Genomic DNA, 57,671 nt, shown 5'->3' with positions numbered 1-57,671 from the left:
TTGGAGACTGTACATAAATGGTTACAGTTTTACGAAAAGTTCTGGAGTGGTGCATTAAACGATTTAAGCAAATACTTAGATCAAAAAGATCACAAGTAGTCATTAAAAAAGGCGCCAATTGGCGCCTTTTTCATGAGTTGTCAGTTTGTTTTTATTGACTAATGAATCTAAATTCAGTGCGGCGGTTATCTGCATGTTCTCTTTCAGTACATGATACGCCATCAGAACAACGGTTTAGTAATTTATTTTCACCATAACCATTTGCTACCAATCTACTATTGTTAATCCCCTTAGCAATTAAATAGTTTACAACAGCTTGTGCTCTTCTTTCTGATAAAGCTTGATTTGCTGCTTTGCCACCTCGAGAATCCGTATGTGAAGCGATCTCAACAGACGCACCTTCATTTTGCTTAATTAGGGGCAGTAGACGCTCATCAATGATCTTTTTAGCTCCTGAAGTTAAAGTAGCACTTCCTAAGTTCCAGTTAATTGGAAGCGGGCTGTATTCTACAAGCTTACACTCAATTTCTCTCCAAACCGTAAGTCCACCTTTTTTATCCAGAATTTCCTTAGTAACTGTGGTAGTTTTAGCAGGTATTTCCTCTTCAATTACCTGAGCATCGCTTACTAGTTTTGTCATTTTTATAGTTCCTGATTTTCCGGATATAGGCACCTCTGTTGCTGTGGGTGGCTTCGCCATTACAATCTTATCCATTGTAGTTGTTTTTTCTGGAATCACTCGCTCTTCAGTAGTTGCAGGCACTATTATAGTTTTCTTTACAGTCTTGGTTACCGCTGGAATCTCAATTACACGTGTAGTCGGTGGAGTTACCATTACTTTTCTTGTCATCGTTTTAGTAACCGCCGGAATAGTTGTTACCTTAGTCGTAGGCGGAGTAACCATAACCGTCTTTTTTACCATTTTAGTTACCGCAGGAATATCGATAACACGTGTTGAAGCCGGTTTTACCAATACTTTTTTAGTGTAAGTACCCAAGCAATCAGGGTTACTTGTACCTGGACCACAATCACCCTCAATCTTGTTAGTTGAAGCATTGTTAGCTAGTACCATAGTTGCTACTGTTTCAAACTGAGCAGGGACGTTTTTATAACACCATGTACGACAATCATTAGGATCACTAGAGGCACAATCAGGAGCTACATCCCCCATTTCCCATTTAGCTGTTGCAGGACGTGTCTCTACAACTTCAGAATCTCTTGTTAGAGAAGCTGGTATTACTTTTAAGGTACTACCAGTTTCTTTCTTCTGATACGTTATGGTTTCATTTCGATATTCAGCAGGAATAATTTCAATACGTTGACTTGCTTCTTTAACGACCACCTCATACTCTTGAGTTTCATACTTTGCAGGAACAATCTCAACTTTTTCACTTGCCGGTTGTACTACAACCTCAAAAGTCTGGTTTTCATAGACTGCTGGAACAATTTCCAATCGCTGACTTGCAGCTTGGACGACAACTTCTTCAGTTTCTGTTCTTGTAGTACCGGGTACAAGAACTAATCGCTTAGATGCTTCGCTTGTAACGACCTCAATTTTTTCGGTACGCATTTTTGCAGCAACAGGAACTAAACGAGCACTTGGGTCAGCAGTAACAACACTTTCAGTCACTGTTTCATATTTTGCCGGCACCACTCTTAACTTTTTATAAGCTGGTGATGTGGTAATAGTTACGGTTTCATTTCGCCACACATCGGGCGTAACACAACGCACATAACATTTACCGGGTTCAGGATTGGTTGGTAAATCTTGGGAGAAACCTGTGCCAGCTAGGCACAATCCAAAGAATAGCACTAATAATTTTTTCATTTTGGCTCTTGTAATTAGTTAATAATAAGTTATTTACATTTTAAAGATACAAATTTAAATTGAGTATTTAACATTTGTTTAAGATAAAGGGTTTTATTTACTACTTTCGACGAAAAGAGCTTAAATGACGACAAACAACACACTATTGTTGTCAACAAAATTTAATTTGTAAGTATCCACAGCTTTTTAGTAATTTTAAAGAAGTAATAACAAAACCGAAAAAAAATGTTTGAATTATTCCAAAGCGAGAAAAACCAAAAACACTACTTTAACTTAAAAGCGAAAAACGGACAAGTAATTTTGTCAAGTCAAGGATATAGCGATATTTCAGGTGCCAAGAATGGCATCGAGTCAGTTAAAACAAACGCGGCTGATGATAGTAAATTTGAAAGAAAAACTGCAAAAAATGGTCAGTTTCACTTCAACTTAAAGGCGGCAAATGGCCAAATTATTGGCAGTAGTGAGATGTATACTTCAGAAGCTGGTATGGAAAACGGTATTGCTTCCGTAAAGAAAAATGCTCCGGGAGCAGATACTAAAGAAAAATAGCTTACCGAAAATTTAAGGCAAAAGCATCTTCCTTAAAAAGAAGATGCTTTTTTTATGGTAATGCCTTTTAGTGTATTTAGAAATTTATCGTGCAATTCGTTATCATAATCTAAATGGGTAACGATACGAAGCTTCCCTTGTCCCATTCCAATAATTCTAACGTTGTTTTCTTCTAGTTGCTGTAAAAATAGGTTTTCATCAACACCATCTGCCAATTGAAAAATGAGAATATTAGTTTCTACAGGTTCTACTTTCTTCACAAAAGACAAACTTAATAGTAGTGATTCTATTTCTTTGGCTTTTTGGTGATCTTCATGCATTCGCGAAAGGTGATTATCTAATGCATAAATACCGGCAGCTGCCAAATAGCCTGCCTGGCGCATTCCTCCACCAAAAATCTTTCGTATCCGAATAGCTTGACTGATATGTTTTTTAGAACCCAATAAAACCGATCCTACTGGACAGCCTAGACCTTTTGACAAACAAACCGAAATAGTATCGAATAATTTACCATATTGCTCTGGTGATTCATTTTTCGCAACTAAGGCATTCCATAAACGGGCACCATCTAAGTGATAACTCAATTCATGTTCCTGGCATACTGTTTTAATTTTTTCTAATTCACCAAAATCCCAGCAGGCTCCACCACCTTTATTTGTGGTATTTTCGATACAAACCAATTTGGTAAGTGGACTGTGATAAAAATCTGGCGGATTAATAGAAGATTTTACTTGTTCCGCTGTCATCATTCCCCGATTACCGTCGATAAGTTTACAGGAAACACCGCTATTAAAGGAAACGCCTCCGCCCTCATAATTATAAACATGTGCATACTTGTCACAAATAAGTTGATCACCGGGATTGGTATGTAGCTTAATTCCTGTTTGATTGGCCATCGTACCCGATGGGAAATATAATGCAGCTTCCATATTAAAAAGCGCGGCCATTTTTTCTTCAAGCGCGTTTACTGTTGGATCTTCTTTAAAAACATCATCACCCACTTTAGCTTGCATCATTGCATTGAGCATGCCCGGCGTCGGTTTGGTGACCGTATCACTTATTAAATTAATTGTTTTCAATAATTATCAGTTTGTCATTACTACATTCCATTATAACACTGAATACTTCCTATCGGTGACCCATCAGGGATTTTAGGACTAGGCAGCACCTTGAATTTCTCAGGTTCTTCAATGAATTTATTGATTCTTGAATCAAGTTCTACATAATGAGCTATTGGCTCTTGCTTTTTAAGCCAATTTGTTAGTCTCATTAATTCAAGGTTCACTACTGCACTCACTTCATGATATGCCTTTCCAGAAACTGATAGATTCATTAAATGTTTTAAAACATTATAATTAACAGCACGTTGCACTTGGCCTTCATAGCCTTTCTTTAGCTTCGATTTAACGGTATTATCTAATAATGCGGTTATCATCATATCTAAAGAAAGCTGGTCGGTATCCAGTGCGGATTGTTGAACCAATCGAGAGGCTCGTTCAGGATTTAATAAAAATGTAAGTGTAAAATCACTCGCTGTAGATGCCACGCTAATAGCATCAAACGCCACTCCTGTCTTTCCTTTAAATGATTCTCTTGAGCGCCAATAACCCATTGCTCTCGGAGGAAACAGGGCTAATTTATCTTCTGGAATCATTAAATTTTTAGCTGATAATGTTTGTAGCACACTACTTAAAGCTTGTTTCTGTTCCTTTTTTGAAACCACTTTGGTAATTAGTTGACCGTCGCCCTTAACAGCATAATTATAGTCAAGACCGCCAATCACTTTACTAGTGGCATCAGTTTGATAACGATGTAAAAAATAGAGTGGTACAAAGACATCTTCTAATACAGAATAAGGTTCGTTGGTTTTAATATTATCTTTTGAAAAATTAGCAATAGCATTTTCTCTAACAGTTAAAATACGACCTAATTCGTCCGCAGCACTCTTACCATTATCCCAAAGATGAGCTAATGCATGTGCCCCACCAACCGGTCTGGCGTCGCTGTCGGAAATATATCGATGCCCTTTAGTAGCAGCATTAGTCAGTATGGCATTCAGGGCTTTTTTCTCATCAGCGTTCTTATCGAACTCGGTGTAGGAATAAGCAACAGTAATTTTGTCCCAATCTCCAATTTTATTATCGTAAACTTTGTCAAAACTCAACTCATTTCCTTTCAATTCAAAATAAGGATGCGGATAATCCATTACGGAAGCTCTGTCGTTAGTACTTGCCGCAAAATTATGAGCAAATCCTAGTGTATGTCCAATTTCATGTGCTGACAATTGACGTATTCTAGCCAAAGCAACCTCTAACATGGGGCGATAATTGCTATCATTAGCAGCAAAAGGTTTATTCATTAAAGCCTGCGCAATCATAAAGTCTTGTCTTATTCTAAGGCTCCCCAGACTTACGTGACCTTTGATAATTTCGCCCGTTCTAGGATCAATCACACTTGCACCGTAGCTCCAACCACGTGTACTACGATGTACCCATTGTATTACATTATAACGCACATCCATTGGGTCAGCATCATCCGGGAGTATTTTTAATTGAAATGCATTTTTGTAACCAGCAGCTTCAAAGGCTTGGTTCCACCATCGCCCACCATCTAACAAAGCTGACCTTACCGGCTCTGGAGTGCCATTATCTAGGTAATAAATAATAGGCTCTTTAGCTTCACTAACTGCTGCTGTCGGGTTTTTCTTTTCTAATCGGTGCCTGGTAATAAAGCGTTTTGTAATTGATTCTTGTACCGGGGTAGCATAATCCATATATGAAATTGAAAAAGAACCACTACGTGGATCGTACTCCCTTGGTTTGTAATTATCATCAGGAAGTTTTACAAAAGAGTGATGTTGATTTACGGTAACAAAACCAGAATTAGGGGTCACTGATCTTACCAAACCTCCGGTAGCCTGACCGGTAAAGGTAAGCATCAAATCAAACTCGACGTTTTCAGGAAAAGCTTTTGTTCTAGTCAATTCAACTGCAGATTTGCTTTTATCTAGCTTATAGTTGCCTTGTTTTCTTCCTTTTAATCGTTGGGTAACACCATGCGTGTCTTGTATTAAGAATGGGGTCAAATCGACAACATAGGTAGTTCCCTTGGTTTCTTTAATAGGAAAACCAAATAATACTGACTTCGCAAAAGCCTGCTCTACCGATTTTCTTTCTAAAACATTGTCTGAATTTGCACGATAGTCCAAGTTGGGTTGAACCAAAAGCAGTTTATTTCCGGCTTTTTTAAAATATACAACAGCTTCATTTCCCAGCTGTCCCCTATCTAAACCTATATCATTATTTCCCAGACCACTACTTAATGAAGGTACGTGAAGAAACTCCTTGTCCAATTTATCTACTTCTAAATAGATCCTGTCTTCGGCTTCATCATAGTGAAAAGTAAAATAGCCGTTAAACGTTTTTAAGTTTTTCTTTGAAGCAAGAAACTGCGCATTTGATGCAAACAGGCTGCAAAGAGCAGCGATGAAAAGAATTTTTTTCATTTTTTTGGTGGATTATCAATGTATAAATTTCCGTAAAAAAATTTTACCACAAAGTACGAAAAGCTATTTTTGCTCAAATAACAAACGAATATGGTAACTACCGATCAGATAAAGGATCTTCAAGAACGCCTTGGTGCGTTAAGGAGGTATCTTTGACATCGATTCGAAAAATATAGAAATAGCTAACGAGGAGGAAAAAACCTTCGATCCTAATTTCTGGAACGACTCACAAAAGGCCGAACTAGTAATGCAGCACTTACGTGGGTTAAAAAAATGGGTGAACGACTATAAGGAAGCTAAAAACTTAGTGGATGAATTGGAAGTTTTATTTGAATTTTACAAAGAAGGCGAAGCGAGTGAGCAAGAGGTTACCACTAACTACCAAAAAACGGTCGATTTTATAGAAGACTTAGAATTTCGCAACATGCTTTCCGATGAAGGCGATAACATGAGTGCTGTACTGCAAATTACTGCAGGAGCAGGTGGTACGGAGAGTTGCGACTGGGCAAGTATGTTGATGCGCATGTATATTATGTGGGCTGAAAAACGAAAATACAATATTAAAGAGCTGAATTTGCAAGATGGGGATGTCGCTGGTATTAAAACCGTAACATTAGAAATAAGTGGTGACTTTGCATTTGGTTGGTTAAAAGGCGAAAATGGAGTGCATCGATTGGTGCGTATTTCCCCTTTCGATAGTAATGCAAAAAGACATACTTCATTTGCATCAGTATATGTGTATCCGCTTGTTGATGATTCCATCGAAATAGCCATTAATCCTGCCGACATTGAAATAACTACAGCCCGCTCAAGTGGTGCCGGCGGACAGAATGTAAATAAGGTCGAAACAAAGGTTCAACTAACGCATAAACCCACCGGAATACAAATTTCTTGTTCAGAATCCAGATCACAACATGATAATCGCGCCACTGCTATGCAAATGCTGAAATCACAATTGTACGAGATTGAGTTGCGTAAAAAAATGGAAGCTAGACAAGATATTGAGGATGCTAAAATGAAAATTGAATGGGGATCTCAAATTCGTAATTATGTAATGCATCCTTATAAATTGGTTAAAGACGTTCGGACCAATCAAGAAACTGGTAATGTCGATGCAGTAATGAATGGTGATATAGACGCATTTCTCAAATCATATTTGATGGCAATGGGACAAGTCGCTGATGAATAACGGGTTTAGAAAGATGAGAGTCACCCCATAGTTTTTACTTAACTAAATAACGGACCACTATCAACTAATATTATGAATGAAATAAAAAACGTCATCTTCGATTTAGGGGGAGTATTAATCGATTGGAATCCTGAATATGTGTATCTGGATGTTTTCAAGGGAGACCGTACCAAAATGAAATGGTTTTTTGATAACATTTGCACTATGGATTGGAATGAAAATCAAGATGCTGGATATCCGCTTGCCAAGGCTACCGAAGAACGGGTAGCACTATTTCCCGAGCACGAAGAACTCATTCGCATGTATTATGGCCGGTGGGAAGAAATGTTAGGAGAACAAATTGATCCGACCGTCGATATTCTAAGACAACTGATTAATAATACCGCACTAAAAGTAGTAGCACTAACCAATTGGAGTGCTGAAACATTTCCCGTAGCTTTAGAACGGTTTGATTTTTTACAGTGGTTTGAGGGCATTGTGGTATCTGGTACCGAAAAAACGAGAAAGCCATTTAAAGAAATTTATGACATCACGCTAAATAGATTTGATTTGGTTGCCAATGAATCGATATTTATTGACGACAACGCAAGAAATATTGAAGCAGCCAATCAATTAGGTATTCATGGATTGCATTTTAAAAATGCGAATACACTTAAAAATCAGCTTAGTAGTCACAAAATAAAAGTCATATAAATTATGATAACGGTATATCACAACCCGCGTTGCACTAAATCGCGCCAGGCCCTTGCATATTTGGAAAATAAAAATCTTGATTTTGAAGTCATAAAATACTTAGATCATCCCCTATCTAAGAATGAATTAGAAGATTTATTAACCAAATTGAATATAAAACCTATATCGTTAATAAGAAAAAACGAGGCAACATGGAAAGAAACGTTTAAAGGTAGGACACTTTCTGACACCCAGATTATTGAAGCAATGATACAGTATCCAAAACTCATGGAAAGACCTATAGTTGTGAAAAAGGATAAAGCAATCATTGCCCGACCTACAGAAAACATTGACAACTTGATTTAAATTTTGTCTAACAATAACACTATTTCATTTAACAATACTTTAACCAACGCTGATTAAACCTTGATATAATTTAGCGATCTAATTCAAGAAATCATGAGATTTTTAGTTTTAATTTTTGTTTTCATTTTCGGAATTCAATCGATTAGTGCTCAGTTTTATAATAATCGACGTCAACGCTCTTTGCCTAGTCAACAAATACAGGCACCGGCCACCGAGCAAAAGAAACTGACACTTGAAGAAAGTATCGATGAGTTTCTTGATAAGAATGAAAAGCTATTGGAAATCGATGCATTTCAAAAAGCATTGTTACGTACTGAATTGATTTCATTCGCTAAAAAAAGGCAGGAAATCATTAGCGGAGGTGAATCGATTGAGGAAAAGAAAGCCATGATCGATAATGAAACCGAAAAGTTTGAAGGTGGACTAAAGAATTTGCTATCAGATGAACAGATAACAACTTTAAGAGACCTTCGCACTAAGGGCAGCAGTAAAGCAAAGCGCGAAAAAAAGAAGAAAAAGAAGCGTAAGAAAAAAGGTTAATTGTTTTAAATGAAAAAAAGCATACTCGCCGTTGTTTTACTATCAATAGTATCAACGGTATTCTCTCAACGACCCTCAGCTGGAGGCGTTACAAAAGTTACTGGAAAAGTAATCGATGCCGACACCAACACCCCGCTTGAGTATGCAACCATAACACTTCAGAATGAAAAATCCCCTGAAAAAATTACAGGGGGCATCACCGACTTAAATGGAAATTTTTCTGTGGATGCATCTTTCGGAATCTATACAATTAAGGTCGAGTATATATCGTTTTCTCCGGTTATCTTAAAAAATCAAAGAATCAGGGGCCCACTTGATTTAGGAACAATATCCCTTAAAATTGATGCACAACAATTAGAAGAAGTTGAGGTAATTGCCGAAAAGACTACCGTCGAAATTCGTTTGGATAAAAAAATATATAATGTTGGTAAAGATCTTACAGTAAGAGGTGGAACAGTTACTGATGTTTTAGACAATGTACCATCAGTATCTGTCGATGTTGAGGGGAATGTAGCACTGAGAGGAAATGACGATGTACGAATATTAATTAATGGCAAACCTTCAGGACTTGTAGGGTTAAATTCAACCGAAGCACTTAGACAACTACCTGCAGAATCTATAGAAAAAGTAGAGGTGATTACCTCACCATCGGCGCGATATGATGCCGAAGGTACCGCTGGTATCATCAACATCATTTTGAGAAGAAGTAAATTACAGGGCTTAAATGGTGCGATTACTACGAACATTGGATACCCTGAGAGCTATGGGATTTCCGGAAACTTAAACTATAGAGTTGGTGATTTTAATTTCTTCACCACTTCTGGTTATAATTATCGTACAACACAAGGTAATTCGCTAAATGATACGCGCTTTTTTGACCGTGGGGATGGAGAAAGTTTTTTAAAAGAGCAGCGTGAATTTGACAGAATTAGACAGGGTTTTAATGGTAGCTTTGGCGCAGAATGGTATATAAATGACCAAACATCAATTACGGGTTCAATAGTTATCAGAGACAGTGATAATGAGAATAACTCGACCAATTCCTTGCTTCAAACGGCATCAAACGGTACGCAAATTAATAGTACACGTTTTACTCCTGAGGAAGAAGCGGATAAAACCGTACAATATTCTTTTTTGTTTGATAAGAAATTTGAAAAAGCAGGGCATGAATTGTCTTTTGAGTTTCAATACGAAACCAGCGACGAGATTGAGGATGCCTTGATTACGTTAGATGACATCCCTTCAGAAAGTGTTACAACCGATGAGGCCCAAGATCGTATTTTATTGCAGTTAGATTATGTATTACCCTTAAATGAAAAGCAACAGCTAGAATTTGGATATCGCGGGAATTTTATTGATTTACTAACTGATTATAATGTTGACTTTTTTAATGTAAATAGTGGTTTTGACCCAACTACAGATAATGAGCTTCTCGACAATCAGCTTAATTATCGCGAATATGTGAATGCTTTGTACAGTCAGTACGGAGAAAAAATTAAGAAATTCTCGTATCTATTAGGCCTTCGTATGGAAGATAGTCGAATCACAATACAGCAATTTGCTAGCAATGACTTTGACAGAAAAACCTACACTAGCTGGTTTCCTACGGTAAATTTATCGTATGAGTTTACTGAAAAACAAAGTATTACTCTTGGATACAATCGCAGAATTAGACGTCCACGATCTCGATTTATTAATCCATTTCCAGCAAGAAACAGTGCAACTAATTTATTCCAAGGTAATCCAGATATCGATCCTGTGTTTACGGATGCTGTCGATTTTGGATACTTGAATAGGTTTGGGAAAGTAACTTTAAACAGTTCTATTTTTTATCAACGTAGTACAGGGGTTTTTCAATTCATCACCGAAGACACTGGAGAGACAATATTTTTAAATGGACAAGAAACTCCAGTGCTTAGACGTACGCCAGTTAATTTGTCAAGCAGCGACCGTTACGGATTTGAATTCAACCTTACCTACAATCCGAACCGCAAATGGCGCCTTAATACCAACTTTAATGTATTTCAGGTAATTACGGATGGAGAATTTAATGGAATTGATTTTAGTGCTGAAAACTTAAGTTGGTTTATTCGTTTAAATAATAAGTATACCTTACCTGGTAAGGTGGATTGGCAGACAAATATATTTTACCGAGGTCCATCAGAAACGGCTCAATCAAAATCAAAAGGTATTTTCACAACAAGCATGGCCTTTAGTAAAGATGTTTTTAAAGAAAAAGGATCTATTGCTTTTAATGTAAGTGATCTGTTTAATAGTCGGAAAAGAAGATCAGAATCATTTACTCCCATTTCATTTACTGAATCAGAATTTCAATGGAGGGAACGCACCTTTAATTTAGCGTTTACCTATAGATTTAATCAGAAGAAAAAGCGTTCTAGAAATGGAAGGCCCGGTGGCGGTGATGATTTTGAGTTTGAAGGATCTTAGAAAAAGAAACTATACAATTAAAAAAAGAGCCAATTGGCTCTTTTTTTATGCTTCTCTTTTGGCTTTTCGTTCTTCACGCTTTTCCTGAATAAGCTCGATGATCGCACCACCTAACCAATAAGGAACAAAGGATACTAAAAAAATCATTAGCCAAAAACCAATGGTTAGTATCGTAAGAAATGCTAAAAAGCCAAGATATTGATCAAATTCAAACATAATTTCCGGATAATTTTTGAATCCACGCAAAGATAGTAGTTAAAGTATTACAATCAATGAAAACAAGGCAATTTTTCAACAGTTAATCAACAAGTAATTTTATCTCGATTTGTAGTTGATTTGGCATAACTTTGCAAAAGCTTAAATCAACTTAAAAACAGCATGGAATATCGTATTGAAAAGGATACAATGGGTGAAGTTAAAGTACCTGCTAACAAATATTGGGGTGCACAAACTGAACGATCGAGGAACAATTTTAAAATAGGAAGTCCGGCATCAATGCCTCTGGAAGTAGTTTATGGCTTTGCTTATTTAAAGAAAGCGGCGGCATATACTAACTGTGAGCTTGGTGTATTACCCATTGAAAAACGGGATCTGATCGCTCAAGTTTGTGATGAAATATTAGAAGGGAAACATGACGATCAGTTTCCACTAGTAATTTGGCAAACGGGATCTGGTACTCAATCTAATATGAACGTCAATGAAGTTATTGCTAATAGAGCGCACGAAATTGCAGGTAATACAATAGGTGAAGGAGAAAAAACCATTCAACCAAATGATGATGTAAATAAATCACAATCATCGAATGATACGTTCCCAACTGGGATGCATATCGCGGCGTATAAGAAAATTGTTGAAACCACTATTCCGGGAGTTACTAAATTACGAGATACATTACAAAAGAAGTCTGAAGAGTTTAAGACTGTGGTCAAAATAGGCCGCACTCATTTAATGGATGCAACTCCATTGACCCTAGGTCAAGAATTTTCAGGTTATGTATCACAATTGAATCATGGCCTCACAGCACTTAACAACACCCTTGAACATTTATCAGAATTAGCTCTAGGTGGAACTGCAGTAGGTACTGGAATTAATACACCACAAGGATATGCGAAGCGTGTATCAGAATTTATTGCAAAGTTTACAGAGCTTCCTTTCAAAACCGCACATAATAAATTTGAGGCTTTAGCAGCACACGATGCCATTGTCGAATCTCATGGTGCATTAAAACAGTTAGCCGTTTCTTTAAACAAAATAGCGAACGATATTAGAATGATGGCCTCTGGCCCTCGAAGCGGTATTGGAGAAATTATTATTCCAGCTAACGAACCAGGAAGCTCAATTATGCCTGGCAAGGTAAACCCAACACAGTGTGAGGCACTAACCATGGTTTGTGCACAAGTTATTGGCAACGATGTTGCTGTGAGTGTAGGTGGTACACAAGGTCATTATGAGTTGAATGTGTTTAAGCCAATGATGGCTGCCAACATATTACAGTCTGCTCAACTAATTGGTGATGCTTGTACTTCATTTGATGAACACTGTGCTCAAGGAATTGAACCGAATCACGAGGTAATTAAAGAACTCCTAAATAACTCGTTAATGTTAGTCACCGCATTAAACACTAAAATAGGCTATTATAAAGCTGCAGAAATTGCAAATACAGCGCATAAAAACGGAACTACATTAAAGGAAGAAGCAGTTAATCTTGGTTATTTAACAGCCGAAGAGTTTGACGAATGGGTAAAACCAGAAGATATGGTTGGTTCTTTGAAAAGTTAGTTATAACCCAAAATAATTACAAATAAAAAGCCGGCAGTACTATATGGACTACCGGCTTTTTTATATCATTAATACTTATTCTTTCTATTTCAAGCTAAACGATGATGTTGTTAGTAATTTTGAACCGTCAAAAACATTTACCACATAACGTCCTTTAGCAAATTCTTCTCCACCTGAAACGAACTCACATACGTCTAAGTTCTTATTGTCATAGTAGAATTTTGAGATTAAACTATAGTTAAGTGTAAGGTCGTTCTCAAAAGAAACCTGAGCATTTTCACCTAAAGTATTGTTCTTAGGATCAATAACCTGAACATATAGTTCTCTGTCACCGGCTTGAGCAATAGTGTTTTCAGGTACGGTGAAACAAACTTTAATTTTGTCTACACCACTTGCTCTTTCCATTACTCTTGTTTTACCAGAGTTACGTACTTTAATACCATTGGCTGTTAATCGTGCAGCTTTTAAAGAAGCACCTTTTTCAACAACCATTGCTAGTTCAGAATTTTGAACTAATAAAGAGTCATTATACTGTGTTTGCTCTTGTAAACGAGTTCTAGTACTATCAACTTCAGCTGTTAAAACGTTAGTCATTACACGTAAAGAATCGTTTTCAGCAAATAATTGATCTCTTTCTTTCTTTAGCTTAGAAAGCTCTCTTCGGTACCATCTTAATGAAGCTACGTCAGCTTTCATTGTTTTAACAGAATCTATTAATGTAGAAATTCTTGTTCTTGCATCTTCTAAATCCTTGTTGACGATGTTGTTATCGTTAATAGCAATATCGTACTTTGCTACCATATCATCAAGCTCTTGAATCACCATTTGCTTCTCTTCAGTAAGTGTAGCTTCTACTTGCTTTTTCTCGCTAAATAGTGTGTAACCCCAAATTGCAGCACCTATAAAAAGGATACCTAAAACTCCGATAATTGCTTTTAATCCATTGTTATTACCCGAATCAGATGCGTTTGATTTTACGGGTGTTTTTCCTGTCTTCTGTTCCATGATCTTAAATTAATTAAGTGTTTCTAATTGTGTTTGGTCTTCCAGTTGGTTTGTAAAATTAGTACTAATAACTTTATAATGTTCATCAAGGCAACAATCTAATTTTAATATTGCTCTTTTACTGAACACTTTTATATACGCTGATAATAACAGTTCAGATTTTAACAAAAAAATCCTTAGCGAAAAAAAAAGGAATAATGGATTAGGTATAAAATCCGAAACTACCTGTAAATCAATGCTTTTGAAAGGTGAATGCCGCCGTGTTATTTTGTTAAAAAAAATGTTACCATTACTTTAAATAATTGCCTTAAATGGAATTTCAATTCATCGTTTTATTTATATTTAACCGACTTTAACCTAGAACTATGAGACAAATATTTACCATAATATTGCTTTTTGGTGCCCTGTTTAGCCATGCACAGAAAGTAAAGCTTAGCCGCGTTGACAGTATTGAAACCAACAACGGAAAGATAGCCATACAGCCCATTTGGCACGGAACAGTTGCTTTTGTTTGGAACGGAACCACAATTTTAATAGACCCCAGTGCCGAAGAAGTTTTATTTGAAAACTATAAAAAGCCAGACGTAATTATTATCACCGATATTCACGGTGATCATTTCAACCTTAAAACCATTAATAGTCTTGACACTAAAGAAACAACCTTCGTGGTACCACCTGTAGTTAGCAAGAAGCTCCCTGAAAAATACAAGCAGAATCTGGTAACCTTAAAAAATGGAGAAGATTTTAATCTGTTTGGGGTCGATATAAAAGCCATACCCATGTACAATTTTCCTGAAGAAAAAAATGCTTTTCACACCAAAGGTCGGGGCAACGGTTATGTTCTTGGTTTTGCTAACAAGAAAATATACGTAAGTGGTGATACCGAAGATATCCCTGAAATGCGAAATCTTGATAGCATTGATATTGCCTTTATGACCATGAACATGCCTTGGACAATGACAGAGGAACAAGCAGCTAGTGCCGTGATTGATTTTAAACCTAACATTGTTTACCCGTATCATTATAGAAATAAGGATAAAAGTTATAGTGACTTAAAGAAGTTTAGAATTATGGTACAAAGTTCTAACAAGAATATCAAGGTAAGGCAACGTAATTTTTACCCTGGGCAGTGATATGGTTTCATTGTAATTAATAGTGGTTTTCAAATACTTACTTTACAAAGATCTGCTTACAATGATTTTTTTTTAAGTAGCTTTTCTAAAACTATTTTTAGCTCCTCATTATCCGGGCTAGGTGCATCAGCATTTACTAGTTTTCCTTTTTTATCATAAATTAAATATCTGGGAATTGTATTTATTTGGAGCTTCTTTTTTAATACAGAATTCTTAAAATCTAAAAGGAAATAGTTATCGTCATTATCCCACAACTTTTCTTGTTTAGCAGCTTTTTCCCAGGATCTTGGGTTTTCATCAATCGAAATAGAAATTACAGAAAAGTTTAAATCTTTGTATTCTTTCTTAATGTTTCGAAGTGCTGGCATTTGCTTCCTACAAGGTGCACACCAACTAGCCCAAAAATCAACCACAATCAAATTACCTTTATGCTTAGCTAAGATATCTTGAAAATTACTTGATATACTATATTTAGATGAAAGTAGTTTACCAGCGTCTTTTTTAAATTTTGCGAAATTATCCAACGACCTTTTTTCATAAGTGATAATATCTTGAAACCTTTTTGATAATACTACCCCATTATCAAAACCACTCTTCTTTAATAAAACAAGTAGTTCTGAAAAATTGCTTTTATCCGACGCATAAACCTCTTTTAATAATGAATTTAAAAAGAAGGTTTTCTCATCTAAGGTTAGTATGGAATCTCGGTTTAATACATGTTCTACAATTTCTTTACTTGAAATGCGATTCACTTTTTTCTGAAAATTAGAATTGATAAGGAGGTGTTTCAAATAACTGTAATATGCATAGTTTTCTAATGTCAAAGGACTAACATTCTCTGGGTTAAAATCGCTAAGCTCGAAATTGTACTTTTCATACAACGTTTGCTCCCAATTTGGAGTTTTATATTTCACGGCATAGAATGCCTTAAAAGCTTTGGATTCTGCAATTTTAAAATTGTAAAATTTTTCTGATACTAGGTTGCTCTTAAACAAGCTATCATTCATTCTGAGTGTATTCTCATAAACATCATTGATGGTAAATAGCTTTTCTTTCTCTCGAATACGGGAAAAAATACTGTAAACACGAAAAGTTGAAAAAGTAGGAGTTTGTTTGTTTACAAAAAAATCGAAATTGGTTTCATAAGGATTGCTTCTTCCATTAGTAATTTGAAAATACGGATATAAGAAATTTTCACCATCGAATCTCGTGTCTTTCAAAAATATATTCACGGAATCACCTTTTTTAAAAACTGCTTTGGCTGCAAACAAGTGTTTGTAGCCAGTTAACAATTTTACCACACTGTCTGTTGGTATTATTAGTGTATCATTACTGTATTTCGTACCAATTGAAATTAAATCTTGTTTCATTTGATTTTTCTCAGAAATAATACTCAATTGCAATTGATCTATAGTGTCTTTAAGTATGAAGACTACTTCATTTCTAACTTCTTTAGATATAGTAGCTTGTTTTTCTGTAGTACTCTGTTTCTTTTTAACAACACTTTCTTTACAGGCCAATAAAAGAATCATCAAAATCATTGATATCCTTATTATATTTTTCATACATTTTTTTTAGTAACACGGTATGGAAATGATCCATACCGTGCCTGATTAAACTTAATAATTACTAGCAACTCGCACAAAAATAGCTAGTTACATCATGGTCATTTTGATAAGCCCATTGTGCATCAGCAACACTATAACCGGGGATCCAGCCCACATTTTTAATGTAAATACTACATGGACCATTAAATCAATCGTATACGAACATTAATATCAGGATTTATAGTAATTCATTACGCGATCCGTGTTTTTATAGTTATTGCAAAGATCAATACAGTAAAAAAGTAGTCAGCAGTAAAACACTAAATGCTACAGGTAAAATTATCATGGTAAAAGTGAACCCTAAAAAGATGTATTTAATAAAAGTCTTAAAATACCCCTGCTGATAGAAATTTTTCATGGATATAAAAAGATGAATTATTAACGTAAAATACAGTAGTGTCCACCACCAGCCGTCCATTTTAAACATCATATTGACAGCCAGAAAAAACGCCCATAATAAAAATACTAGTGTAAAATAGTAAAAGGAAAATACCATATGATGCGCGTAGCGTGCTCTTCGCCAATACATTAATTTTAATAAGAAGGCGAATATTGGTAATAAAAAGAACATTGCAATAGGTATGGTACTATAAAAAGTTTCTAAGGTACCCCTACCCTTACGTTTATAAATTTTTAAAAGTTGCTGATATAGCTTTTTACTAAATCCACTTTCATCAGGAGACATTCCTATTTCTTCAAGAATCTTTTGATCTGGAACTCCAGCTGCAATTAACGAATCTACCTTTTTCTGATTAAAACCAAGTTCTAAATTAGAAAGCTCATTTTTATCAGCATTCTTAATAATTGAATCTATTTCCTGAATCTCTTCATCGGTCATTCCGGAATACTTTTGATTCTGCTTTAAAGGCAACATAATGTTTTGAACCTGTATGGAGTCTAATTTTTCACTCGGAATACTATCTAGTTTAATTTCTTGATTCAAACCCCTCTCTATTGCATCATCAAAGCTTTGTTGCTGTTTTCGTTGTTCAAATGAAAAAACAAAGAAAAATACCACTGAAATAAATAAATAAAACTGCGCGGGATGTAAATATAAGAGACGCTTTCCGTTAACAAATCGCCTGGCTAAAACGCCAGGTTTAAATACCAAGGGAACAAAACTTTTAAAAAAACGAGCGTCAACGGAAAAGTAATTCGCAACGGTGTTGCTGAATAATACTTTTACGGTAAGATCGTCCGCTGTTTTCTGACCGCAATTAGGACAGTATTCGTATTCTTCTTTTAAGGCACTTTCGCAGTTTTTACAAAAGTCTTGGCTCACGGGTTAGTTGTTTGCATAAATATACAAAATGAACGATTTCAACCTAACGCAAAACAACAAATTGTAACTATCTATTTATCAGATACATATAAATTAAAATAATTTTTGGCATGGCCTTTGAAACTTATACAACAAATAGCGTAAGCCGAAAAGCTAAATGAGTAGGCGTAATTCAAAACCTAGTATTATGAAAAAGACAGCATTCTTTTTAGTTGCGATGTTATTGTCAATTACAACAGCAATTGCGGCAGAAACAACAATCGTAAATGAGGGACTTAACGGAATTACAAAACGCTATCGTCATGTACAACCTATTCGGTTTGTAGAGCGTGGGGTAGTATTTTTTGTATATCCTAACGGAACCTTTGACTACAATCCGCGAAGAAGCCGACTTCGTGTTAGAAGAGGCACATATTATGGAGCATCTATTTCTGCTCCAGGATTTAACTTTAACTATAGAAATCGTGGTAATCGTTTTAGAAACGGCTTAAGAGTTTCTTACGACCACTATGGACGGTTGAGAACTGTTGGTGGTATTTATATAGATTACAATAGAAGAGGAAAAGTGCGAAGAATTGGTCGCGTTCACATTAGTTATAATCGCGGCAGATTGCATCGTGTAGGCGGACTACAGTTACATTATAACAATTGGGGATACACGAATAGATTATCAGGATTTGTCAATGACTATAATGTTGGATGCGGAATATGCGGAGCTACTGGATGTACAGCGAACCATTTTGACCATGATCGATTCGACTTTGATGACGACTATTACGATGAAGATCGAAGACGATATAAGAACAAAAGAAGACGATACCGCTCACATGATCACGATGATGATTATGATGATGACGATGATTAAAAAGAACTTAGTTTGATTTTGGTAAGCCCTTTCTAATAGCAATGTAGAAAGGGCTTTTTAGTATTGAAATCTAATCATCAAGATGTTTGTGATTTCTTGGAATCAATAAAAAATCCGTTTGCCGGCCATTTACATATCTAAAACCATCTTCACCATAAAATCCTGCTTCTTCGAACATCATACGCACATCACGATTCCACTCTTTTACAAATACCATCGTATTCCCTTCAATAGCATATACGGTATTTTGATGTAACGGATAATCTCCATCTCCCGGAACACCTCCCTGCGAATCCCACATACCTATGGTGGTACCAGCACTATGTCCATATAGACCTAAGGGATGTGTATAAATTGCCGGACGAAAACCTTCCTCTTTACTTTCTTTTAATGATTTCAAAAGAACTTCATTTCCTGTTCTACCCGTTTTAAAATTGCTTGTAAAAATATCTTGAACGCGATTCATCTCCTTTAAAGCCTTTTTCAAATAGGTGGGTGCTTCCTTTTCTTCTGGTCGAAGAACATATGCCAATTCCTGACAATCTGTATTTAATCTTAAGTATGTAATTCCAAAATCACAATGCAACAAATCTCCAGGTAGAATGACCATATTTTCCGGTCTGTTTGAAAATGCATAAAGGTGGTTGCCTACCTTGTTTTCAGATCGCTGTACATCAACCGAAGGGTGAAACCAGGTTTCTAATCCCATATCGGTAACTTTTTGGCGCATCCACCACTCAACGTCAGTAGTTGTGGTAACACCAGGCGTAATTACCTTAGATGAGAAAGCCTCTGCAATAATATCATGGGTAATTGTTACTAGTTGATCGTAGAGCACCATTTCGCGTGCCGTCCTAGTTTCAATCCAGCCTACAGCCAATTTTTCTGCCGATGTTATTCTTTTTTTAAATTTAACCGGCAGGTGTTGCATCAACTCATCGTAATCCGTTTTTACTAAACCATCAGCGATATTAAAATGAGTCGAAGTGTTCAGACCGATTACTTTGGGGTTTCGTTCTTCAATGAGTTCGATCAGACGTTTCCATTGATCCGGCTGCTTTTCCTTATTCCATGCAGATACTATATTCTTTCCGACATTATACCTAGCAATTGCTAGTTTCTCAATTGTCTTTTTTGCCTTATCTCTATAAAATACAAGAATAGTTCGCCTTCTGGCGTTTAACCAAGTAGAAGGAAGCATTGTTTTTAAAACCGGATCCTCGTTATACTCCCGAGAAATAACAATCCACATATCGATGTTCGCATCATCCATTAAGTTTGGAAGTAGATTGTTAAATCGATCTTCAAGTATGGCATCAACAACTTCTGCCCTTTCCCGCTCCGGTAAAATCTGGGCTTTGATACTCACTGTTATTAAACAAAAAAGTAATAAATGTTTTTTCATTTTATAGTTTCTAAAGTGGCTGTTCGTTTTATCTTACCGCTTCCTGTACGTTTAAATTCAGAAATAAAAAAAAGTTCTTTGGGCGTTTCGTAGGTATCGAGGTTTGCAAAAGTGATAGGATCGATATCAATTTTATCGCCTTCAATGACAAGCACTAGCTTTTCACCAAGTGCCTCATCAGGAATCGAGGAAACAAAAAAGTCTCGAGGTAAACTTTCCGCCAATTTTAATTCAATTTGTTCAGGCATAAGTTTCACGCCTCCAGAGTTAATTACATTGTCATAACGCCCTAACCATTCAAAAGCATCGTCTGAAATGATCTTCACAATATCATTCGTTGCAATTGTTTCATCATTTAATTTACTGGCATGTATTACCAAACAGTTTCTGTCGTCTTGAGAAATGGAAACATCTGGCAACAGTTTATAATGCATATGTCGTACTTCAGATGCGTTAATAAAATTATTTAGTTTCTTAGCAGCAATATGCGTTATAGTTTCCGTCATACCATAAGTAGCATAAGCGTTGGCCTTTACTAATTGTAGTTTTTGAAACAAGGTATTTGTTATTGGTGCGCCACCAATAATTAATGTGCCGATACGGTCAAGGTCGTGAATAGAATGTAATACCTGCAATGGCACCATTGCACAAAAATCGTATTCTTTGGTACTGTTGGCAAGAGGTCGCGAAGAAGGAGCCGCTAAATCGAGTTCTAGTCCCAAAATTATCGCCCTCACCAACATCATTTTTCCAGCGATATAGTTTGATGAAAGGCAGCTTAATGCTCGATCTCCTACCGTGGTTTTAAAAAAATTTCCAGTGGCAATGGCAGAGTTTACCATATACTGCTTTTTTATTGAAATGAGTTTAGGGTTGCCGGTAGTACCTGAAGTTTTTATTTGGATTGTTTCTTTTTCACTCAACCAATCGGTTAAAAAATCGCCCACTGCCTGCTCATAAGGTTCCCCCTCTTTAATAAAACTATATGCTACTTCTTTAAGTCCTTCTCTATCAAAAGGAATTCCGTTAAGTTTAAAACCTAAACGAATTTTAGAAAAATGTGGTGCCATTTAGTTATTTAGCTGTTGGCTAAAGTTACTAAAAACGATGATTAGTACTGGATGTTATGAACTATATTTTATTGGTTTCGTTTTCTTCTTGTATCACTCCAAAAAGCTTTTCTTTCCAGTTGGACCATTTGTATTTTTTAGCCATTATGAATAGCAATATGGGGAAAACTACAAAAACAGGGATCATAATATCCCAGCCGGCACTGGGATCAGAAATATCTTTCAATACTGAATTAGTTTGGAAAGCAGTCCAATCTGCTGTTACAAGCAGAGCCGCTACCAAATTGTTTGCAGCATGAAATCCAAGGGCAAGCTCCATACCCTCGTCCATTAAGGTCATAATCCCTAAAAACAAGCCGGTACCTATATAAAATACCATTATAACATAACCGATTTTGTCAACTTCAGGATTGGCAATATGTAAACCACCAAAAATTAAGGAGGTAAATAATAATGGTAGCCATCTATTTTTAAATAATACCCCAAATCCTTGCATTAAATATCCTCGAAATAAGTATTCCTCTAAACTAGTTTGAATAGGAATTAAAATAATCGCCAACACAAACAATATTAAAAAAGGAACCAAATCAAAGTTCCACTCATAATCAGTCGGATTGGTGTAATAATCAGCAAATGTGAATATTGCTGTTATAACTCCCCATAAGAAAAATGAAAAAAAGATTCTATTCCAATCAGTTTTCTTTCTTGTGGTAGTGATTGTTTTAAAAGGTTGTTGATGCAAATACTTGACTACAAAATATAATGCAACTAAAGAAACCGCAAATGGTATCATTAATAACAGTAACGTAAGATTTGAATCCAAAGTAGTCATCATCGTATTAACATCCATACGATTCAAAATATTTTGATCCTTTATTATAAGCGCGATAACAAATGGAACCTGAGCCACAAAATTGGCGAATATCACGACTATTGATCCGATAATATATCTCCAAAAATCGGATTGATATTTTAACGCCTGTGCTATATACATATTTTTATTTTAAAAATTTTAAATCCCAATCCAAGTTGGAATCGCAATGTAAAAAACCATTTTCAACTACTAAAGGCGAATCGAAATTATTAGTATATAATCCACCGGTACCTAAACCTTGAGGCATATCATTATTTAAAGTGGCAGTCCATTGTGCTATGGCATTTAATCCAATGTTACTCTCGAGCGCGCTGGTCACCCACCATCCTACATGGTTTTCCTCAGCCAGATCAATCCATTGTTCACTACCTTTGAAACCCCCTATAAGGCTCGGTTTTAAAATAATGTATTGCGGTCGTATCGTCTGGACGATTTTTTGTTTTTCGTCATGCCCGAATACTCCAATTAATTCTTCATCAAGCGCAATAGGCAATGGTGTTTGTTCGCATAGCTGAGCCATTATTTCTAACTGACCTTGTTTAATAGGTTGCTCGATTGAGTGCAATTGAAAGTCTGATAATATTTTTAATTTATCAAGTGCATCTTCAACTAAAAAAGCACCGTTGGCATCAACACGAATTTCAATATCACTTTGGTCAAACTCCTTTCTTATGAAATTTAGTAATGCTATTTCTTCTTCAAAATTAATTGCGCCAATTTTTAATTTAATGCATTTAAACCCCGTTTCAATTTTATCAATGATTTGATTGCGCATAAACTCCTTCTCACCCATCCAAACCAGTCCATTGATCATTATGCCGGTTCTGTTTTTAGTAAAGTCTGATGGAAATAAGGTAAATTTATCTTCGCTTTGAAGTGATAGGAATGCTTGTTCTAAACCAAATTGAATAGAAGGAAACTCTTTTAACTGCTCATATAAAGCATCTAACCCTAAATATATATGACCACAAAGCCATTGTAACTTTTCCTCATAATCTTTCCGATCATCAATACTGAGACCTCTTAACAAACCACATTCTCCTATTCCCTGTTTTCCTTGATGCTCAAGTAAAACAAACCAGGTTTCCTTTTGTTTTAAAATGCCTCTTGAAGTCCCACTAGGGCGTTTAAATTGAAGTATGTACTGCTGATAACTTGCGTTCATTTACGCAAAAATAACCTTCACAAAGAACTTTATTGGGAAAATTAAGAATACAATTGTACAAAAAATAATGAGATGACGGGGAATGCGACTTGTCCTTGTTTCTATCTTGTTTTCCATCTGTGTTGCAAGGTTACTAGTAAAGAAATAATGCATGACCCAATACAACATAGGTACTAATACTAAAATGAACCATCTGGAAATGAGCAAATAGTGGCCTACTATTTGGTGGTGTAATTCAATTGAATAATAAAACAACGAAGCGGTGCACAAAAATGTGCTTAACACATGACTATTAAATAGCCTGATATTGACGATATTGAAATATTGTCTTATGGTGAAATAGCAATAAAGTAAGGGACTTGCTAAAACTAACAACATAGAATGCTAAGGTGCTTTTAATAGGTAACGCATTTTTTAGAAAAAAGTATATATGGTGTACAAATTAACTTATTACTGCACTCGCTAAAAAAAGTAATGAAAGTAAAAAGGTACTCAGGGCCACTTTTTTTAATTCTGGATCTAAAAGCTTATTAGAATTGGTTTTATAGACTTTAGTTAAATGGATAGACAAGGGAACAATCACTAAAACAGGTAAAAGGTGATTCCAGGAACTAAAAGATTGCCAGCTATAGTATGTGATACAACCAAAAGCAATAGCGATAATCACAAAATGGTATTTTCTTGCCCACCTTCCACCAAATTTTACAACAATGGTATTCTTGTTTGATAATCTATCTGATTCTTCATCCCGCATATTGTTTAAATTAAGCACTGCTACACTTAACAAGCCAATAGTAATTGCAGGAGCCATTATGAAGAAATCAAAACTTTTTGTAAATAAGAAATAGCTGCCTCCTACCGCTACCAAACCAAAAAAGACAAAGACAAACAAATCACCCAGACCGTGATAGCCATATGCGCTATCACCAACGGTGTATTTGATGGCAGCAATTATCGCAATAATTGCCAAAACGGTAAAAATGAAAATGTATAAAAATGATGACCAACTGAAGGAAACATAAATTAGCAGAATGGCTGAAATAAAAGCAAGTATCGCTGCAATTACCACTCCTATTTTCATTTGGCTACTAGTAATAGTTCCACCTTGAACCGCTCGTTTCGGGCCTACTCTGTTTTCATTATCAGTACCTTTTACACCATCACCATAATCATTGGCGAAATTAGAAAGTACTTGAAATAGTATGGTTGTTATGATTGCAAGAATAAATATGCTCCAACTAAAAAAGTTCTCATCATATGCCAAAGCCGTACCTGTGATAATACCGGAAATAGATAATGGAAGTGTTCGAAGCCGAGCAGCAGACACCCAAGCTTGAAGTTTATTTTGTGTCATTTAACAAATAAGATTCTTCGCTCATTTTAACTGCTTGTTTTAAGCTTATTACTTCATCCTGGTATACTGCTATTAAAAAAATATCGTTAGCGAAGCCTATTCGTTTCAATTCTGTTTTTAAGGCAGTAGCCTGTTTGTAAGTTGGAAATTCACCAACGGCAAGGCGCATATACCCGTTTTCACCAAGTTGCCATGGTTTTAACTCAACACGAGAAGGTTTTTTATAACTTGCCAACTGTACTTTATAAACTACTTGTTTAGAATTATCGAGAGCCGCCACACCTGCCAAGGACCTTTCATTGATTATGTTTACTTCATTGCCTACAGCTGCAAGACTATCTTGTAATGCAATAATCAATGCTTGCTGATTTGGATTTATTGCCGATTTTGATTGGTAGCTATCAATAAAGATATACGCTAAGGCTCCCATTAGTATAAGAGTGAGTCCTCCCATACCCCACGCATATAAGTTTTTTATTTTTTTATTTGATTCTTTATGTTCAAAATAAGACTTACGATATTGTTCTTTGTCTTTATTTGAAACATCGATCTCCTTATATAAGTCTAATAAAGTGTCTTCTTCTATAAACGGCATGCAACATATCTTTTAATAACTATGCAAGTTTTAGATCTGGAAGTTTGAGTTAAATAGGCTTTAAATGTAAGCGTTTTCTAAGAATTAAAAAAGCCGGTATTTTACCGGCTTTTATTTCGTGTTGTAAGTCTATTATTTGTAAACAGATTCTTTCTTAAAGTGAGTGGTTAATAAGTAATAAATTACTGCTCTATACTTATTTCTGTTAGATCGACCGTACTTTTCAATTACCGAATCAATTGCTTTATCCAGATCCGGGCTATCTTTAAGACCTAATTTTTTCATTAGGAAGTTTTTCTTCACTGTCGCTAACTCGCTTTCGTCAGAACCAGAAACTGTAGCAGCATCAGCATTATAAATTGAAGGTCCGCATCCGATGGTTACTTTCGTTAAAAGGTCCATGTTTGGATTCACCCCACATTTATCTTTTAAGTCCGATGCATATTTAGCTATTAGGTCATCTCTTTTACTCATAATGGTAGATTTTATTATTGATTTGCATTTATTATTCACTAAAGATAAAGGAATTTTAACAGATGTAGAAACAATTTCATCAAATGAACTTCGAATCGATTAAAAACATATAAAATCGTTATTTTACAGCTTTAAAATACTCCAGCAATACCAAATCATTCGTTATTCTTGGAGTGGCTATTTCAAGTAATTTGGGCGAATCACTTTCTAAGAAAAAATCGTCTAAATTCTCGACTAAACCTTGCTCATCATTTACTGACTGATAACCAAACCCGTACATTGAACAAAGTAATGCTGCTGTGTGTTTATGAGTGGTTTCAAAATAGGTGCTAAAGTCATCACTGCCTTTATCTCCCGGCAAAATTCTAAAAATGCCCCCGCCGCCATTATTAATGACAATAATTCTGAAGTTATTTGGAATATAATCGTTCCAAAGTGCATTGCTATCGTAAAAAAAACTCAAATCACCTGTTAATAATACTGTAGGTCGATTTGTAGCAACTGCTGCTCCAATAGCCGTCGAGGTACTTCCCTCAATTCCACTAGTTCCCCTATTACAAAAAATGGTCAAGCTATTGTTAATATTGAATAGTTGGGCATAACGAATAGTCGAGCTATTACCCAATTGTAATTGATAGTTATCTGGAATTGCCGGAAATATCTTTTCAAAAGCCTTAAAATCAGAGAAATCAATTGTGTTTAAGTAAGCCTCGTGTTTTTGTTTTCTCAGGTTTCTAATAGCATCCCAATGGGCAAAATACTCACTACTTTGTGGTTGATAGTTCTTTAAGAAAGAATCAAAAAAGATATTTGGGCTTGTTTGAAAATGCTTATCAAGGCAGAAATAGGTGTTAAACGCTTTTTTTTCATCGATATGCCAATGATGTTTGGGCTGATAGTGTCGTAAAAAGGCCTTGATCTTTTTTGAGACCACCATACCACCAAAAGTCAGCAGAATATCGGGTTGCAGTGCTTTAAACTCATCATCATTTAAAGAACCGATCAACTGATCGATACAGTTAAAAAACTTGGGATGGTGAATATTAGAGGTGGTTTCAGTTAAAACAATGACCGAATCATCTTCTGCCAAGATATTTAAATATGGTTGTAAAACCGCATTCGGCTTACTTACACCTACTAAAACAAGTTTACGTTTTGCTGCTGTCCATTCATTAATGAATTCGCCGATGTTGCTAGTGTCGAAAATGGGTTTTGCATTTGGTTTGATCACTATGGGTGCAACACTTAAAGAATCGACCTTTGTGTACAGAGGTTCATAAAATGGAATGTTGATATGAACCGGTCCATTTCGTTCAATAGCAGCATTGAGTGCATGGTTTATTTCTTGTGCATTATGTTTTCTGGACTCAACCTGTTTTTGTGCTAATTTCTCATTCTGGGGAGTACCTTCTAAAACTAGTTCAGAATATAAATTTGCCGAATACAAGATGTGATTTTCAAAAACATTTTTTTGTCTGATTGTTTGCCCGTCACCAATATCAATTCGCTCTATAGGTCTGTCAGCACTTAATACTACTAAGGGAATATCACTATAAAAGGCCTCAGCAATTGCTGGATAGTAATTGAGTAAGGCTGAACCCGAAGTGCATACAAGTGCTACAGGCTTTTGAAACTGCTGTGCCATACCTAGGGCGAAGAAGGCAGCGCAACGCTCATCAACAATACTAAAGGTTTTAAAAAAAGGATTTTCAGTAAAACTAATAGTGAGTGGTGCGTTTCTAGAACCAGGAGAGATCACAATATTTTTAATCCCTTTTTCCTGACATAAAAAGGCCACCGTTTGCGCTAAAGGAATTTTGGAATATTTCATCATGGCAATACCTTACAAAAATAACTTATAGGAAAAAGCTTTCCGAGCCATTAGCAAATTAATTCGTAAGAATATTCAACATAGTTTTAGATTTATAAACCGTCTCTTCCCACTCGTTTTTAGCGACACTTTCTGAGGTAATTCCGCCACCCACATAAATTGCAACTTTGTCATCAAATAATTGCATACAACGCAGATTCACAAAAAGCTTCATTTCAGCGTCGTCTACTTCCCCCAAAAAACCAGTATAAAACTCGCGATCATAGCCCTCATTATTTTTAATAAAATCGATCGATTCTTGCTTGGGAAGACCTGCTACCGCCGGAGTTGGATGCAATGCCTCCGATATAGACTCCAACGAGACACTATCTTCTAAATGCGCGGAAATTGTAGTTTTTAAATGTGCTATTTCGCCTGCCATTACGGTCTGCAACTCACTTGTATGAAGCTGATCTCCACTTAGACCGACCGTTTTAAGTTGACTAATTATATAGTCTGTTACAAATTGCTGTTCTTTTTTTTCTTTTTCACCCCAAACAACTTCTTGGTTTTCAATGATGGGTTTGGTACCAGCAAGCGACATAGTAGTAAGGGTGTTGTTTTTATAATCCATAAAAACTTCCGGGGATGCTCCCATCCATGTTCCGATTTCTGGATGGTACCATAAATAGCACAATGCATTGCGATATGTTGAAAGGATATCTATAAATATTGAAAAAGGATCAAGATTGGGAATTGCAACCAACTGTTTACGAGAAAGCACTACTTTGTCCAGATGACCTTTTTTTATGGTACTGATCCCTTTTTCAACTAATTTAATGTGCTTTTCCTCGTCTTTCCCATTACCAATAACATCAGTATTATCTTTCGGTTTGGGCGGATTATCAAACACTATTTCGGCTGATAAACTGATCGAATTTTCGGCGGGTAGTAGTATTTTTTTTTCTCCTGAAAAATTGGCAAAAACAAATCCACGGTTACTAAAGTTGTTAACTTCACCAAGGCTGGTATCTTGCTGTAGTAACGACTCTACCATATTGGTATTGGGTTTTCGATAAACTACAAAGGGTAATTGCTTTTGATAATGCCTTTTTATGTTGTCAAACAGAATCTCCGGTTGCTTCATACTATGATTTGGGAAGTATCATATTTGTCAATTTCACAACTGAGATCAAATTATTTTCGTCATCAGTCACCTTAATATCCCATAGCTGCAATGTTCGACCTTTATGTACGATGGTGGCCTTAGCATGAACAGTTCCCGAGCGAACACTTTTTAAATGGTTAGCCGCTATTTCAACACCACGAACAATATATTTTGATGAATCAACGAATAAATGGGAAGCCGCTCCCCCAACAGATTCAGCCAACGCCACGGTAGCGCCTCCATTTAGCACACCATCGGGTTGATGCACTTTAGGGCTCACGGGCATGCTAGCCGTTAAAAAATCGTCCCCCAAATCAGTGTAGGTTATTTCAAGAGTTTCCATTAAGGTTCCCGGAACCTTAGCATTGATTTTTTCTAATATGACTTTCTTTTCCAATTCTATCCTTTTAGATAGTACAAAATTAACACATAGATACTGATTGGCTGTTTTAAAAATAGTATATTTGATTTTATTTTAACGAACGTTCAATAAAATGCCTAAGGTTAAAACAAGTAAAGAACAAGTGCTAAATAAGGTTATTCCTTTTATTAGAAAAAGGGGAATTGCCAATACGAGCATGGCTGATCTTGCTAAAGAGTGTGAGATTCAAAAATCACATTTCTACTATTACTTTGACAACAAAGATGCGTTGGTAAAAGAAGTATTAGCTACCACTAACAGTTATTTTTCATATAATATGAATAAAATATTGGCAAACGAAACACTTAACACTGCCAATAAACTTAAAGGTATTGAACAGTTACTTAGTAAACTTTTTACTAATAAGCACGAAGGCTGTGTAATGGCCAATACAGCTTTAGAAGCAGCTTATTACAATCCTATTTATTTTGATGAAGTCGCTAAATTCTTTGACTGTTTTATCAATGCACTGAAACAATTACTAAGCAGCAATTACGGTAAAAAGGAGTCTATAGAATTAGCCGAACAAATTGTACAAGACATTGAGGGAGGAATTTTATTAATGAAGGTATATCAAGATCAACGCTACCTTTTTAATGCAATTAAAAGAATGAGAAAAACAATTTGTTTAGAAAAATAAGTGAAGGCCCCCGGTGCACAAATGTGTTATTGGTATATACAACGCACCGGGTCTCGCCTTCCGCATGGTGGAAAGTATGATTTTAAAAGAAAATAAAAAAATAATGACTCACATTTCCATAACTACTGAAGATGGTCAGGACATTTGCGCTACTTATTTTAAACCGGAAAAACCAACTAACAAAACGGTGGTTATTGCAGGTGGAGTTGGTTTACCCCAGCGATTCTTTTTTAAGTTCGCTAGCTGGCTAGCAACAAAAGGTTGTGATGCTTACACCTTTGATTATAGAGGCATTGCACTTTCAAAAGATAAAGAACTTACTGAATTTCATGCTGGATATTTTGAATGGACCAATTATGATTTTAAAGGAATTACTAGTCACATAAAAAGCGTACATCCGGAAAATAACAACTATTTAATCGGTCATAGTTTTGGCGGAAACAGTTTAGGCATGAGTACCGCATACAAGTGCTATGACAAGTTTCTTTTTGTAGGCTCCCAATTTGGGTATTACAGAAATTTTCCCTGGTATATGCAGATCTCTATCCTGTTGGGTTTTGGTCTATTTGTTGGGTTTATTACACCTTTATATGGGTATTTTCCTTCCAAATTGGTTGGATTGGGTGAACCCCTGCCCAAACAAGTGGCATATGATTGGCGAACATTATTACTGCATAAGAATTCGGTTTTAGCCCTTGCTAAGGATCATAACTACTACAGCGAGATTACGCAACCGACATTGATGATTAGCATTGATGACGATAATTTTGCCCCAAAAAAAGCGGTGGACACACTGGCCGAACACGTGTTTGTAAATGCCAAAGTCAAAAGAAAGCATCTAGAGGTGAAAAAGCTGGGTATTAAAAAGTTAGGGCATAATAATTTCTTTAGAAAAAAGCATGAACACCTGTTGTGGCCAATAGTCTCTAATTGGTTTCAAATAAACACCACAACTACTTAATATGAAAAAGTACCAAGCTTCCACTTACTACATTGATAGTGATCACAGCAGCATTATTCAATATGCTAAAGAAAAAATCAGTGGACTAAGAGATCCAGTAGAACAAGTCCGGTCACTATTTGTTGCTGTTCGGGACGATTTTTATTATAATCCCTATGAGCTAGACCTTTCCCCAAAAGGAATGAAAGCGAGTACCGTTTTAACAAAGAAAACCGCATATTGTATAGAAAAAGCGGTGCTACTTGCGGCGGTATTGAGAGCGGTAAACATACCTGCTAAACTACATTTTGGCAATGTTCGTAATCATATTGCAGTGGGTAAGTTTGTTGAACTAACACGAAGCGATTTAATGGTTTTTCATGGCTGCACAGTTGTCTGGATCAACAATAAATGGGTCAAATTAACACCTGCCTTTAACAAAGAGCTATGCCTTAAACTAAATGTTGGAGTTCTAGATTTTGATGGAGAAAACGATGCCATTTTCCAGCCATTTTCTGACGATGGCAGCAAATTTATGGAGTACACTCATGAATATGGAGAGTTTGATGATTTACCCTATGAGTTAATGCTTCAAGAATTTAGAAAACACTATGGCCATTTATGGAACGGTGACAGCTTTCAAATTTCAATTAATTAAAACATTTGTAATGTCAACAGTAGAAAAACAAATAAACTACGACACATCTAATTCCTACTCAACCCTAAATAAGCTGACTAGTAAAACCAAAAATGTATGGTTTGTATTTCATGGCATTGGTTATTTAAGTCGTTATTTCATGAAATATTTCAAGGATCTCGATGCGGATGAAAACTATATTATTGCTCCGCAAGCACCTTCAAAATACTATCTAAACGGTGAATATAAACATGTTGGAGCCAGCTGGCTAACAAAAGAAAACAATGGTAAGGATCTAGAAAATGTGCTAAGCTATACGCAAACAGTTTTCGAAAACGAGCAAGTTCCAGCAAACTTAAATTTGATAGTGCTTGGCTATTCGCAGGGCGTGTCAATCGCTTGTAGGTGGGTTGTAAAACATCAAATACTTTGTAATAAATTGGTATTATTTGCAGGCAGTATTCCACACGAAATTGAAAAAGATGATATGGCATTCTTAAGGACGAACAAAGTTAAAGTATATAGCATTGTTGGAGACAAAGATGAATGGCTTACAGAAAACCGATTAAAAATGGAAAAAGAAAAAGCCGACCTACTGTTTGAAGATCACATTAGCTATACTATTTTTGATGGAAAGCACGAATTAAAAAAGGAATTATTGCAAACCATCATATGAATCTATACCAAATTTTAGAAGATGATATCGTACAGCTTATTCCACTCGATAAATCTCATTTAAATGCACTATGGGAGGTGGCCAAACAACTTGACATACATATGTACGGCCCTTCGGACATTTCAACCAAAGAAAAACTAAATAATTACATTGACAAGGCATTACAATTAAGGGATGATCAAATGGCTGCTCCCTACGCTATTTTAGACAAAAGGAGTGGCACTATTGTTGGCAGTACTCGCTATGGTCATATTGACGACCAGAATAAAGTATTGCACATTGGGTGGACTTGGATTGCTCGCGAAGTACAGGGCAGCGGATTAAACACGCACATGAAATACCTGATGTTAAATCATGCTTTTAAACAAGCTGGTTTTGAAAAAGTAGAATTTCGAATTGATGAACGCAACATCAGGTCGCGAAAAGCTGTTGAAAAGCTAGGTGCTATTTTAGAAGGTATATTGCGAGAAAATACTTTTGTGAAAAACGGATTTAAACGCAGTTCTTGCTGTTATGGCATTTTAAAACGAGAGTGGGAAGCCAGAACCTAATCTAACTTTCGTCTCGCTCGCTCTTTTTTCAAAAGATCTAATTCCCGATTAGTTTGACCGGCAACCGAGGTATTTTCTTCCGCTCTTCGTATTAAATAAGGCATCACTTCCTTAACGGGTCCGAATGGAATTAATTTGATCGTATTGTATCCTTCTTCGGCAAGGTTGTAAGTAATTTGATCACTCATACCGTATAGTTGACCAAACCAAACGTTATCGTTATCTTTTTCAACGCCCAATTCTTCCATTAGCTGTAGACATAAATATGTACTGGCCTCATTATGTGTTCCTACAAATAGAGCAATGTCGTCTAAATGATCAAGAATATATCGCATACAAACATTATAATTCTCATCAGTTGTAGCTTTATCCTTGCAAATCGGAGTTGGATATCCATGTTCTTCAGCACGATCATTCTCTTTTTCCATATAGGCTCCACGTACGATCTTCATTCCTACAATAAAGCCCTCTTCCTTTCCTTTTATATGTAGTGCTTTCAAATAATCTAAGCGGTCCCAGCGGTAGCATTGCAGCGTATTATAGATAATGCAGCTTTTCTTATTATATAACCGCATCATTTCTTCTACCAGATCATCGCTTGCATCTTGCATCCAACTTTCTTCAGCATCAATTAATAAACCAACATTGGCATCATGCGCTGCTTTACAAATTGTATTAATGCGTTCTTTAGTTCGATTCCATTCTGATTGTTCATCAGCTGATAGCGCTTTCTTTTCAGTTATTTTTTGCCAAATAGCAAAGCGTCCCAAAGCGGTTGGTTTCATTACTGCAAACGGAATCTCATCTTTATTATTAGCAAACTCAATAAGTGATACCTTTTTCTTCATTGCGGCATCAAAATCTTCATCGCTCTCTTTTCCTTCTACTGAATAATCAAGAATAGCTTGTATTCCTTTCCGATACATCTTGTCTATCTTGGGTAAACAGTCAGACTCGGTTACCCCGCCACAAAAATGATCGAATACGGTAGCACGAATCAAGCCTTCGACCGGCAAATGAGCTTTCAAAGCAAAATTAGTTACTGCTGTTCCAATCTTTACCAAGGGTTCATTGCCAATAAGTTTAAACAAAAAATAAGCGCGTTCCAGTTCGCTGTCGGTTTTTAATGCAAATGCATTTTGAGTGTTTTCGAAGATGTTTTCTGCTACCATTTTCAACAAAAAATATTACAAATATAATTAAGTAGCAGCTATTCTATTTCCCATTTTCTGCTTAATTTTCCGACCTATAAAGTAAGCTTCATGCAGCACCTAAGATCGAACAATAGCGACATTTATTTTGGCGGCATTGGCTACCAAAAACTCAACTCTTTTCTCTCTAAAAATCAATTTTCAATCATATTTGTTCTGGTTGATGAAAATACACATGAGCATTGCCTGCCCTATTTTTTAGGTGCCCTGGAGACGAAAGTGACCATAGAAATTATTGAGATTGAATCAGGAGAGGTCAATAAAACTATTGAAACCTGTGCCGGTGTTTGGAATGCTATGTCAGAGCTAAATGGAGACAGAAAGAGCTTAATGATTAACTTAGGTGGTGGTGTTATTACTGATATGGGTGGCTTTATAGCTTCTACTTTTAAACGGGGAATTGAATTTATTAATGTCCCCACTACCCTACTTTCTATGGTTGATGCTTCCGTTGGTGGTAAAACTGGTGTTGACCTTGGTAGTTTAAAAAATCAAGTAGGTGTTTTTAACGAAGGGGAAATGGTAATTGTTGATCCCTATTATTTAAGCACACTTCCTGATGAACAGTTACGCTCCGGCTATGCAGAAATATTGAAGCACGCGCTAATTACAAGTGATAAAGACTGGCAGCTAGTAAAAAATATTAAAGAAAAAACATTAGAAGAATTAGAAGTTATCATCATACGATCAGTACACATAAAAAATGATGTTGTACTGGAAGATGCTCTGGAAAACGGATTACGAAAAACACTAAATTTTGGCCATACCTTGGGCCATGCGGTAGAATCCTATTTTTTAGCTCATCCTGAAAAGGAATTGTTATTGCATGGCGAGGCCATTGCCATAGGGATGATTCTAGCTACTCATTTGTCAAAACAACTATTTGATTTTCCAGAAGAGAAACTAATCGATATTAAAAAAGAAATCCTAAGCATTTATGATCCTGTCGATATTACCGAAGATGATTTAAATGAAATCAAGCAGCTACTAATTCACGATAAGAAGAATTCGTTTGGCAACATTAACTTCGTGTTATTAAGCGACATAGGTAAGCATCTATTAGATGTTGAAGTACGTGAAAAACAAATTTCAGCGGCATTCGCTTTTTATCGAGTTTAATTCATTTGCATTAGTTTTTTAGCTAACTTTAAACTTACCTGCAATATTTTACTAACCGCTTAAATCTTTTGGATATGCAACGGAAAATAGTAGATATTAAAAAATTAACCCCAGATATTCTTTCTCTTTTGGTTGCCAAATATCCGTACGGTTATGACGATGGTCATGTCATATCATTTACAAACCACAAAAACGAAACCATTGACGCCGTTGAAGTTCGTACAAGCGACACTATTTATTTAGTGAAGGTAAGTACACACTTAGCAAAGCATATGGAAAATTTTGACGCCGATAATTATGAGGCAAAGGATATGAATAACCCAGACGCTGTGATTCCGCTACCTGAAGAAGCTCCAGAGGATAGGTAGCCATGTACCCTGGTTCTTTTTTAGGAATGCTATCTTTAATTGATCAATTGTGAAGTTATAATATCGCTGCAAAAAAGGTAATCATTAGTAGTCATTACGACTGCTCTTTTTATTTAATTTTTTAATTGATTCTGCTATTAAAGGGTCAATTCCGTTCCCTATATCTTCCGGTTTATTCAATAATTCAATATCTGGCGTTATTCCGATACCTTCATAATTATTCATTGCGGCTGAGAAATATTGTTGATGTGATAACGTCACTAGCCATCCGTTAGGTAACCTAAAATTATACATGTCAGAGAAAATTCCGTTGGTTTTTCCTCCAATCACAATTACATAGGGTAACTCTTTCATTATCATAGTAAAAACTTCCGCAGCACTTGCCGTAAGATCACTCGTTAGCACTATTATAGGTCCTGTAAACTGTATTTCTCCTGCCGGCTCGATGTATTTAGTTTGAAGCTTTTTAAATTCAGAGGTTCCCTTTTTTCTTTCATTTTTATAGTGACCAATTCTTTTTTTATCCGCGAATCTATTTGCGATTGCAAACGAAGCCTTATCATCACCACCACCATTAAATCTTACATCTATTATGACACCTTTTAAATTTTCAAATGCCTTTACTGCATTATCAGCATGTTTCTTGTATTCGCTTAAAGATAAATTTCCCATGGACAAAACCCTTAGATAACCGTAATTTTTGGACATCAAATATTCCATTGACCCTTTTTGAGAAACACCTAGTTTCAAAAAACCATTGCTTTTCAGCGTATTGTTAGTTGTTTCTAGAAGTTGATAAATATTGGGGGTATTGTCTTTAGAAAGCGGAAAATTCTGAAGAAACATTGATGGGCTGCCATCATCACCTTTGTTGATTATCTTATTGTTTTTTCCGTACTGAATTAAATTGATATGTCCATCCTTTAATTCTAGTAGCATTTGATTACAAACTGTAAATAAACTGTCATTGGTAGTTTGCTCATTTATAAGCGGTCGGTATTTTTTATATATAGCGTTCCAATCGACATTCTTTAACTTGAAGTTTGCATATCTTTCGTCAAATACTTTCCACAGCTTATTGAAGTTCTTTACCGGTTCTTTAATTTGTTCACCTTGACACAGTACCATTTGAGTAATCAAAAAAAACAGCAATACTATAATGTTCTTCATATTGTATCTCTCTTTTGATGTATTTGCCCTTTAAGCGCTATGACAAGCTGTTTCATTTCTTTATAAATAACGTTCTTCAATTATTTGTCGGTGGTGCCTACTATGACCAATAATCATAAAAGCCGCTGCTCTACTCGACATATCACTACCGCTGGCCATTCCTATTTCCCTAAGCATCTCGTCATCCATGTTTTTAAATAATTCAATATTAGCAAGTCGCAGTGCATTAAACTCATTTCGTAAAGAAGACAAACTCCTGCTATTGGCTTTTGAAGGGCGAACATAGTCATCTTGCTCAAAACCGGCTAAAGGAGTCGTATCTTTTCTTGCAAAACGTAAGGCACGATATGCAAAAATACGTTCGGCATCTAAAAGATGTACCAATAACTCCTTAATAGTCCACTTACCCTCTTCATACCGATATTCTAATTTATTCTCAGGTAGCTTATCTAGGAAACTAAGTGTATCTCGATGATCTTCTTTTAACCCTTCAATAAGTTCAACGCCCGACATTTTATCGAAATACGGTTGGTAATATGGGTTATATTCATGTTTTTCTACAACTGCAACATTCATTATAAATACGGTTAAATGATATTAATGCGATAAAAATAAACCAAAAAAAATGAGTTTTTATCAATAAAATTTGTTTTCAAGGTAGGGTTTTTGGCATGCTGTTTGTTTTATATCTGTAAGCAATCACTAATTGCAACAAAAGTTTTTTTGAAAGCTTGATCTTTTTGACCGTAATGAAACATAAAGTAAGCATTCTTCGAATGTCTCTAAAAAGAAACACGACGTTCAAGCCCCAAAAGAAATAGTCTGATAAACTACTTTTAACGATAATAAAGTTCAACATGCAAATTTTAGATTTGATGTTGAACTTTCTTTTTTTAGTCAATTGGTATTTTCAATCCCAAACCGAATTAAAAATGGTGAAACGATGAAATAAGTTCGTACAACAGCAAATAACAACTCAAAATGAATCACCGCTTATCATCTCTTACTAATTGGTATTTGACTCTTTCTGAACTGGAACTGGTTTAAAATTGAAGTGAGTGGTTTTATTTAAAATACCTTTCAAAAACTGCTCGTCAGGATCGTTCTTGGGTGTGCGATAGTTATCATCTACCTCTAACCAAAGCGGAGTATTTTCAAACAGTGTATACTGATAATGACCTATTACATACTCTATGGGATATTTGCTAGCCAAGTATTTAACTAACTTAATATTTGAATTCAATTGCTTTTTGGTAAGCGGAGTTTCTTTTGTGCCACCAACGTTTTCAATACCTATGGAACAATGATTAAGTCCAATAACGTGACGTGCCATTTTCGTTTCTGGCATTAATCGGTAAATAGTGCCATCTCTATCAACCATAAAATGCGATGAAACATTCAAATTACCAGCCCCAGCAATTTCAGGCCGAGAATTTGGTAAAAGTGGATTATTAAATGCTTTAAATGATTTTTCAAAAGTCGGTATCACTGTATGATGAATCACTACCATCTTCGGTGATATTGATGGTGTTTCTGAATCTAGCTTATAGCGTGTATTTAAATATTCTATTGTTAATGAATCTCTTACTTGATCAAAAATGATAGGTTTGTCCATGATATGAGCAGTTGCACAGCTCAGAATTATAAGGCAGACAACGCCTAACAACCCAACAATAATTACGTTTTTTAACTTAAGCATGATATCTAAAAGTACCAAAAATAAAAAAGCTTCTATCCCAAATATCAGGATAAAAGCTCTTTAGACCTTGTGCTTGTTGATTGATGATAATTTCTTTGTTAAAAAAGTATTGATCTAAAACATAAACAACGATACTCTCAACATAGCCGAGAATTACGTCCAATATGGTTTTTACAAAAAAGCACCCATCCCAAACAAGCAGGATACAAGCTCTTTTAATTTAGATCTTACAATAATTTTTTAAAGAACGTTTGTGAACAATCACACATGTAAGACGCACATAAGTTGTTTTTGTTACAAGTGTTTTCTTAAAAAAATGTTAAAAATTATTTTATATAGAAACTGATTATCAGACGGTTACATATTTTGACCTATAAATAACAAAAAAACAGGTAGGGTTTTTAATTGTAGAATTGTTTTATATACGAATGCCCCAAACATTCATACTTAAATTACAATGTTATAATATAGAGTCCCCAAACTCTTATCAACAACAACTTAACTTACTATGGTACAACAAAGCCCTGACATTTATGTCGGGGCTTTGTTTTTGTAGATACGACCATTAATTTAAGTTATCTAAACTAGATTTAAAGGATTATAATTAACAAATTAATATCTTTTAATCAGTATAAGCTTACGGTAAAAAGTAAAAGCTACCTCCGATCAAAAAGGTAGCTTTTACACTCAAACTAAAACCTAAGTTAACATTAGCAGGTTAATGGTTTTATTTATATTTTTTCATAAACCACCTTTTTGGTGCTTTGTGAGTACTCTACAAAGATTTCAATTCTGTTTTCCTCCGCCTTCACTATGTCAAACTCACCGTCTAGCATCTCAAGAAGATCAGGTTGCACGAAATCAAGAACTTCGAATTTTAACGTACCACTGTCATCTCGAAAAACATCGTATGTTCCTTCTGTCTCAACCATATTTGGGTTGGTTGCGACCATTTTCCCATCAGCAGTAAAGGTAAAGGTGTATATATCGTAGTCCATTTCATCGGTACCAGGAACAGCGCTATCATCGTAATCTGCCACTTTCCATTCACCTTGTTGCAAATAGCTTAAAATAGCGTCAATATCTCCGTCGGTTGAACTTTCACAATCTTTTTCAAGAATAAGTTCTTTTTGTTCTGCGTTAAACATTACAAGTCGATCATCACCGCACTCAGTAACCGTCCAATTACCATTAATTACTTGCAGATTGGCAAACAGATCATTAAAATTGATTGTCGACTCGGTAATATCCCAATTACCTTCATCTTCAACATTACCATTTATGAAAGCATGAATGTTTCTATTTGAAAAATCAATTAAGAAATCATCGAAACCATTACTACCATCATATTTTGCAACCCTCCATTTACAAGTTTCTAACATCTCTGCAACAACCATAGTATCGCATGTTTCGTTATTGTTTTCACAATTGCGTTCTAAAATAACATAAGAATCTCCAGCAATAAACTTAACACGTTCTTCATCAAGCTCGTACAATTTCCAATCGTTCATTAAATCTTGTAACGGTTCCGCCATATCCCAAAGAAAGAATACCTCACCTTCATTACCTCCTTGGGTTGACCAAGAACCGCTTACTGCATCAGTAGAATTAGGAGAAACTGCAGAAACTGTTTGATCTTCTTTAAAAGTGATGTTATACCCCATGTATTGGGCTGTTATATCATTTCCGTTAAGGTTAAATGCAGCAACTTCCCAGCTACATTCTTTAATAATAGCGTCTAACTCCTCCTCAGTATATCCTTCTTCCTCATCATCTTCACACTTTTGGTGAAGTATAATTCGACTTCCTTCATCAAATAATTTAATCTTATCGTCATCAATTTCATACACTAACCACTCATTGTTAAAATCGGTTAGTTGTCCTAAGTTAATTAGCAATACAGGACGCCCGTTTTCGCCTTCAGTAACTTCCCATTCACCATTTACAGGTACTCCATCTTGCATTCTAGATGCTACCAAGGTTCCATCTTCTTTAAAATCTACAATATATCTGAAGTAATCGTCTGTAAGGTCATTATCGTCTCTCACAAAATGCTGTACTGTAAAGGGACATTCAACTAGGTAATTCTCTAATCGTTCTATGCTAAAATCATCATCGTTATAATCATCATCATCATCTTCATCACATTCATTTCTAGCTACACGGATTGCTTCTTTTAACTCATCATTATCATTAATAGTTACTCGTTCACCTTCAGAATCAACCAATACCATAGGGAAGTTGAAACTTACAAACTCATTCTCAGCAAGGTTTTTGAAAAAACGGAATAGTTGTTCATCGTTTTCAAAAGTCTCGGTTCCTATTTGTTCTTCATTCTCATTAAATACAGAAATAGTAATAGGGTATTCAAAATCAATACATTCAATATCATCATCGTCTTCTTCACATTCTTCTATTAATGCTTCAAGCTGATCTTCATTTTCAATAACTACCTCCGTATGATCCGCTAATATAATTGTGATCGGAAATAGGAAATCTAGTTCATCTAAATCATCTTCAAACTCGTCAAACAAACGCTCTATTGTTTCTAAATCTTCTTCGGAATCTAAGGTGATTTCAATATCGCGTACAACAACGGTTACTGGTAGTTTTATTTGCGTACAGTGATTTCTATCCAAAATATTGTCAAAAGACCCATCACGGGCAGCCATATTAAGTACTAGATTGGCTACCTCAGAATTCTGAGTTACCAAATCACCAGCAGTTTGTGGGTCAGTCTCTTCAACACTCTCATTTTGACAAGAGGTAAACAAGATAAATATACCCAACAATAGTAAAGAAAGTTGTTTAATTCGGGATTTCATAATTGTATTATTTGGTTAATAATTTAAACTCTATACTTCGAAAACAACTCAACTTTTAAAATTCCTACCAGGAAACTTACTTTTTTTTATTTTTATGAAGTTTTCATCCCTTTTATGCCCAAAAAACTACATACTACTGTTTGTGAAGAAAGTGTATTCGCATCGATATTCAAGAAAAATTCAGAGGACCTGTACAAGTTCCTGTATTATAAGTATGGAGCAAATCTCAATCCGCGCGATAAAGTTCAGGAAGCATTTATAAAACTTTGGGACAATTGTGCTAAAGTAACACCGGAAAATGCGCGCGGATTCATTTTTACGGTAGCCAAACGGTTGATGTTAAACAGTATAAAACATGAAAAAATAGTACTCGAGTTTCAACAAGAAAAGCCTAAGGATTATACCAACGAAAGCCCAGAGTTTTTAATGGAGGAATCACAATATCTAAAAAAATACCAAAAAGCCCTTGCAAAACTCCCAGAAGGACAACGTGAGGCGTTTTTATTAAATAGAGTTGAAGGAAAACGCCATAAAGAAATTGCAGAGTTATTAGGAATTTCATCAAAGGCGGTTGAGAAACGTATTTACAGTGCTTTAAATACTTTAAAAGAAGAAATTAAAGAACTTCGGTAGGAAAAAACAATTTTGAGTTGTTGTTATAATAGAGACGAGTCATGAAAAGAGAAGATTTAATAAAAAAATGGTTGCGCAACGAACTCGACAATGAGGAGTTGATCGCATTTAAACAGCTAGAGGATTATGATGAAATCGTAAAGATTTCAGATACTGCAAAATCCTTTAGAGCTCCTTTATATGTGGTTACTGATGAATTAGAAGCTGTTACAAAAAGAATGGCAAACCGTCCTAAAAAGAAATCGCCATTACGCCTTATTAGTTATGCTGCCGCCGCTATTGTCATTTTTACTATAGGATTTTATGTCGCCACAATTTCAAAATGGGATACGAAAATCACTACAGAGTTAGCTGAAAAAACGAATATATCATTACCAGATGAATCGGAGGTTATACTAAATGCAGCCTCTTCCCTATCATATGACACAAAAAAATGGGATAAAGAACGTTTGCTAATACTACATGGTGAAGCGTACTTTAAAGTAGCAAAGGGCAAAAAGTTTGATGTTGAGACAGATAACGGTGTTATTTCAGTTCTAGGAACTCAGTTTAATGTAAAATCGAGACAAGAAGTTTTAGAAGTAACTTGTTTTGAAGGGTTGGTCAGTGTAAATAGCAATAACGAAATACTAAAACTTGCCGCCGGAAATACGGTTCGATTTGTTAATGGTGAAAAAATGAGCGACATTACTACCAAGCAAATACCGGACTGGCCTAATAATATTAGTAGTTTCAAAAGTGTACCGTTGCAGGAAGCGTTTGACGAATTTACAAGACAATACAAGCTTACTGTCGATTTAAAAGGTGTAGATGCTTCACAAATATTTACGGGTCAGTTTACCCACACCAACAAAGAGATGGCTCTAAAAGCAATTACACTGCCATTCGGACTTGAATACCAAATTAAAAATAATAAGGTTGTTATAAGTGCCAGTGAGACAAAGTAGGCGACTTATACTTACTTTTTTCGCATTGCTGTTTTTCTTTTCCCACGCTCAGGAAATCCAAAAACAGCAATCAGTATTCAATGTGCTTTCTAATATTGAACAAAGGTTTGACGTTCGCTTTACCTATGCAGACAATGATCTAAAAGACCTATTTATAAATCAACCTAAAATAGGATTAAACCTTAAAAAATCTTTAGCGTTTATTGAATCACAACTTCCGCTTTCTTTTACGCTATTAAATGACAACGTTATTACAATCACTAGGCTAAAAACTCTTGTTTTTTGTGGGACTTTAAAAGATAAATATCAAAATGAGCCGATTGTTGGCGCAACTATTCAAGCGCGTAATAAAGCTGTAATCTCAAGTGAAAATGGTAGTTTTGAAATTGAAGTAAACCCCAATACCGAACGTGTTACCATTCGATCTATCGGTTATAAAACAGTGACTTACCTTGGTAAAGATTTATTAGCCAAACCTTGTAAAACAATTATGCTTATACCTTTGGTTGAGGAACTAAGTGAAGTAGTCGTCAGCAACTTCTTAACAGCAGGTATTAACAAACGTAAAAATGGTTTTTTTGAAATTGATTATGAAGATTTTGGCATTTTACCAGGCTTGATAGATCAAGATGTTTTACAAACCGTACAAACGTTACCAGGCATTCAAAGTATTGACGAACGGGTTTCTTCCATTAACATAAGAGGTGGAACAAATGATCAAAATCTCATTTTATGGGATGGAATAAAAATGTACCAATCCGGTCATTTTTTCGGATTGATATCTGCTTTAAACCCTAAAATAGGATCGAAAGTATTACTAATAAAAAATGGCACACCAAGTTCTTTAACCGATGGGGTTTCTGGAACAATCCTGCTAAATTCTTCAAATACCATATCAAAGTACCTTAGCGCAGAAGCAGGAATTAACCTTATAAGCGCAGACGTATACGCCGATATTCCGGTTGGAGAAAAAAGCTCTCTAGAAATCTCGGCAAGAAGATCGATTAATGATGTGCTTGAAACCAATACATATAACCAGTTTTTCGACAAAGCATTTCAAAACACAGAAGTTATATTCGACAATGCTCCCATCGATCTACAAGAGAAATTTTCCTTCTTCGATGTCAACGTTCGATGGAATTATGAGCTATCCGACAACGATCGCATTCGTTTGAATTTCATAAATGTTACTAATGATCTGGTTTTCTTAGAGTCTGTATTAACAGACGGGATAATTGACTCGAGAGAAAGTAGCGCCTCACAAAACAGTTTAGGTGGTGGGATCTTTTATGAACATCGATGGAACGATCGTTTTTTTACTGATCTTCAGTTCTACGGTACTGATTACAGTTTAAAATCAGCAAATGTTGATATCATCAACGATCAACTATTATCACAAGAAAATAAGGTATTAGAAACAGGTGTTAGATTTAACAACACCATTCTGTTAAATGATGCCTTGAAAATTAAGCCTGGCTACCAGTTTGTTGAAACAGGAATAACAAATGTAACAGATGTGAACAATCCTGTTTTCAGAAGGGCTATCAAGGAGGTTGTTGTAACGCATGCAGTGTTCTCAGACATTGATTATTATCCCAATACAAATACGTATTTAGGTGGTGGTTTACGTGCTAGCTATATTGAAAAATTTGATAGGCTCATCTTAGAACCCAGACTGCGTATTGATCAAAAATTAGGATCAGATATTTCTATAAATTTGCTAGGGGAATTTAAACATCAAACCACCACACAAATAGTTAATTTCCAAAATGATTTTCTTGGAGTTGAAAACAGGCGTTGGGTGTTGTCAAATGAAGAGAACATTCCAATTATCACAAGCAAACAGCTTTCTTTAGGAATTGATTACAAACCAAAAAACTGGCTTTTTAGTGCTGAGGGCTATTATAAAAAAGTAGACGACATCAATTCAAAAAGCCAAGGGTTTTTAAATCAATATCAATTTATTGAGGCCATTGGTAATTACGAAATCTTTGGGGCTGACTTTTTAATTAATATGAGACAAAAACGATTTAGCAGTTGGTTGAGTTACAGCTTCGCAAGAAACGATTATTCCTTTCCTGCTTTGCAGGAAAATTCTTTTTCTAGCAATTATGATATTCGGCATATCATTGGACTAGCAACTTCCTACAACTATAATAAACTCAAAGTATCTGCAGGATTAAATTGGCATTCAGGTCGACCTACTACCCCGCTGGCCAGCCAGAATATTAGTGAAGCAAACACTTTAGACTACGACGATGCAAACAGTAGTTTAATAGGCGAATATATGCGCTTCGATCTTTCGGCCACTTATGACTTCAAATTAGGTTCAGGTACTAATTTGCATACTGGCATTTCACTTTGGAACATTTTGGACGAATCCAACGTGATCAATCAATACTTCCGTTCTAATGACGGAATTATTAATGAAATTCAAGAACAAGCATTAGGACGTACGCCAAATATCACCGTTCGTCTGGAGTTTTAGTTTAACTTCCTAAAGGCCTGGATTTCGCTCGATCTGACAACTCAGTTAATCAGAATTATTTGGGATCTAGTATATTATCAATTCGTGCAACCATATCATCATAGTGATATCGGGTTACAGTATCTTGAACACTGCTTCTTGCAGCACGGATTCTTGATCTTAGCGCTTTAAGTTCACCCCGTACAAGTGCGCGAACATCACTTGTGTTTACATTGTAATACATTAATGATCTGAAGCTTCGTTGCATATCTTCAGTCATTAAATATTCCATTCTGTCAAGATAACTACGTTGGAGATTCCTCCTAAAGATATCAACTTTTCTACCAGCACGTGCTTCTTTGAAAATTCCGTTTCTAAGATCTCGCATCATATTTAATGCTGAATAATAGTCATTATTAACGGTTTCAGCATCAACCAATCGCCCTATTCTGTCAAAACTCAATAAGTTATTTAAATGTCTGGCTTGTAATCGTCGCAAACGTTCAAAATAACCCGCATGATCAATGTTTTTTAAAATAGAAGTATCAACCAACCATGATGGTGTTTCAAACGCATTAGCATGTAGCCACAACATCGAAAGCTTTTGGGTATTTTTATCTACGTGATTATAAACCGCCCCTTCTTGATTAGGCATTTTCAAATCCTCATAAACTCCACCAATATTCGTTACCACATGACCAACATAGCGGCTCCACACTCCTAACATTTCACCATATAACTCACCAAGGTCTTCATAATTATTGGTAACATCGCTCGTCCATTTTGGTAAATTACTTGCAACATATTTAAGGTTTTTTAGTCCGTAAGCACTAGCCTTCATCGGGTCATTTCCAATACATTCTGTTTGAGATTGTGGATCGAATCTACTGGACTGCCTTCCATATTTAAAAGTAGGGTCATTTCCTTTTTCTTCGATCCATTTTGTCAAAGTGTTTTTTTCATTTTCTGGACTATTCATACCTAAATAACGATATCCCCAATTGGTAGCATAGTGATCGTAAGGCCCAATTTGACGTATAAAACGAATATTAGCATCACCTGGTTGCGCTATGTAATTATATCTTGCATAATCCATTATACTGGCTGCAATTCCATTTTTTTGGGTGAAATCTCCATCCCTGTACGACTCAACATCATACGCATAACTCGCTGCCATGTTATGAGGAAAACCAAGCGCATGCCCTACTTCATGGGCAATTACCATACGCATCATCTCACCTATTTCTTCTTCAGGGGTGTTGAGTGTTCTCGCGCTGGGATTTGCAGCACCAGTTTCCAATAAATAACGATTTCTATAGCTTCTTAAATGATTGTGATACCAGATAATATCACTTTCAATAATTTCTCCAGACCGAGGATCAGATACGCTAGGCCCAACGGCATTTCGTGTTGTACTCGCTACATAACGTACAACAGAATAACGAATATCCTCCGGACTAAATTCAGGATCTTCCTCTTTAGTTGGTGGATCCTTAGCCAAAATTGCATTTTTAAAACCGGCAGTCTCAAAGGTTTGCTGCCAATCTTCAATACCTTGTTTAATATACTTTCTTAAACTTTCTGGGGTAGCAGGATCTAGATAATAAACGATTGGTTTTATCGGTTCAACCAACTCACCTCTATTGTAGGCTTCTATATCTTTTGGTTCAAGCCTCCAACGACGAATATAGGTTTTACGATCGGCCTTCAACTCTTCAGAACCGTAGTCGTACTGACTTACTGTAAACCACCCCACCCTAGGGTCATAAATTCTGGGTTGCATCGGTTTTTCAGGCAATAAAATCATCGATTGATTCATTTGCAAACTAATAGAACCCGTATTTCTATTACTAGGTGGTGATGTAGCGTTATAAGTAAAATCTTGAATTACTTCAATATTTTGAGGATAGCTGCTCATTCGGTTAATAAAGCTTCTATCCTTATCTAAGTTACGTACCTTATACTGTGTACGCCATCTTGCAGGCATACCGCTTATCGCCTTAACATCAGTACCATAAAATTTGGTGACATCGACCACTATGGCCGACGAATCTTTACTTAGTGCTTTTATATCAAAAGCAAAAAGCGTTGGCTCATAATTATTCGCTTTTACTGAAATATTGATTGGTAATGAATCATCAGCAACGGAGTTGTACGATTTTAGCTTAAGTAAAATCTTATTTTGATACCGTACCCAGTGCACCACCTGTTCATTGGTTTTTGAACCGGCATTTACATATCCGCCTCCAAGGCCACTAGGCACTTTGGCAATACGACTTACCAATAACATATCTTTTTCTAAAAGATTGTTGTTAATCTCAAAAAAGTAATTTTGGTCTACTTGATGCACTTTGAACAAGCCATCATCAGTTTTAGCATCTTTGGTAATAACCTGACCATATGGCTTAATTCCATTCTTTTTCTTAGGAGGTGCTTTTTGCTCCGTACTTACTTTCTTTTTTTTCTTTTTACGCTGAGCGTTTACAGGAATTGCAACTGCAATAGAAAACAGAGCAACTAATAAAAGTCGTTTTTTCATGGAAGGACTAGTTTAATCGACTAAAAATAAAGTTTTAGCCTATTTTACCAATACCATGAAGATGACATTAACTTTTATTTAAGGACTTGGAGAAAGTCGTTTACGGGAGCCATTTTTTTTCAAAGTTCGGCTTGCGCTTTTCTAAAAACGCATCTCTTCCCTCTTTGGCTTCATCAGTCATATATGCTAACCTAGTTGCTTCTCCCGCAAAAACTTGCTGACCCACCATACCATCATCAGTCAAATTCATAGCAAACTTGAGCATTTTAACAGACGTTGGAGATTTTGCCAACACTTCTTGAGCCCATTCATAGGCAGTATCTTCTAACTCATCATGCGGCACAACGGCGTTTACCATTCCCATTTCAAATGCCTCTTGAGCCGAATAATTGCGTCCTAAAAAGAAAATTTCTCTTGCTTTTTTTTGACCTACCATTTTAGCCAAATATGCTGATCCGTAACCACCATCAAAACTAGTGACATCAGCATCAGTTTGTTTAAAAATAGCATGCTCTTTTGAAGCTAAAGTCATATCACACACTACATGCAAACTATGACCACCACCTACTGCCCAACCCGGCACCACACAAATGACGGCTTTTGGCATAAAGCGAATAAGGCGTTGCACTTCTAAAATGTTCAATCGGTGATAACCATCTTCGCCCACATAGCCTTGATGTCCCCTTGCTTTTTGATCACCACCACTACAAAAACTATAAACTCCGTCCTTTGATGACGGGCCTTCTGCTGATAACAATACCACTCCTATCGATGTATCTTCCTGCGCATCGTGGAAAGCATCTAACAATTCTGAAGTGGTCTTCGGGCGAAATGCATTACGCACATCTGGCCTATTGAACGCAATTCGCGCGACACCGTTACTTTTTTTATAGGTAATATCAGCGTATTCTTTTGCTATAGTCCAGTTTGGTTTGGTCATGGTGGATAGTTTTGTACAGTTAATCAAATGATTGGTTAAGTTTTAAACGCAGTTTTCGTTTGTAGTCTTCCTGCAACCAATCTTTGTAGTTTTTGGTATTTGATGTTATCAAGTAAGAAAAACAACGTACTCGATAAGCAATATCATCATTTAACAACCTAGCAAGGATTCGAGCATCAAACACATCTTCGCTATTCTCAACACAAATTTTTGCGTGTTGCTCGATACTGCGTTCTAACACATGTTTTGCTTTTAATCCCTCTGAAAGAACTTGGTCATATTCCAACTCAATATCAAAAGAAACCTCCTCACTATTGGCAAATTCTTCGCGAATCTCAGGTGGCATGACATACTTAAAATTCCTTTCTATCTCTTCGTCACTGATCAAATTCTCATAGTAGAAATCCGGCGCTCTAAAAATATGCTGCCAGTCTACCGGAGCGCTCCACAAACCAAATCGTGCTGCATTATTACCTAGATCAAGTACTATAAATTCTGATTTATTATGTAGAATACGAGATCCTCTTCCGATCATTTGGAAGTATAATGTAATAGACTTTGTTGCCCTATTCAAAATAATTGTTTCAACGCTAGGTTCGTCAAAACCAGTAGTCAATATACTAACTGAGGTAAGAATGGCATCTGGTTTTGATCGAAACCAAGTTAGAATGTCTTCCCGTTCTTGTCTACTACAGGTATTATCTAAGTGCCTGATCTCATATCCAGCATGCTTAAACAATTCATAAACATACTTACTAGTAATAATACCATTATTAAATATGAGCGTTTTCTTTCCTTTTGATCGTTCTTCGTAGGCTTTCAAAAGCTTTTCTTGCATGCTCATGTTGGTGTACAGGTCTTCTGAAGATTTAACCGTATAATCACCATTCATTCCTATTTTTAGTGTACCTAAACCTACGTCGTAGCTATAGGTATTTGCCTTGGCTAAAAAACCTTTTTCTATTAATGAATTGATGGTATCACCAACAATAAGTTCGCGATACATGTCCTTCATTGGAAGTTTTATATTAGAGCTCAGCGGTGTAGCGGTAACACCCAAAATAAAGCAGGGCTGGAAAAATTTAAAAAGTTTTCTAAACGAATTATAATGAGCCTCATCAATAATCACCATGCCAATGTCATGAAGATCTAACAAGCCATCATTGAGTCTGTTATTAAGTGTTTCAACCATCGCCACAAAACACATGTAATCATCTTGATCATCAAGCTCTTTTACCGCACTGTTAATAATTTTATTGGTAACACCAAACTCCTCAAGCATGGACGAGGTCTGTTTGCAAAGCTCAATACGATGCGTGAGCACTACCACCTTTTTTTCTTTCAAGGTGATATAACGTCTTACGATTTCAGAGAAAATGACAGTTTTACCACCGCCCGTAGGTAGTTGATATAAAAGATTATAATCACTTGGTTTGCTATCTAATCGATCAAAAATAGCGTCAATATCCCGTTCTTGGTAATCATAAAGAACTTTGGTTGATGTTTTTTCAGCTAATAAACGGGATGGTAAACTCAATGCGTTTTTTTTAAAATCGCACAAATTTACACACAATTAAAGGTTATGCCCAAGTCTTAACCAAGGATTATGATAATATTATCAACAGTTACAGTTTCTATCTATGAAAAAAGTCGATTTACTACTAAAAAGAGAATTAATTGTCTTTTTGCTTAGACCGTTCGTAATCTAACTGAAGGCCTTCACCTAGCCATTTGGCCATCACCTCCCTGTTTTTAGGGCTAAAAAGTCGTTTCTGATCCCTTTTATTTTTAATGTTTCCCAACTCTACATACACCATTGCTGGCAAGGTGTTTTTTACTACATAAAGCGTTCTCGACGTAACACTGCCATAGTATTTTCTATTGGGTTGAAATTTTTTGTAATTAGCTTTAAATGTACCTTGCAAGCCTTGAGCCAGTCGTTTTCCAGTAGCACTTTTCTTATGGTAATAAAAATAAACATCCATATTTCGGTTCTTACCCCTACTATCTACATGTATAGTAACTAAGCGTTGGTATTTACCTTTGTTTATTGTGTATAGATCATTCACTGCATCAACACGCTGTTTTAATCTTGTTAATTGATCTAATGAAATAAGCTCAGAAGGATAATTTACTTCATCATAATCTACTTCTAACAAGCGTTCATCTCGTATACCATCATTTTTGTCACGAATTATCATGGTAACTTTAGCTCCTCGTTCAATTAAATAACGTGCTAACCTCAGACTAACATCATAAGCGTATTCATCTTCGGCCAATAATTTTCCGTCGACCTGTTCTACTGATCCAGGATCGGGTCCTCCATGACCGCTCATCAAATAAAATACCGCACCTTTAAGGTCATTATTTTTAATAGCTACCCGACTCAATTCTTCACCAAAAAGTGGGTAGTTTACATAAAGGTTACTGGAAGTGGCGAGCCCCACAGAATCTGATTTATCACTTACTTTTTGTTCTGTATTTACAGCTGGAGTCACTTTAGCCTGAACAGAATCGGAGATTTTCTTTTTAGAAGTTTCAACTAGTTCATCCGTCTTATTTGTTGGCTTTTCTTTTTTTGGTTGCTCCGTTATTTTTTTTGTTTTCAGCACGGCTAAAATGTACTCCTCTCCTAAAACCAAAGCCTTTGAGCCGTTGAGCTTCTTTTTGTTGAGTTCTAGAAAGTCATGAATGTATGCGTTGGGTGGAAAACCATTGTTTCTTAAAATGGAGTAAATACCATCTGATTTTTGTGCTAAAGCACGTATCGTATCGCGTTCTTGATTTTGAGCGATTAGGAGATTACCACTAAAAAAAACAATAAGAAGACTAAGAAAATTGCGCATGAAACCCTTTTGAAAATAACCTTGTACTAATAACTAAGCTAAGATCATAAATATTACCAGAACTTTTATAAAAATTAATTCCTACTTAATAAATGTTCCTGCATTTTGGATTCGTTTAAAGGTTTTTCGATATACCCTTTTACAAAGTCAAAACTTTTTGCTCTTTCTTTATCATCATAATCAATAGAAGAGGTAACAATGATTATAGGAAATCCTAATTCTTGTTCTTTTTTCTTCAGTTCGTCAAGAAAACTCCACCCATTCATAACCGGCATATTCAAATCTAGAAAAAGAATATTCGGTTTATCTTTTTGAAGACGTTGAATGGCCTCTTTCCCATTTTTACAAGTGGCAATATCAATATCCGGAAGCACTTTTCTAATGGTTTTCCCTGCAATGAATAAGTAAATATCATCATCGTCAACCAACAAAATTTTTTCGGGCTTGCTCATTTTTAATCTTAAATAAAATGGTTTTTGTAGTAATAATATGAAAATCAACAATTTAAAACAAATAAAGCCTTGCAACTGAATTAGTTTAGGTTTGAATTGTAAAACAACATTTTGTTAAGCCTGAGAAAAACTATAACTTCAAACCACTAACCAATTCAATTTTAAGTTATGACAACCACATCAAACAAGCCCAATACCTGGTTTTGGATCATTGGGGTTTTAGCACTTTTATGGAATTTAATGGGTGCTTCTACCTACATTATGGAGGCCTATGACATGGTGCCTAAGGCCGAAAAACTTCAAGCGTTTTACGAATCTCGTCCTGCATGGGCAACCGCGGGCTATGCACTAGCGGTATTTGCCGGTGTATTAGGATGTGTTCTTTTATTAATAAAAAGAAAGCTAGCTAAAACTGTCTTTTTAATATCATTAATTGGCGTTGTAATGCAGCAAGCCCACATTTTCTTTATGAGTGATATCGTTCCTGTATTGGAAACTTATGAGATAATACTAACGATAACTGTCTTAATAGTTGCCATCTTATTAGTCTGGTACTCGACATTATGTATTAAGAAAGGATGGATTAAGTAACTTTAGAAAACCCGAATATTTTATTCGGGTTCTTTCTTATATAGAATTTTATATATACCCTGTACCGCCCGATTACCTAAAGGAAAATACAAGGCAAAAAATAATGCCATGGATAAGCTAAAGTTTCTGACACCAAAGATTTTATCTAGAATATTATTTGGGTACGCATATGAAGTTTGCAGTGCATAACCTCCAAACTCCAAAACCGCCATCGCCACTAACCCGTAAGCATACTGTGTATGAAAAGGCATTTTTCTTAACAATAATGATATGGGAACCATGTATAGAATATAACAGCTAATAACTTGCCACCAGTAGGTAAATCTTGCTATTTCGACGGTGGCGCCAAACCAGTTCATACCCAAGCCCCAACAAAAATATAGTGTTATGTAAATCACTATCAATTTATAATCAACATATAACTTCTGCTTAAGGCTGCTCATCATTCAAATTATTTAGTTTTTCTGTTAAATCACACCAAAAAATGTAACAATTTTCCATTTTTTTCTGTAGTTTTAAAACTAGAAAAAGTTGCTTCGTGTCTTATCAATTAATAATCGGTTTACTGGTTGGCGTATTTGCTATTGTGATCTTTTTGATGCAAAATAGAAATCAGAGATTATCTAGGCAAAATAATACGTTAACAGATCAAAATGAAAAATTGCTCAAACAGTCTAAATTAGATCATCAATTTGTTTCTAATTTAAGTGCTGAATTACGCACACCGCTCTATGGTATTATTGGGTTAACCAATCTGCTCTCTGAAGAACATCCAGAATTAAAAGAAGATCAAAACATCAAATCACTAAAGTTTTCAGGAGATTATTTATTAACCTTGATCAACAACGTATTGCAAGTCAATAACATTGACGATGGAAGCGTAAAAGCTCGTTCTATCAATTTCAATATAAAAGAGGTAACTCAGAATTTGGTCAATTCATTTCGCTATGCTACTGAAAATTCAAATAACACTATAGAACTAAATTTTGACGATTCAATCCATGCAAAGCTGCAAGGAGATCCATTGATCTTATCTCAGATTTTAATGAACTTAATTAATAATGCACTTCGTTTTACCAGAAACGGTCAAGTTAAAGTAAGTGCTATATTGGTCAATCAAACGGAAGATCATAATACGATTACATTCAGCATAAAACACAACGGAAAAGAAATATCAAAAGAAGAAGAAAAATCTATTTATTACGAGTTTACCAAAAACCGTCGCTCTCAAGGTAGTTATTTAGGTACTGGAGTGAACACCACCATTGTAAATACACTTAGTAACGCAATTAATGGGACTCTTAGCCTTAACAATAAAGCAGATGAATTTACCGAATCATTACTTACGGTGAGTTTCGCTATCGGGAAGGAATCAGAGGCTGACATGGGTAAAAAATTAAAGGCTCTAGTAGTCGATGATAATAAAATCAATTTAATGGTCACAAGCAAATTGTTAATTGATGAAAACTTTGACTGCGAAACTGTTGATAATGGTATTGATGCCATTGAACTGGTAAGAAATAACAACTTTGATATCGTTTTAATGGATGTAAATATGCCTAATTTAAACGGTGTTGGCGCAACCAAAAAAATACGTGAATTTAATACTGAAATTCCCATAATCGCCTTCACAGCTGTTGATGTTACCCAACTTAATGAACAAATGATTCGTGCAGGACTGAATGATTATATTTTGAAGCCCTTTGAAAAAGGACAACTACTTGACAAAATATATCAACATGTAGGTGTTTTTGAGGCTGGGGAATATTCTTAGAAAACCACACGATAAAACAAGGCATTATTCACAAAAAATAATGCCCGTGTCAAATACTTCAATTTCTGAGTATCTTTCAAGATGAATAAGCGGTATTTTAAGCACTATTTCTGCTGGCATTAATATTACCAAACAGTGATCTAGTGACCATTTTCTCATACACCTCTTGCGCCTTTTTATCCGCTGGTGTCTTATTCGTTTTAGCTTCTATTTCTTTTACTTTACGAAGCGCAAATTGCTGAATCGTTAATAAGGGAAGTACGATCTTTTCACGTACGTGAATAGAAGCACGCCCTGCGGGTTCATGATCCATTAGTTCTTTTTGCCCGGTTAGTTTTAACAACAACGCTTTTGTAGTTTCGTATTCATCATAAATTAATTTCCAAAAATCTCCATACTCCTCGTCGTTTTTCATGTATGCTGTCAACGGGAAAAAAGACTTGGTCAAGCTCATCATACTATTCCCAATAAGCGTTCTAAAAAAAGCTGAGTTTTCATAAAGTGATTTTACTTTATCAAACTCGCCATTTTTGTCAAAGTATTTTAAGGCGATCCCTACTCCATAAAAACCGGGTACATTCTGTTTTAACTGACTCCAACTGCCTACAAAGGGAATTGCCCGTAAATCAGAAAAATCCAATTTAGAAGACTTACCTCTTTTAGAAGGGCGGGAACCAATATTTGTTTTAGCATAATACTTTAAAGTACTCATATGCTCTAAATATGGTAAAAATTTAGGATGGTTTTTGAAGTCAACATAGGCTTGATAACTTAACTCTGATAAGGCATCCATAGTAGCGCGGTCAACATAATTTAATTCAGCATCCTGTCCCCCTAATACCGCATTAGTAATTCCTGAGCTAATAAGTTGTTCCAAATTATACTGGCTGCTATTTTTTGTCCCAAAATTAGAACTGATTGTTTGCCCTTGTATTGTTAACTGGATTTCTTCATTTTCAATAGTGGGTCCCAAAGAGGCATAAAATTGATGCGTATTACCCCCGCCCCTTGCCGGAGGCCCTCCACGACCATCGAAAAAGATTACTTTGATTCCATATTCCCTTGAAACTTTGGTAAGCTCTTCTTTAGCTTTAAAAATACTCCAATTCGCCATTAAATAGCCCCCATCTTTCGTCCCGTCGCTAAAGCCGAGCATGATTGTTTGCTTATCACCTCTTCTTTTTACATGATTTCGGTATGCTTTATTGCTATATAATACACGCATTACCTCATGTGCTACTTTTAAGTCGGGTACTGTTTCAAAAAGTGGAACTACGTCGACAGTTGGATCGTTCCAACCAGTTAGTCGGATCATGGCAAAGGTTTCCATCACATTTAAAGCGGTTTGATTGTTACTAATAATGTAACGATTACAGCCGCGCTCGCCATTTTCTTTTTGAATCGTTTTTATAGCATAAATCGAGCTGATGGTACGTTTTGTCATCTCATCATCGATCAGTTCGGGGTCTAATTTCCCTTTAACTGTTCCTAAAAAAGCAATTTGCTCTTCCTCTGACTTTTTCAGAAAGTCTTTAGGAAATAAATTCGGCAGCTGTTTTTCAGCCGTTTTAATAACGTTTTCAAACACATTATGATGAACTCTAGAATCTTGTCTTATGTCTAAACTTGCAAAATGGAATCCGAAAAGTTTCACCTTGTTTATTAAGTCATCTAGCTCTTCCAGAAAAAGGGATTTATGTTCTTCTACAATCAATTCCCGGATTTCCTGTAGCTTACTTTTCAAATCGGCCAACGAAATTTTAGGTTTTGCCGATGCGCTATGTACCGTATCGTATAATGCATACTCCACCTCCTGTATCATAAGTGGTATTTTAGGAAATGTTAACCGCCTTCTTAATAGGCGAATATCCTTGTAATAATTGTACAAAATACGTCTACGAAGACTTTTAGCGACTTTTAGTGTTGTTTCGGTAGTAACAAAAGGATTGCCATCCCTATCTCCTCCCGGCCAAAAACCAAGATTGATAATCTCATTTTCCACCTCTTGACCACTCATTATGTTTTGACTAATGTAATTATAAATATTACTGGCAGAATGATAAAATATGTGTTGTAGATACCATATTAAGTTCATGGCCTCGTGATAAGGCGTCGGTTTCTCTTTCTTAAAAAAAGGTGTTTTACCCAACTGCGCTAACAACTTTCTGGTTTGTTGTAAATCATCATTTAAAATTACCTTTGCCAAATCGGTAATAATACCCAGTACCGTACCTGGATAAAACTGAGTGGGGTGTGCGGTAAGTACTGGACGTACTTTAAACCTTTTTAGGTATTCAATTAATTCTTCTTGCTGGTTATTCGCCCTTGCAGCTTCTTTCAAGTTCCTCATCGTACCGCGGCCGTCCATATTGTTAACAATTCGGAAAGCTGCATCCTCAATAGCATCAAATAAGACTACCTGACGCTCTATATATTGAATAAACTTAAAAAGTGTATCGTTTTTTTCCTTCTCCGACTCGAAGCCCTTATGTTTCTCGAAAAATCCATCAACAATTTCACTTGGATTAAGTTTCTTTTCATATCCTTCTGCACATAATTGGGAAAACAATGGGAGTAATCTACCCGTTTGTTCAATCTTATCGAAAGGTAACGTGGTAAAAATACTGTTGTATATCTGATACTTTGAAAGAACGTGATCATTAAATCGTTCAATCTTTGGTTTTCTTGACATCTTTGGTGGTTATTTTGAAAGTGATACATAAAAAAACCCTCTTGTTAAACTAACAGAGGGTTTAATTAGGCTGTTAGTATGATTTAAAGCTCGTTGAAAATAGTATGCATTAAACGTTTCTTGTCATTAATGCTCTCCTCTAAAGAAATCATCGTTTCTGTTCTTGAAACTCCTTCAATATCGTCGATCATAAAAATGACGTCTTTAGCATGCTTGGTATCACGAGCACGTACTTTGCAAAAAATATTGAATTTTCCTGTGGTAATATGTGCCACTGTAACGTAAGGGATTTCGCGAATTCTTTGCAGTACAAACTTTGTTTGCGACGTTTTCTCTAAAAATATTCCTACATATGCAATGAACGAGTAACCCAGTTTTACATAATCTAAGGTCAACGAAGAGCCTCTGATAATTCCGGCTTCCTCCATTTTTTTTACTCGCACATGAACGGTACCCGCAGAGATTAATAATTTTTTTGCAATATCCGTAAATGGTATTCTGGTATTGTCAATTAACATATCCAGAATCTGGTGATCGATTTCGTCTAGTTTAAATTTTGCCATAATGCATTTTCAATAAGAAAAAACAAAATTAGTAAGTTTTGATTGAAAATAAATAGTTAAAATTTATTTTTTTGTTAAGATTTTTGAAAGAAGTTGATTATTTAGTGAAATATTTTCAGCATTTTCATCAATAACGGGATAGGTTAATTCTCCTTGTTTGAACAACATATCAGCAACCATAGGTTCTTGATGACCAAAAAAGCCATTTAAATTATTAATTGCAGCGACAAACGGTATAAATTGAATGTTATCCTTTTGTAAAACTTCTTTATACTGAATTGCTACAT

General features: G+C 35.7%; 53 protein-coding genes (2 of these 53 running past the window's edge). 22 read left to right on the top strand and 31 right to left on the bottom strand.

All coding sequences use genetic code 11. The features are described 5' to 3' along the window. Positions 1–99, top strand: partial view of an ArsR/SmtB family transcription factor gene (locus tag ABN763_RS02360; RefSeq protein WP_410483803.1) — the end only. Its footprint begins 234 nt before the window's first position; 99 of the gene's 333 nt are visible here — the last part of the coding sequence; its start codon lies off the left edge, out of view; its stop codon occupies positions 97–99. 52 nt (positions 100–151) lie between these two features. Here the strand turns inward: ABN763_RS02360 and ABN763_RS02355 are convergent, their stop codons facing one another. Next, positions 152–1,828, bottom strand: coding sequence for an OmpA family protein (locus ABN763_RS02355; protein WP_410483802.1), 1,677 nt, complete (start codon positions 1,826–1,828; stop codon positions 152–154). A 225-nt stretch (positions 1,829–2,053) separates the two neighbouring features. Here ABN763_RS02355 and ABN763_RS02350 point away from each other — a divergent pair, with 225 nt between their 5' ends. Continuing rightward, positions 2,054–2,377: a YegP family protein gene (locus tag ABN763_RS02350; protein ID WP_410483801.1), complete on the top strand. Its 324-nt coding sequence runs from the start codon at positions 2,054–2,056 to the stop codon at positions 2,375–2,377. 32 nt (positions 2,378–2,409) lie between these two features. On the opposite strand, the gene ABN763_RS02345 is transcribed toward ABN763_RS02350, so the two are convergent. Both ABN763_RS02345 and ABN763_RS02340 read right to left on the bottom strand, forming a co-directional pair. Continuing rightward, positions 2,410–3,405, bottom strand: coding sequence for a threonine aldolase family protein (locus ABN763_RS02345; RefSeq protein WP_410484169.1), 996 nt, complete (start codon positions 3,403–3,405; stop codon positions 2,410–2,412). 71 nt (positions 3,406–3,476) lie between these two features. Beyond that, entirely contained in the window at positions 3,477–5,882 is a 2,406-nt protein-coding gene (locus ABN763_RS02340; RefSeq protein WP_410483800.1) for a zinc-dependent metalloprotease, read from the bottom strand. A 90-nt stretch (positions 5,883–5,972) separates the two neighbouring features. Here ABN763_RS02340 and prfB point away from each other — a divergent pair. The 5 genes from prfB to ABN763_RS02315 all read left to right on the top strand — a co-directional run bounded on the left by prfB (position 5,973) and on the right by ABN763_RS02315 (position 11,097). Then, a protein-coding gene (gene prfB / locus ABN763_RS02335; protein ID WP_410483799.1) for a peptide chain release factor 2 occupies positions 5,973–7,071 on the top strand; the annotation gives its coding sequence in 2 pieces (ribosomal slippage) (positions 5,973–6,035 and positions 6,037–7,071; 1,098 coding nt in all). A gap of 72 nt (positions 7,072–7,143) precedes the next feature. Further along, the gene (locus tag ABN763_RS02330; RefSeq protein WP_410483798.1) at positions 7,144–7,764 is read left to right on the top strand and encodes an HAD family hydrolase; all 621 of its coding nucleotides are present in this window, start codon (positions 7,144–7,146) and stop codon (positions 7,762–7,764) included. Between the two features lie 3 nt (positions 7,765–7,767). After that, entirely contained in the window at positions 7,768–8,109 is a 342-nt protein-coding gene (gene arsC / locus ABN763_RS02325; RefSeq protein WP_410483797.1) for an arsenate reductase (glutaredoxin), read from the top strand. Between the two features lie 93 nt (positions 8,110–8,202). After that, positions 8,203–8,649, top strand: a complete 447-nt coding sequence (locus ABN763_RS02320; protein WP_410483796.1) for a hypothetical protein — start codon at positions 8,203–8,205, stop codon at positions 8,647–8,649. A gap of 9 nt (positions 8,650–8,658) precedes the next feature. Next, positions 8,659–11,097: a TonB-dependent receptor domain-containing protein gene (locus ABN763_RS02315; RefSeq protein WP_410483795.1), complete on the top strand. Its 2,439-nt coding sequence runs from the start codon at positions 8,659–8,661 to the stop codon at positions 11,095–11,097. A 45-nt stretch (positions 11,098–11,142) separates the two neighbouring features. Here the strand turns inward: ABN763_RS02315 and ABN763_RS02310 are convergent, their stop codons facing one another. Continuing rightward, entirely contained in the window at positions 11,143–11,313 is a 171-nt protein-coding gene (locus ABN763_RS02310) for a hypothetical protein (protein WP_410483794.1), read from the bottom strand. A 162-nt stretch (positions 11,314–11,475) separates the two neighbouring features. On the opposite strand from ABN763_RS02310, the gene fumC reads away from it, so the two are divergent. Further along, on the top strand, positions 11,476–12,876 hold the full coding sequence (gene fumC, locus ABN763_RS02305) for a class II fumarate hydratase (protein ID WP_410483793.1): 1,401 nt from the start codon (positions 11,476–11,478) through the stop codon (positions 12,874–12,876). Positions 12,877–12,960: 84 nt separating this feature from the next. Here fumC and ABN763_RS02300 read toward each other — a convergent pair whose 3' ends face one another. Next, on the bottom strand, positions 12,961–13,881 hold the full coding sequence (locus tag ABN763_RS02300) for a chromosome partitioning protein ParA (protein ID WP_410483792.1): 921 nt from the start codon (positions 13,879–13,881) through the stop codon (positions 12,961–12,963). Between the two features lie 365 nt (positions 13,882–14,246). Between ABN763_RS02300 and ABN763_RS02295 the strand changes: the two genes are divergently transcribed. After that, a complete protein-coding gene (locus tag ABN763_RS02295) occupies positions 14,247–15,014 on the top strand; it encodes an MBL fold metallo-hydrolase (RefSeq protein ID WP_410483791.1) in 768 nt (255 codons plus the stop codon). Between the two features lie 56 nt (positions 15,015–15,070). On the opposite strand, the gene ABN763_RS02290 is transcribed toward ABN763_RS02295, so the two are convergent. Next, positions 15,071–16,579, bottom strand: a complete 1,509-nt coding sequence (locus ABN763_RS02290; protein WP_410483790.1) for a TlpA family protein disulfide reductase — start codon at positions 16,577–16,579, stop codon at positions 15,071–15,073. Positions 16,580–16,847: 268 nt separating this feature from the next. After that, positions 16,848–17,903 carry a DUF3667 domain-containing protein gene (locus tag ABN763_RS02285; protein ID WP_410483789.1) on the bottom strand — a complete coding sequence of 352 codons (1,056 nt, stop codon included), beginning with the start codon at positions 17,901–17,903 and terminating at the stop codon, positions 16,848–16,850. Positions 17,904–18,090: 187 nt separating this feature from the next. Between ABN763_RS02285 and ABN763_RS02280 the strand changes: the two genes are divergently transcribed. Next, positions 18,091–18,768 carry a hypothetical protein gene (locus ABN763_RS02280; RefSeq protein ID WP_410483788.1) on the top strand — a complete coding sequence of 226 codons (678 nt, stop codon included), beginning with the start codon at positions 18,091–18,093 and terminating at the stop codon, positions 18,766–18,768. A 70-nt stretch (positions 18,769–18,838) separates the two neighbouring features. Here the strand turns inward: ABN763_RS02280 and ABN763_RS02275 are convergent, their stop codons facing one another. From ABN763_RS02275 to ABN763_RS02230, 10 genes are all read right to left on the bottom strand, one after another. Then, positions 18,839–20,173, bottom strand: coding sequence for a M24 family metallopeptidase (locus ABN763_RS02275; RefSeq protein WP_410483787.1), 1,335 nt, complete (start codon positions 20,171–20,173; stop codon positions 18,839–18,841). Beyond that, positions 20,170–21,243, bottom strand: a complete 1,074-nt coding sequence (locus ABN763_RS02270) for an AMP-binding protein (protein WP_410483786.1) — start codon at positions 21,241–21,243, stop codon at positions 20,170–20,172. The genes ABN763_RS02275 and ABN763_RS02270 overlap by 4 nt, the downstream gene beginning before the upstream one ends. 61 nt (positions 21,244–21,304) lie before the next feature. Beyond that, on the bottom strand, positions 21,305–22,237 hold the full coding sequence (locus ABN763_RS02265) for a CPBP family intramembrane glutamic endopeptidase (protein ID WP_410483785.1): 933 nt from the start codon (positions 22,235–22,237) through the stop codon (positions 21,305–21,307). Positions 22,238–22,241: 4 nt separating this feature from the next. Next, positions 22,242–23,282, bottom strand: coding sequence for an o-succinylbenzoate synthase (locus ABN763_RS02260; RefSeq protein ID WP_410483784.1), 1,041 nt, complete (start codon positions 23,280–23,282; stop codon positions 22,242–22,244). Positions 23,283–23,724: 442 nt separating this feature from the next. Continuing rightward, a complete protein-coding gene (locus ABN763_RS02255) occupies positions 23,725–24,636 on the bottom strand; it encodes a 1,4-dihydroxy-2-naphthoate polyprenyltransferase (RefSeq protein WP_410483783.1) in 912 nt (303 codons plus the stop codon). Continuing rightward, the gene (locus tag ABN763_RS02250) at positions 24,623–25,231 is read right to left on the bottom strand and encodes a hypothetical protein (protein WP_410483782.1); all 609 of its coding nucleotides are present in this window, start codon (positions 25,229–25,231) and stop codon (positions 24,623–24,625) included. The genes ABN763_RS02255 and ABN763_RS02250 overlap by 14 nt, the downstream gene beginning before the upstream one ends. A gap of 132 nt (positions 25,232–25,363) precedes the next feature. Then, complete coding sequence (locus tag ABN763_RS02245; protein WP_410483781.1) at positions 25,364–25,705, bottom strand: DUF2853 family protein; 342 nt, start codon at positions 25,703–25,705, stop codon at positions 25,364–25,366. A gap of 118 nt (positions 25,706–25,823) precedes the next feature. Beyond that, positions 25,824–27,536, bottom strand: a complete 1,713-nt coding sequence (gene menD / locus ABN763_RS02240) for a 2-succinyl-5-enolpyruvyl-6-hydroxy-3-cyclohexene-1-carboxylic-acid synthase (protein WP_410483780.1) — start codon at positions 27,534–27,536, stop codon at positions 25,824–25,826. Between the two features lie 58 nt (positions 27,537–27,594). Beyond that, the gene (locus ABN763_RS02235) at positions 27,595–28,662 is read right to left on the bottom strand and encodes a chorismate-binding protein (protein WP_410483779.1); all 1,068 of its coding nucleotides are present in this window, start codon (positions 28,660–28,662) and stop codon (positions 27,595–27,597) included. Between the two features lies 1 nt (position 28,663). Further along, positions 28,664–29,086 (bottom strand): PaaI family thioesterase, encoded by a 423-nt coding sequence (locus ABN763_RS02230; protein ID WP_410484168.1) that lies wholly within the window; start codon positions 29,084–29,086, stop codon positions 28,664–28,666. A 91-nt stretch (positions 29,087–29,177) separates the two neighbouring features. Between ABN763_RS02230 and ABN763_RS02225 the strand changes: the two genes are divergently transcribed. From ABN763_RS02225 to ABN763_RS02205, 5 genes are all read left to right on the top strand, one after another. After that, positions 29,178–29,744 carry a TetR/AcrR family transcriptional regulator gene (locus tag ABN763_RS02225; protein ID WP_410483778.1) on the top strand — a complete coding sequence of 189 codons (567 nt, stop codon included), beginning with the start codon at positions 29,178–29,180 and terminating at the stop codon, positions 29,742–29,744. Positions 29,745–29,847: 103 nt separating this feature from the next. After that, complete coding sequence (locus ABN763_RS02220; RefSeq protein WP_410483777.1) at positions 29,848–30,705, top strand: serine aminopeptidase domain-containing protein; 858 nt, start codon at positions 29,848–29,850, stop codon at positions 30,703–30,705. A 1-nt stretch (position 30,706) separates the two neighbouring features. Continuing rightward, positions 30,707–31,342 (top strand): transglutaminase-like domain-containing protein, encoded by a 636-nt coding sequence (locus tag ABN763_RS02215; RefSeq protein WP_410483776.1) that lies wholly within the window; start codon positions 30,707–30,709, stop codon positions 31,340–31,342. Positions 31,343–31,352: 10 nt separating this feature from the next. Beyond that, positions 31,353–31,997, top strand: coding sequence for an alpha/beta hydrolase (locus ABN763_RS02210; protein ID WP_410483775.1), 645 nt, complete (start codon positions 31,353–31,355; stop codon positions 31,995–31,997). After that, complete coding sequence (locus tag ABN763_RS02205) at positions 31,994–32,548, top strand: GNAT family N-acetyltransferase (RefSeq protein ID WP_410483774.1); 555 nt, start codon at positions 31,994–31,996, stop codon at positions 32,546–32,548. The genes ABN763_RS02210 and ABN763_RS02205 overlap by 4 nt, the downstream gene beginning before the upstream one ends. On the opposite strand, the gene ABN763_RS02200 is transcribed toward ABN763_RS02205, so the two are convergent. After that, positions 32,545–33,720, bottom strand: a complete 1,176-nt coding sequence (locus tag ABN763_RS02200) for a proline dehydrogenase family protein (RefSeq protein ID WP_410483773.1) — start codon at positions 33,718–33,720, stop codon at positions 32,545–32,547. The genes ABN763_RS02205 and ABN763_RS02200 overlap by 4 nt on opposite strands. A gap of 90 nt (positions 33,721–33,810) precedes the next feature. On the opposite strand from ABN763_RS02200, the gene aroB reads away from it, so the two are divergent. Further along, positions 33,811–34,878, top strand: coding sequence for a 3-dehydroquinate synthase (aroB, locus tag ABN763_RS02195; protein WP_410483772.1), 1,068 nt, complete (start codon positions 33,811–33,813; stop codon positions 34,876–34,878). A gap of 74 nt (positions 34,879–34,952) precedes the next feature. After that, positions 34,953–35,246 (top strand): hypothetical protein, encoded by a 294-nt coding sequence (locus ABN763_RS02190; protein ID WP_410483771.1) that lies wholly within the window; start codon positions 34,953–34,955, stop codon positions 35,244–35,246. Positions 35,247–35,330: 84 nt separating this feature from the next. Here the strand turns inward: ABN763_RS02190 and ABN763_RS02185 are convergent, their stop codons facing one another. The 4 genes from ABN763_RS02185 to ABN763_RS02170 all read right to left on the bottom strand — a co-directional run bounded on the left by ABN763_RS02185 (position 35,331) and on the right by ABN763_RS02170 (position 40,940). After that, entirely contained in the window at positions 35,331–36,416 is a 1,086-nt protein-coding gene (locus ABN763_RS02185) for a S41 family peptidase (RefSeq protein WP_410483770.1), read from the bottom strand. A gap of 60 nt (positions 36,417–36,476) precedes the next feature. Then, entirely contained in the window at positions 36,477–36,992 is a 516-nt protein-coding gene (locus ABN763_RS02180) for a DinB family protein (protein ID WP_410483769.1), read from the bottom strand. Positions 36,993–37,422: 430 nt separating this feature from the next. After that, a complete protein-coding gene (locus ABN763_RS02175) occupies positions 37,423–38,031 on the bottom strand; it encodes a peptidoglycan recognition family protein (protein ID WP_410483768.1) in 609 nt (202 codons plus the stop codon). Between the two features lie 815 nt (positions 38,032–38,846). Beyond that, complete coding sequence (locus ABN763_RS02170) at positions 38,847–40,940, bottom strand: hypothetical protein (protein WP_410483767.1); 2,094 nt, start codon at positions 40,938–40,940, stop codon at positions 38,847–38,849. 114 nt (positions 40,941–41,054) lie between these two features. Between ABN763_RS02170 and ABN763_RS02165 the strand changes: the two genes are divergently transcribed. Genes ABN763_RS02165 through ABN763_RS02155 form a run of 3 tightly spaced genes read left to right on the top strand, consistent with a single transcriptional unit; the run spans position 41,055 to position 45,008 of the window. Further along, a complete protein-coding gene (locus ABN763_RS02165) occupies positions 41,055–41,573 on the top strand; it encodes an RNA polymerase sigma factor (RefSeq protein WP_410483766.1) in 519 nt (172 codons plus the stop codon). A gap of 41 nt (positions 41,574–41,614) precedes the next feature. Beyond that, complete coding sequence (locus ABN763_RS02160) at positions 41,615–42,520, top strand: FecR family protein (RefSeq protein ID WP_410483765.1); 906 nt, start codon at positions 41,615–41,617, stop codon at positions 42,518–42,520. After that, entirely contained in the window at positions 42,507–45,008 is a 2,502-nt protein-coding gene (locus tag ABN763_RS02155; RefSeq protein WP_410483764.1) for a TonB-dependent receptor domain-containing protein, read from the top strand. Before ABN763_RS02160 ends, ABN763_RS02155 begins: the two co-directional genes overlap by 14 nt. A 55-nt stretch (positions 45,009–45,063) precedes the next feature. On the opposite strand, the gene ABN763_RS02150 is transcribed toward ABN763_RS02155, so the two are convergent. The 5 genes from ABN763_RS02150 to ABN763_RS02130 form a co-directional block, all read right to left on the bottom strand. Further along, a complete protein-coding gene (locus ABN763_RS02150) occupies positions 45,064–47,526 on the bottom strand; it encodes a zinc-dependent metalloprotease (protein WP_410483763.1) in 2,463 nt (820 codons plus the stop codon). 100 nt (positions 47,527–47,626) lie between these two features. Beyond that, positions 47,627–48,466, bottom strand: a complete 840-nt coding sequence (locus ABN763_RS02145; protein ID WP_410483762.1) for a 1,4-dihydroxy-2-naphthoyl-CoA synthase — start codon at positions 48,464–48,466, stop codon at positions 47,627–47,629. 19 nt (positions 48,467–48,485) lie between these two features. Beyond that, positions 48,486–50,003 carry a DEAD/DEAH box helicase gene (locus ABN763_RS02140; protein WP_410483761.1) on the bottom strand — a complete coding sequence of 506 codons (1,518 nt, stop codon included), beginning with the start codon at positions 50,001–50,003 and terminating at the stop codon, positions 48,486–48,488. A gap of 136 nt (positions 50,004–50,139) precedes the next feature. Further along, positions 50,140–51,312 carry an N-acetylmuramoyl-L-alanine amidase family protein gene (locus ABN763_RS02135; RefSeq protein WP_410483760.1) on the bottom strand — a complete coding sequence of 391 codons (1,173 nt, stop codon included), beginning with the start codon at positions 51,310–51,312 and terminating at the stop codon, positions 50,140–50,142. Between the two features lie 74 nt (positions 51,313–51,386). Beyond that, entirely contained in the window at positions 51,387–51,764 is a 378-nt protein-coding gene (locus ABN763_RS02130; protein ID WP_410483759.1) for a response regulator, read from the bottom strand. A 168-nt stretch (positions 51,765–51,932) separates the two neighbouring features. On the opposite strand from ABN763_RS02130, the gene ABN763_RS02125 reads away from it, so the two are divergent. Then, positions 51,933–52,355 carry a hypothetical protein gene (locus ABN763_RS02125; RefSeq protein ID WP_410483758.1) on the top strand — a complete coding sequence of 141 codons (423 nt, stop codon included), beginning with the start codon at positions 51,933–51,935 and terminating at the stop codon, positions 52,353–52,355. Between the two features lie 20 nt (positions 52,356–52,375). Here ABN763_RS02125 and ABN763_RS02120 read toward each other — a convergent pair whose 3' ends face one another. After that, on the bottom strand, positions 52,376–52,798 hold the full coding sequence (locus ABN763_RS02120) for a hypothetical protein (protein ID WP_410483757.1): 423 nt from the start codon (positions 52,796–52,798) through the stop codon (positions 52,376–52,378). Positions 52,799–52,893: 95 nt separating this feature from the next. Here ABN763_RS02120 and ABN763_RS02115 point away from each other — a divergent pair, with 95 nt between their 5' ends. Further along, positions 52,894–54,129, top strand: a complete 1,236-nt coding sequence (locus ABN763_RS02115) for a response regulator (protein WP_410483756.1) — start codon at positions 52,894–52,896, stop codon at positions 54,127–54,129. Positions 54,130–54,226: 97 nt separating this feature from the next. Here the strand turns inward: ABN763_RS02115 and ABN763_RS02110 are convergent, their stop codons facing one another. The 3 genes from ABN763_RS02110 to ABN763_RS02100 form a co-directional block, all read right to left on the bottom strand. Continuing rightward, positions 54,227–56,821, bottom strand: a complete 2,595-nt coding sequence (locus ABN763_RS02110; RefSeq protein ID WP_410483755.1) for a phosphoenolpyruvate carboxylase — start codon at positions 56,819–56,821, stop codon at positions 54,227–54,229. 83 nt (positions 56,822–56,904) lie between these two features. Then, a complete protein-coding gene (locus tag ABN763_RS02105; RefSeq protein WP_410483754.1) occupies positions 56,905–57,384 on the bottom strand; it encodes an Lrp/AsnC family transcriptional regulator in 480 nt (159 codons plus the stop codon). A gap of 63 nt (positions 57,385–57,447) precedes the next feature. Beyond that, on the bottom strand, positions 57,448–57,671 hold the 3' portion of the coding sequence (locus tag ABN763_RS02100; protein ID WP_410483753.1) for a M14 metallopeptidase family protein. Its footprint extends 925 nt past the window's final position; 224 of the gene's 1,149 nt are visible here — the last part of the coding sequence; its start codon lies beyond the right edge, outside the window; the stop codon is at positions 57,448–57,450.

It is taken from the genome of Spongiivirga sp. MCCC 1A20706, from assembly GCF_046524175.1.
Lineage (GTDB): Bacteria > Bacteroidota > Bacteroidia > Flavobacteriales > Flavobacteriaceae > Spongiivirga.
Note: the sequence above shows the minus strand (reverse complement) of the source record. Positions and strands in the feature narration are given on the sequence as shown.

What these genes read in the sequence shown, in the direction of transcription:
- ABN763_RS02355 (WP_410483802.1), bottom strand. Translation starts at nt 1,828, where the DNA reads ATGAAAAAATTATTAGTGCTATTCTTTGGATTGTGCCTAGCTGGCACA.
- ABN763_RS02350 (WP_410483801.1), top strand. Translation starts at nt 2,054, where the DNA reads ATGTTTGAATTATTCCAAAGCGAGAAAAACCAAAAACACTACTTTAAC.
- ABN763_RS02345 (WP_410484169.1), bottom strand. Translation starts at nt 3,405, where the DNA reads ATGCTCAATGCAATGATGCAAGCTAAAGTGGGTGATGATGTTTTTAAA.
- ABN763_RS02340 (WP_410483800.1), bottom strand. Translation starts at nt 5,882, where the DNA reads ATGAAAAAAATTCTTTTCATCGCTGCTCTTTGCAGCCTGTTTGCATCA.
- ABN763_RS02330 (WP_410483798.1), top strand. Translation starts at nt 7,144, where the DNA reads ATGAATGAAATAAAAAACGTCATCTTCGATTTAGGGGGAGTATTAATC.
- arsC (WP_410483797.1), top strand. Translation starts at nt 7,768, where the DNA reads ATGATAACGGTATATCACAACCCGCGTTGCACTAAATCGCGCCAGGCC.
- ABN763_RS02320 (WP_410483796.1), top strand. Translation starts at nt 8,203, where the DNA reads ATGAGATTTTTAGTTTTAATTTTTGTTTTCATTTTCGGAATTCAATCG.
- ABN763_RS02315 (WP_410483795.1), top strand. Translation starts at nt 8,659, where the DNA reads ATGAAAAAAAGCATACTCGCCGTTGTTTTACTATCAATAGTATCAACG.
- ABN763_RS02310 (WP_410483794.1), bottom strand. Translation starts at nt 11,313, where the DNA reads ATGTTTGAATTTGATCAATATCTTGGCTTTTTAGCATTTCTTACGATA.
- fumC (WP_410483793.1), top strand. Translation starts at nt 11,476, where the DNA reads ATGGAATATCGTATTGAAAAGGATACAATGGGTGAAGTTAAAGTACCT.
- ABN763_RS02300 (WP_410483792.1), bottom strand. Translation starts at nt 13,881, where the DNA reads ATGGAACAGAAGACAGGAAAAACACCCGTAAAATCAAACGCATCTGAT.
- ABN763_RS02295 (WP_410483791.1), top strand. Translation starts at nt 14,247, where the DNA reads ATGAGACAAATATTTACCATAATATTGCTTTTTGGTGCCCTGTTTAGC.
- ABN763_RS02290 (WP_410483790.1), bottom strand. Translation starts at nt 16,579, where the DNA reads ATGAAAAATATAATAAGGATATCAATGATTTTGATGATTCTTTTATTG.
- ABN763_RS02280 (WP_410483788.1), top strand. Translation starts at nt 18,091, where the DNA reads ATGAAAAAGACAGCATTCTTTTTAGTTGCGATGTTATTGTCAATTACA.
- ABN763_RS02275 (WP_410483787.1), bottom strand. Translation starts at nt 20,173, where the DNA reads ATGAAAAAACATTTATTACTTTTTTGTTTAATAACAGTGAGTATCAAA.
- ABN763_RS02270 (WP_410483786.1), bottom strand. Translation starts at nt 21,243, where the DNA reads ATGGCACCACATTTTTCTAAAATTCGTTTAGGTTTTAAACTTAACGGA.
- ABN763_RS02265 (WP_410483785.1), bottom strand. Translation starts at nt 22,237, where the DNA reads ATGTATATAGCACAGGCGTTAAAATATCAATCCGATTTTTGGAGATAT.
- ABN763_RS02260 (WP_410483784.1), bottom strand. Translation starts at nt 23,282, where the DNA reads ATGAACGCAAGTTATCAGCAGTACATACTTCAATTTAAACGCCCTAGT.
- ABN763_RS02255 (WP_410483783.1), bottom strand. Translation starts at nt 24,636, where the DNA reads ATGACACAAAATAAACTTCAAGCTTGGGTGTCTGCTGCTCGGCTTCGA.
- ABN763_RS02250 (WP_410483782.1), bottom strand. Translation starts at nt 25,231, where the DNA reads ATGCCGTTTATAGAAGAAGACACTTTATTAGACTTATATAAGGAGATC.
- ABN763_RS02245 (WP_410483781.1), bottom strand. Translation starts at nt 25,705, where the DNA reads ATGAGTAAAAGAGATGACCTAATAGCTAAATATGCATCGGACTTAAAA.
- menD (WP_410483780.1), bottom strand. Translation starts at nt 27,536, where the DNA reads ATGAAATATTCCAAAATTCCTTTAGCGCAAACGGTGGCCTTTTTATGT.
- ABN763_RS02235 (WP_410483779.1), bottom strand. Translation starts at nt 28,662, where the DNA reads ATGAAGCAACCGGAGATTCTGTTTGACAACATAAAAAGGCATTATCAA.
- ABN763_RS02225 (WP_410483778.1), top strand. Translation starts at nt 29,178, where the DNA reads ATGCCTAAGGTTAAAACAAGTAAAGAACAAGTGCTAAATAAGGTTATT.
- ABN763_RS02220 (WP_410483777.1), top strand. Translation starts at nt 29,848, where the DNA reads ATGACTCACATTTCCATAACTACTGAAGATGGTCAGGACATTTGCGCT.
- ABN763_RS02215 (WP_410483776.1), top strand. Translation starts at nt 30,707, where the DNA reads ATGAAAAAGTACCAAGCTTCCACTTACTACATTGATAGTGATCACAGC.
- ABN763_RS02210 (WP_410483775.1), top strand. Translation starts at nt 31,353, where the DNA reads ATGTCAACAGTAGAAAAACAAATAAACTACGACACATCTAATTCCTAC.
- ABN763_RS02205 (WP_410483774.1), top strand. Translation starts at nt 31,994, where the DNA reads ATGAATCTATACCAAATTTTAGAAGATGATATCGTACAGCTTATTCCA.
- ABN763_RS02200 (WP_410483773.1), bottom strand. Translation starts at nt 33,720, where the DNA reads ATGGTAGCAGAAAACATCTTCGAAAACACTCAAAATGCATTTGCATTA.
- aroB (WP_410483772.1), top strand. Translation starts at nt 33,811, where the DNA reads ATGCAGCACCTAAGATCGAACAATAGCGACATTTATTTTGGCGGCATT.
- ABN763_RS02190 (WP_410483771.1), top strand. Translation starts at nt 34,953, where the DNA reads ATGCAACGGAAAATAGTAGATATTAAAAAATTAACCCCAGATATTCTT.
- ABN763_RS02185 (WP_410483770.1), bottom strand. Translation starts at nt 36,416, where the DNA reads ATGAAGAACATTATAGTATTGCTGTTTTTTTTGATTACTCAAATGGTA.
- ABN763_RS02180 (WP_410483769.1), bottom strand. Translation starts at nt 36,992, where the DNA reads ATGAATGTTGCAGTTGTAGAAAAACATGAATATAACCCATATTACCAA.
- ABN763_RS02175 (WP_410483768.1), bottom strand. Translation starts at nt 38,031, where the DNA reads ATGGACAAACCTATCATTTTTGATCAAGTAAGAGATTCATTAACAATA.
- ABN763_RS02170 (WP_410483767.1), bottom strand. Translation starts at nt 40,940, where the DNA reads ATGAAATCCCGAATTAAACAACTTTCTTTACTATTGTTGGGTATATTT.
- ABN763_RS02165 (WP_410483766.1), top strand. Translation starts at nt 41,055, where the DNA reads ATGCCCAAAAAACTACATACTACTGTTTGTGAAGAAAGTGTATTCGCA.
- ABN763_RS02160 (WP_410483765.1), top strand. Translation starts at nt 41,615, where the DNA reads ATGAAAAGAGAAGATTTAATAAAAAAATGGTTGCGCAACGAACTCGAC.
- ABN763_RS02150 (WP_410483763.1), bottom strand. Translation starts at nt 47,526, where the DNA reads ATGAAAAAACGACTTTTATTAGTTGCTCTGTTTTCTATTGCAGTTGCA.
- ABN763_RS02145 (WP_410483762.1), bottom strand. Translation starts at nt 48,466, where the DNA reads ATGACCAAACCAAACTGGACTATAGCAAAAGAATACGCTGATATTACC.
- ABN763_RS02135 (WP_410483760.1), bottom strand. Translation starts at nt 51,312, where the DNA reads ATGCGCAATTTTCTTAGTCTTCTTATTGTTTTTTTTAGTGGTAATCTC.
- ABN763_RS02130 (WP_410483759.1), bottom strand. Translation starts at nt 51,764, where the DNA reads ATGAGCAAGCCCGAAAAAATTTTGTTGGTTGACGATGATGATATTTAC.
- ABN763_RS02125 (WP_410483758.1), top strand. Translation starts at nt 51,933, where the DNA reads ATGACAACCACATCAAACAAGCCCAATACCTGGTTTTGGATCATTGGG.
- ABN763_RS02120 (WP_410483757.1), bottom strand. Translation starts at nt 52,798, where the DNA reads ATGAGCAGCCTTAAGCAGAAGTTATATGTTGATTATAAATTGATAGTG.
- ABN763_RS02110 (WP_410483755.1), bottom strand. Translation starts at nt 56,821, where the DNA reads ATGTCAAGAAAACCAAAGATTGAACGATTTAATGATCACGTTCTTTCA.
- ABN763_RS02105 (WP_410483754.1), bottom strand. Translation starts at nt 57,384, where the DNA reads ATGGCAAAATTTAAACTAGACGAAATCGATCACCAGATTCTGGATATG.